40 protein-coding genes and 2 tRNA genes (1 of these 42 running past the window's edge) are annotated in these 45,110 nt (G+C 66.6%); 11 read left to right on the top strand and 31 right to left on the bottom strand.

What is annotated here, in order from left to right:
- From MJ603_RS13640 to MJ603_RS13615, 6 genes are all read right to left on the bottom strand, one after another.
- Positions 1 to 556 (bottom strand): hypothetical protein (locus tag MJ603_RS13640; protein ID WP_243064260.1); only part of this gene is annotated, 556 nt, incomplete at its 3' end.
- A gap of 203 nt (positions 557 to 759) precedes the next feature.
- Entirely contained in the window at positions 760 to 1,461 is a 702-nt protein-coding gene (locus tag MJ603_RS13635) for a hypothetical protein (protein WP_243064259.1), read from the bottom strand.
- Positions 1,458 to 3,131 (bottom strand): serine/threonine-protein kinase, encoded by a 1,674-nt coding sequence (locus MJ603_RS13630; protein ID WP_243064258.1) that lies wholly within the window; start codon positions 3,129 to 3,131, stop codon positions 1,458 to 1,460. The genes MJ603_RS13635 and MJ603_RS13630 overlap by 4 nt, the downstream gene beginning before the upstream one ends.
- Positions 3,128 to 4,483 carry an FHA domain-containing protein gene (locus MJ603_RS18795; RefSeq protein WP_243064257.1) on the bottom strand — a complete coding sequence of 452 codons (1,356 nt, stop codon included), beginning with the start codon at positions 4,481 to 4,483 and terminating at the stop codon, positions 3,128 to 3,130. The genes MJ603_RS13630 and MJ603_RS18795 overlap by 4 nt, the downstream gene beginning before the upstream one ends.
- A gap of 60 nt (positions 4,484 to 4,543) precedes the next feature.
- A complete protein-coding gene (locus MJ603_RS13620) occupies positions 4,544 to 5,359 on the bottom strand; it encodes a PP2C family serine/threonine-protein phosphatase (RefSeq protein WP_243064256.1) in 816 nt (271 codons plus the stop codon).
- Positions 5,325 to 6,383: a TerC/Alx family metal homeostasis membrane protein gene (locus MJ603_RS13615; protein WP_243064255.1), complete on the bottom strand. Its 1,059-nt coding sequence runs from the start codon at positions 6,381 to 6,383 to the stop codon at positions 5,325 to 5,327. Before MJ603_RS13615 ends, MJ603_RS13620 begins: the two co-directional genes overlap by 35 nt.
- Before the next feature lie 233 nt (positions 6,384 to 6,616).
- Between MJ603_RS13615 and MJ603_RS13610 the strand changes: the two genes are divergently transcribed.
- Together MJ603_RS13610 and MJ603_RS13605 are read left to right on the top strand one after the other, a co-directional pair.
- A complete protein-coding gene (locus tag MJ603_RS13610) occupies positions 6,617 to 8,053 on the top strand; it encodes a lipase maturation factor family protein (protein ID WP_243064254.1) in 1,437 nt (478 codons plus the stop codon).
- A gap of 9 nt (positions 8,054 to 8,062) precedes the next feature.
- A complete protein-coding gene (locus MJ603_RS13605) occupies positions 8,063 to 9,169 on the top strand; it encodes an epoxide hydrolase family protein (protein ID WP_243064253.1) in 1,107 nt (368 codons plus the stop codon).
- Positions 9,170 to 9,209: 40 nt separating this feature from the next.
- On the opposite strand, the gene MJ603_RS13600 is transcribed toward MJ603_RS13605, so the two are convergent.
- Positions 9,210 to 9,551, bottom strand: coding sequence for a YciI family protein (locus MJ603_RS13600; RefSeq protein WP_243064252.1), 342 nt, complete (start codon positions 9,549 to 9,551; stop codon positions 9,210 to 9,212).
- A 224-nt stretch (positions 9,552 to 9,775) separates the two neighbouring features.
- Here MJ603_RS13600 and MJ603_RS13595 point away from each other — a divergent pair, with 224 nt between their 5' ends.
- Together MJ603_RS13595 and MJ603_RS13590 are read left to right on the top strand one after the other, a co-directional pair.
- Positions 9,776 to 10,483 (top strand): hypothetical protein, encoded by a 708-nt coding sequence (locus MJ603_RS13595; RefSeq protein ID WP_243064251.1) that lies wholly within the window; start codon positions 9,776 to 9,778, stop codon positions 10,481 to 10,483.
- 364 nt (positions 10,484 to 10,847) lie between these two features.
- Positions 10,848 to 11,204 carry a hypothetical protein gene (locus tag MJ603_RS13590; protein WP_243064250.1) on the top strand — a complete coding sequence of 119 codons (357 nt, stop codon included), beginning with the start codon at positions 10,848 to 10,850 and terminating at the stop codon, positions 11,202 to 11,204.
- A gap of 207 nt (positions 11,205 to 11,411) precedes the next feature.
- Here MJ603_RS13590 and MJ603_RS13585 read toward each other — a convergent pair.
- From MJ603_RS13585 to MJ603_RS13575, 3 genes are all read right to left on the bottom strand, one after another.
- Positions 11,412 to 11,484, bottom strand: a tRNA-Glu gene (locus MJ603_RS13585).
- Between the two features lie 87 nt (positions 11,485 to 11,571).
- Positions 11,572 to 12,510 carry a YegS/Rv2252/BmrU family lipid kinase gene (locus MJ603_RS13580; protein WP_243064249.1) on the bottom strand — a complete coding sequence of 313 codons (939 nt, stop codon included), beginning with the start codon at positions 12,508 to 12,510 and terminating at the stop codon, positions 11,572 to 11,574.
- Between the two features lie 69 nt (positions 12,511 to 12,579).
- Positions 12,580 to 14,697, bottom strand: coding sequence for a heavy metal translocating P-type ATPase (locus tag MJ603_RS13575; protein ID WP_243064248.1), 2,118 nt, complete (start codon positions 14,695 to 14,697; stop codon positions 12,580 to 12,582).
- Between the two features lie 71 nt (positions 14,698 to 14,768).
- On the opposite strand from MJ603_RS13575, the gene MJ603_RS13570 reads away from it, so the two are divergent.
- Entirely contained in the window at positions 14,769 to 15,407 is a 639-nt protein-coding gene (locus tag MJ603_RS13570; RefSeq protein WP_243064247.1) for an MBL fold metallo-hydrolase, read from the top strand.
- 149 nt (positions 15,408 to 15,556) lie between these two features.
- On the opposite strand, the gene MJ603_RS13565 is transcribed toward MJ603_RS13570, so the two are convergent.
- Together MJ603_RS13565 and MJ603_RS13560 are read right to left on the bottom strand one after the other, a co-directional pair.
- Positions 15,557 to 17,314: a glycoside hydrolase family 3 protein gene (locus tag MJ603_RS13565; protein ID WP_243064246.1), complete on the bottom strand. Its 1,758-nt coding sequence runs from the start codon at positions 17,312 to 17,314 to the stop codon at positions 15,557 to 15,559.
- 32 nt (positions 17,315 to 17,346) lie between these two features.
- Positions 17,347 to 18,642, bottom strand: a complete 1,296-nt coding sequence (locus MJ603_RS13560) for an MFS transporter (RefSeq protein ID WP_243064245.1) — start codon at positions 18,640 to 18,642, stop codon at positions 17,347 to 17,349.
- 194 nt (positions 18,643 to 18,836) lie between these two features.
- Here MJ603_RS13560 and MJ603_RS13555 point away from each other — a divergent pair, with 194 nt between their 5' ends.
- Entirely contained in the window at positions 18,837 to 19,466 is a 630-nt protein-coding gene (locus MJ603_RS13555; RefSeq protein WP_243064244.1) for a TetR/AcrR family transcriptional regulator, read from the top strand.
- Positions 19,467 to 19,506: 40 nt separating this feature from the next.
- On the opposite strand, the gene MJ603_RS13550 is transcribed toward MJ603_RS13555, so the two are convergent.
- Together MJ603_RS13550 and MJ603_RS13545 are read right to left on the bottom strand one after the other, a co-directional pair.
- Positions 19,507 to 20,142: a histidine phosphatase family protein gene (locus tag MJ603_RS13550; RefSeq protein WP_243064243.1), complete on the bottom strand. Its 636-nt coding sequence runs from the start codon at positions 20,140 to 20,142 to the stop codon at positions 19,507 to 19,509.
- A gap of 72 nt (positions 20,143 to 20,214) precedes the next feature.
- Positions 20,215 to 20,574: a helix-turn-helix domain-containing protein gene (locus MJ603_RS13545; RefSeq protein WP_243064242.1), complete on the bottom strand. Its 360-nt coding sequence runs from the start codon at positions 20,572 to 20,574 to the stop codon at positions 20,215 to 20,217.
- Between the two features lie 135 nt (positions 20,575 to 20,709).
- Here MJ603_RS13545 and MJ603_RS13540 point away from each other — a divergent pair, with 135 nt between their 5' ends.
- Complete coding sequence (locus MJ603_RS13540) at positions 20,710 to 21,585, top strand: SDR family NAD(P)-dependent oxidoreductase (protein WP_243064241.1); 876 nt, start codon at positions 20,710 to 20,712, stop codon at positions 21,583 to 21,585.
- Positions 21,586 to 21,602: 17 nt separating this feature from the next.
- Here MJ603_RS13540 and MJ603_RS13535 read toward each other — a convergent pair whose 3' ends face one another.
- Positions 21,603 to 23,663, bottom strand: coding sequence for an acyltransferase family protein (locus MJ603_RS13535; RefSeq protein WP_243064240.1), 2,061 nt, complete (start codon positions 23,661 to 23,663; stop codon positions 21,603 to 21,605).
- 178 nt (positions 23,664 to 23,841) lie between these two features.
- Between MJ603_RS13535 and MJ603_RS13530 the strand changes: the two genes are divergently transcribed.
- Genes MJ603_RS13530 through MJ603_RS13520 form a run of 3 tightly spaced genes read left to right on the top strand, consistent with a single transcriptional unit; the run spans position 23,842 to position 27,251 of the window.
- Complete coding sequence (locus MJ603_RS13530) at positions 23,842 to 24,621, top strand: phosphatase PAP2 family protein (protein ID WP_243064239.1); 780 nt, start codon at positions 23,842 to 23,844, stop codon at positions 24,619 to 24,621.
- A gap of 56 nt (positions 24,622 to 24,677) precedes the next feature.
- Positions 24,678 to 25,394 (top strand): CoA pyrophosphatase, encoded by a 717-nt coding sequence (locus MJ603_RS13525; protein WP_243064238.1) that lies wholly within the window; start codon positions 24,678 to 24,680, stop codon positions 25,392 to 25,394.
- A 57-nt stretch (positions 25,395 to 25,451) separates the two neighbouring features.
- Positions 25,452 to 27,251, top strand: coding sequence for a DEAD/DEAH box helicase (locus MJ603_RS13520; RefSeq protein ID WP_243064237.1), 1,800 nt, complete (start codon positions 25,452 to 25,454; stop codon positions 27,249 to 27,251).
- Between the two features lie 8 nt (positions 27,252 to 27,259).
- Here the strand turns inward: MJ603_RS13520 and MJ603_RS13515 are convergent, their stop codons facing one another.
- From MJ603_RS13515 to MJ603_RS13500, 4 genes are all read right to left on the bottom strand, one after another.
- Positions 27,260 to 28,354 carry a Gfo/Idh/MocA family protein gene (locus tag MJ603_RS13515; RefSeq protein WP_243064236.1) on the bottom strand — a complete coding sequence of 365 codons (1,095 nt, stop codon included), beginning with the start codon at positions 28,352 to 28,354 and terminating at the stop codon, positions 27,260 to 27,262.
- A 111-nt stretch (positions 28,355 to 28,465) separates the two neighbouring features.
- Positions 28,466 to 28,537: transfer RNA gene (locus MJ603_RS13510), tRNA-Gln, on the bottom strand.
- Positions 28,538 to 28,744: 207 nt separating this feature from the next.
- On the bottom strand, positions 28,745 to 30,274 hold the full coding sequence (gltX, locus tag MJ603_RS13505) for a glutamate--tRNA ligase (protein WP_243064235.1): 1,530 nt from the start codon (positions 30,272 to 30,274) through the stop codon (positions 28,745 to 28,747).
- Between the two features lie 31 nt (positions 30,275 to 30,305).
- Entirely contained in the window at positions 30,306 to 31,271 is a 966-nt protein-coding gene (locus MJ603_RS13500) for a LysR family transcriptional regulator (protein ID WP_243064234.1), read from the bottom strand.
- An 81-nt stretch (positions 31,272 to 31,352) separates the two neighbouring features.
- On the opposite strand from MJ603_RS13500, the gene MJ603_RS13495 reads away from it, so the two are divergent.
- Positions 31,353 to 32,423, top strand: a complete 1,071-nt coding sequence (locus tag MJ603_RS13495) for an aminotransferase class V-fold PLP-dependent enzyme (protein WP_243064233.1) — start codon at positions 31,353 to 31,355, stop codon at positions 32,421 to 32,423.
- Between the two features lie 22 nt (positions 32,424 to 32,445).
- Here MJ603_RS13495 and MJ603_RS13490 read toward each other — a convergent pair whose 3' ends face one another.
- From MJ603_RS13490 to otsB, 12 genes are all read right to left on the bottom strand, one after another.
- Positions 32,446 to 32,934: a hypothetical protein gene (locus MJ603_RS13490; protein ID WP_243064232.1), complete on the bottom strand. Its 489-nt coding sequence runs from the start codon at positions 32,932 to 32,934 to the stop codon at positions 32,446 to 32,448.
- Positions 32,935 to 32,965: 31 nt separating this feature from the next.
- Entirely contained in the window at positions 32,966 to 33,739 is a 774-nt protein-coding gene (locus tag MJ603_RS13485) for a fumarylacetoacetate hydrolase family protein (RefSeq protein WP_243064231.1), read from the bottom strand.
- 4 nt (positions 33,740 to 33,743) lie between these two features.
- Entirely contained in the window at positions 33,744 to 34,853 is a 1,110-nt protein-coding gene (locus MJ603_RS13480) for a branched-chain amino acid aminotransferase (protein ID WP_243064230.1), read from the bottom strand.
- Positions 34,854 to 34,903: 50 nt separating this feature from the next.
- A complete protein-coding gene (locus MJ603_RS13475; RefSeq protein WP_243064229.1) occupies positions 34,904 to 35,959 on the bottom strand; it encodes a 3-isopropylmalate dehydrogenase in 1,056 nt (351 codons plus the stop codon).
- A gap of 252 nt (positions 35,960 to 36,211) precedes the next feature.
- The gene (locus MJ603_RS13470; protein WP_243064228.1) at positions 36,212 to 37,048 is read right to left on the bottom strand and encodes a PhzF family phenazine biosynthesis protein; all 837 of its coding nucleotides are present in this window, start codon (positions 37,046 to 37,048) and stop codon (positions 36,212 to 36,214) included.
- Positions 37,049 to 37,051: 3 nt separating this feature from the next.
- Positions 37,052 to 38,647 (bottom strand): phosphoglycerate dehydrogenase, encoded by a 1,596-nt coding sequence (gene serA / locus MJ603_RS13465; RefSeq protein ID WP_243064227.1) that lies wholly within the window; start codon positions 38,645 to 38,647, stop codon positions 37,052 to 37,054.
- 229 nt (positions 38,648 to 38,876) lie between these two features.
- Positions 38,877 to 39,905 (bottom strand): ketol-acid reductoisomerase, encoded by a 1,029-nt coding sequence (gene ilvC / locus MJ603_RS13460; protein ID WP_243064226.1) that lies wholly within the window; start codon positions 39,903 to 39,905, stop codon positions 38,877 to 38,879.
- A 40-nt stretch (positions 39,906 to 39,945) separates the two neighbouring features.
- Complete coding sequence (ilvN, locus tag MJ603_RS13455; RefSeq protein WP_243064225.1) at positions 39,946 to 40,455, bottom strand: acetolactate synthase small subunit; 510 nt, start codon at positions 40,453 to 40,455, stop codon at positions 39,946 to 39,948.
- A 3-nt stretch (positions 40,456 to 40,458) separates the two neighbouring features.
- Positions 40,459 to 42,279, bottom strand: coding sequence for an acetolactate synthase large subunit (locus MJ603_RS13450; RefSeq protein ID WP_243064224.1), 1,821 nt, complete (start codon positions 42,277 to 42,279; stop codon positions 40,459 to 40,461).
- Between the two features lie 51 nt (positions 42,280 to 42,330).
- A complete protein-coding gene (ilvD, locus tag MJ603_RS13445; protein WP_243064223.1) occupies positions 42,331 to 44,025 on the bottom strand; it encodes a dihydroxy-acid dehydratase in 1,695 nt (564 codons plus the stop codon).
- A gap of 52 nt (positions 44,026 to 44,077) precedes the next feature.
- Complete coding sequence (locus tag MJ603_RS13440) at positions 44,078 to 44,407, bottom strand: hypothetical protein (RefSeq protein WP_243064222.1); 330 nt, start codon at positions 44,405 to 44,407, stop codon at positions 44,078 to 44,080.
- A gap of 159 nt (positions 44,408 to 44,566) precedes the next feature.
- Positions 44,567 to 45,110, bottom strand: partial view of a trehalose-phosphatase gene (gene otsB, locus MJ603_RS13435; protein ID WP_243064221.1) — the 3' portion only. The gene runs 233 nt beyond the window's last position; 544 of the gene's 777 nt are visible here — the last part of the coding sequence; its start codon lies off the right edge, out of view; it ends in the stop codon at positions 44,567 to 44,569.

Raw genomic sequence — 45,110 nt, 5'->3', positions numbered from 1 at the left:
AGTGGTCACCGACCGCCGACAACTGGAACGACGAAGGAACGGCCATCGACGACGACTGGCCGGCCGCCCCTGGATGATCGAACCGCACCAGCGAACGCTTCTCAGGCGAGGCACTGTACGCGACACCCTGATCGGTGACAACAGTCTTCGTACCACGACCCAGCTTCGCCGACACCGGCGTCTTGGACGGATCGAACGAAAGCCTGGACGAAGCATCCAACACCCAGACCTTGCCATCCGGCGAGGTGATCGCGATCGTGTTCCCGCCATACGCCACCTGAGACCCAGCAGGGATGCTCACCCGATCCGTCAACGACACGAACGCCGGATCAATCCGCTCCAACGTGCCGTTCTTACTATCGGTCAAGAAGTAGGCACTGCCGTTCTGCAGCACATCCAGATCACTGGAAGCACCATTGACCGCCGCATCCAACTCGTCGATCTGATGATTCAGACGACCACCCATCAACTTGTCGCCGTTGGTCACCCACACATCACGAGCATCGAGATCGACGTCATCCGTCGGAAAGCCCTTGTGCAGAACCGCGAACGTCACAGGAACAGCCGCAACGATCGCGATGACAATGGCCGAAGAGAGGGCCTTATGCCGCCGGATCCACGTAGAGAGGGTCCTCAGCACGTGCGACACCCCTGATTCTTCGGCCTGACCTGCGGCTCGCTCCCCCGAACCGGGTATAAGCTAGCACACGAACAGGGACTAGACAGTATCGTCTACTAGAACGTGAGAAATGCCCGCGTTCAGGCGCCCTCCGGAGCGTCGCGATCCAGCAGCGGGAGGTCCTCGGGGCCGACGAGATGGGTGGCGACCGCGTACTCCACCAGTCGCGCGCGCCGGCTGGTCGCGAGATTTCCCGCGCCGCCCCTGAGCCCGGCGACACCCAGCTTGTCGAGCTTCTCGCAGACGTTGTCGAGCTTGCGATTGAAGGTCGTCATCGACCAGCCGAGCCGGCCGGCGGCATCCGCGGACGACGGAACCTCTCCCCTGCCTGGCACTTGCTGCCGCAGCACGCCCTCGGAGAGGGCGACGATGAGCTGACGCTGGCTAGTGGTGAGCGTGACGGGGAGTACCGTCGTCGATCCGCCGGATTCCTGCGTGATGCGCGACGTGCTGAACAGGTCGTGCGGGTTGCGGATCGTGAAGTCGTACGTCGTCGGACCGGCGCTGAACATGACGTGCATCGTCTCGAACACGATCGGCAGCCTCGCCCCCGGTGCGAGCCACGCCTGCACACCGCCGGTGCCGTCCGTCACGGTGGCGGTGAGCAGCGTGCCGACGTTCGCGATCCACCACATGCCGAACTCGTCGAAGATGTGCAGGAACCGTCTGTGCAGGTAGGGATTGTCATCAATGGTCAGGTCGGATTCCCTGCCGATGCCGAAGTCTCCTGGGGACGTGACCTCGAAGGTCTCCCCGATGAACTCCACGGTGATCGGATTCACGGATTGCACGCCTTCAACGGGTTGGGCGACGCGACTCCGCTGCGGATGATCCGCACGTCGACGCATACCGCAGAGCCCGGCGTGAGGCCCGTGACAGTCGCCGTCGGCGTGTTCGTCGTCTCCGCTCCGTGAGTAGTGCCCTCCTGCTGCCACTCATAGTGATCGCCCGCCTTGGGCTTCGGATTGGTCCACGTGAACGTCACGCTGGTTCCGTCGGCACTGCGCACCGCGGACTTCAGCTTGGGGTCGGGCACCGAAGACACCTGAATCGTGCCGTCGTCCCCTCCCGCCGAGTGCGCCGCGGGTTTCGGCGTCGAAGTGTGCGGAACGAGCGCAACCGCGACGACCACTGCGACGATCACCACGAGCACGGCGGCAAGGATTCCCACGATCAATCCCGTGCGCCGCTTCGACGGTGGTTCCTCCAGTTCCTCGACCACCGGCGGGTCAGCTGCCGGCGCGGGGACGAGCGAGGAACGGATGACGGTGTGCTCGGATGCCGGCGCCGGCGTCTGCGCGGCGACCGCGGGCATCCCGCGCAGCCTCGTCGCCTCGGCGTCCGGTGCCGACGCGGCCGAGGGGTTCGGCACCCGTGCTGCCGCGGACGGCGGGGGCGGCGTCGGTGCAACGGGCGCAGGCGGAGCAGGCTTCTGCGCGAGCACGGTGGACACCGATCGCACCATCGTCTCGTCGCCGGAGTCGGCGGTCTCCCGCTCCGGCCGGGCGGAGGAGACGAGGTTCGGCACTTCGATGCCGGACGGCGAGTAGCCGAGTTCCATCTCGACGCGCTGCATCGCTCGCGCGAAGTCGACGGCAGTGGCGAACCTGTCCTCACGACGCGACGCCATGCCCTTGGCGAGCACCGCGACCAGCGTGCGCGGCACATCCGATCGGTCGATCGGGGTGATGGCGCCGCGCTCGATGCGCCCGATCAGGTCGAGCGTGCCGTTGGAGCGCCCGGGGATCTCGAACGGCGTGTGGCCTGCGATCACGGTGTACACGGTGGCCGCGAGCGAGAACACGTCGCTGCGAACGTCGGGCTTGGGATCGTCCTCGAACATCTCGGGCGGCGACCACGGCACCGAAAGGCCGACGGACTGCCGCGTCGTGCTGTCGTTCGGCACTGCCGTCGCCGCTTCGCGACGCGAGAAAGTCGTCGTGTGAACAGGCAGCTCTTCTTCGAGCGCCGACGAGATACCGAAGTCGGTCAGCGCCGGCCAGCCGAAGTCGTTGGTGAGCACGTTCGCCGGTTTGATGTCGCGGTGCAGGATGCCTGCAGCGTGCGCGGTGGCCACGGCGCCTGCCACCCGGATGCCGATGCGCAGCGCGTCTTCTACTGGAAGCCGCTCGCGCTTGTAGCGCTCGGCGAGCGAGGGGCCGGAGCAGTACTCCATGACGAAGTAGGGCCGGTCGTCCGCCGAGACGTCCGCGTGATAGATCGTGACGATGTACGGATGCGCCGACAACTGCGCCATGACATTCGCCTCTGCGACGAACTGGGTACGGGACTGCTGGTCGAGCTCGTCGGTGAGCAGCACTTTGACGGCGACCTTGCGTCGCGGCAACTTCTGCTCGTACAGGAAGACGTCGGAGAACCCACCTGAACCCAGCAGTCGCTGGTACTCGTAGCCCGGAAGGTCGGGCGCCTGGGTTGCGACGCGTCTGCTCATGCCTGAACGACGCCCAGGGTCACTCCACTGCCGAGATCGATGATCGTACCTGCGATCACCGACGTCGGCTCTCCTGCTCGCAGCTTCTGCGGAGTCTTGCCGGGCAGCGAGATCAGCGTGCCGTTCCGGGAGTGCAGGTCGGTGACGACCACGGTTCCGCCCTCGATGGTGAGCTGCACGTGATTGCGTGAGATGTCGTGCTCGACGCTGTCGACCGTGACCAGGCGCGGCACACGGCCTCCGCCCATCTTGCTGACGCTCGGCGCGCGCCCGACGACGACCATGCCGTCGATCGGCTCGGCGGCACCGCTGGGCAACTGCAGCACGAAGTCCGGCTCGGCGGAAATCGCAGGTGCCCGGGGCGCAGCCGGCGGAGCGGGCTGTATCGCGGATCCCGCCGACTCGCGGAGCGCGCGCAGGTCGCCGCTCATCACGGTCAACCCGTCGTGGTCGCCGAGTGCCGTGCCGGCGGCCCCCGGAGCGGGCGACACCACCGGGAGCTGCATCAGTGCGGCGGCAGGCGGCTCGGCCGGGGCGTGCTCGTCGGCATCCTCGACCTGCGGGCGCGCCGCGGCGTCTTCGACGCTGCGCATCATGGTCGCCCCGAAGAGGTGGTCGTATCCCGTGGTCTCGTGCGGAGTCTCTTGGGCCTTCGTATCCGGGGGCTGGATGGCGTCTTCACCGGCGACAGTCACTTCGAGGTCGGCGATGGTGCGGTCGAGGTCGACCTCGTCTTCACCCGGCTCGTCGTCCTGTGCGACCGGTGGCTCCGCGTCGGCCTCAGCGGGAGGCACGATCACGGCGATGGGTTCAGGCGCTTGCACGACCGGTGTCCGCACGACCGGTGGGGTCCACTCCGCCGCCGGGATGCCGTCTGCCACCTCGACGTAGTTCACCGCGAGCGAGCCGAACGCGAGCCCGCTCACCCACGCCGTGCCGACCGCCAACGGGAGCGAAGGGCCGGCAACCGGGTTCGACGGCAGGCACTCGATGCGGAATCCCGTGATGCCGGTCACCGGTCGCTCGACCCAGGTGGAGACGCCGCGCGCGGTGATGTCCTCGCTGCCTCGAGCGGTCTCGACGACCACCCCGGCTCCTCCGCGCACGATGAAGCGTCCGTCGAACGTGTCGCCTGAGCCGTCCCACTCCGCCAGCACGAAGCCCGGCGCATTCGTCAGGCCGCCCTTCGCGAGTTCGTCGATGACGAGACGGATGCCGTCGTCGTCGCTGAGCGCCGCCCAGAGGCGGGCCGCGAATCCGTCATCATCGGCCGTACGGTGCACGACGGCCAGTCGTCCGGGGATCACGGCGGCCAGCCAGCCACCGGGGGCCGTGTGTTCCACTGTGAGCACGTTCGTCATCCTTAGCTCTTCGCAGTCGTCGACGTGGGGCGGATGCTGCCGCCCTGCGCGTCATGATCGGGGGCGGGTGTCTTCGAGATATTGCTGGTGTTCGGGTCGCTCAACGGTATCCCGCTCGGCTTCGACCGATTCGGGCCACGACGACACGACGACGGCGGAGACGTTGTCGCGACCGCCGGCCGTGATCGCGGCGTCGGCGAGCACGCCTGCCAGGCGTTCATCGTGCGGGTTCTCACGCAGAATAGCGGCGATCCGGTCGTCGGAGAGCTCCTTGCTCAGTCCATCGGAGCAGATCAGGAACGTCTGCTCTCCACCGGCCGGAAGCATCCAGACGTCGACGTCGACGTCGTCTGCGGCGCCGAGCGCCCTTGTGATGACATTGCGCTCGGGATGCTCACCCGCCTCGTCCGCGCTGATCACGCCGGCATCCACGAGCTCCTGCACCGCCGAGTGGTCGACGCTGAGCTGGGTGAGCCTCGCGCCGTCCCAGCTGTACACGCGGGAGTCGCCGATGTTGATGATCATCCAGTAGCGGCTGCCACCGTCGCTGCCGCTCACGGCGACCACGCCGGCGAGCGTGGTTCCGGCGACGGCGACGCCCGAGGCATCCGCCGTCGACAGCGCCCGCACGGCCTCGTTCGCCGCGGCAACGGCGTCGAGCACGTCGCTGGGCGTCACGGGCGCGCCTTCTGCGAGCCGTTCCGCCATCACGCGAACGGCCGCGCTGCTGGCCAGATCGCCGCGTGCGTGGCCGCCCATGCCGTCCGCAACGACGAAGACCGGATCGCGCGCGAGAACGGCGTCTTCATTCACCGCGCGCACCGCACCGACGTCAGTGCGAGCGCTCACCGCCAGCGTCAGGTTCACCGACCGTGCTCTCCTTGCTCGAGTCCTGCTCGTCCCGGTTCCGAACGGAACGCCTGTCTACCCACATCTTGGTCAGACTTGCCATGGTAGCCACAAGCATGGCCACAAGGATGAATCCGAGCGACTGCCAGGTACCGATCTCGGGCGCCCAGTGCACGGGATCTCCCCCGTTGATGAACGGCAATTCATTGGTGTGCAGAGCGTGGAAGATCAGCTTCACGCCGATGAACACCAGGATCGCGACCACGCCGTATTTGAGATACTCGAGCCGCTTGAGCAGGTGGCCGAGCAGGAAGTACAGCTGCCGCAGGCCCATCAGTGCGAACACGTTCGCCGCGAACACGATGAACGGGCTCGTCGTGATGCCGAAGATGGCCGGAATCGAGTCGAGTGCGAACAGCAGGTCGGTGGTGCCCAGTGCGAGGAACACGAGCAACATGGGCGTGAAGTAGCGCTTGCCGTCGATTGCAACCGTCAGCTTCGCTCCGTTGAATTCGTCGTGCACGTTCAGTCGGCGACGCGCGAACCGCAAGAAGAAGGAGTCCTTCGAGCCTTCGTCGTCGCCGCTCGGCAGTGCCTGCTGCACGCCGGTGTAGAGAAGGAAGAGGCCGAACAGGTAGAAGACCCAGGTGAAGTTCTCGATCAGGCCGGCACCGATCACGATGAAGATCCCGCGGAGGACGAGCGCGATGACGATGCCCGCCATCAGCGCTTCCTGCTGGTACTTCGGCGGCACCGCGAATCGCGCGATGATCACCACGAAGACGAACAGGTTGTCGATGCTGAGGCTGTACTCCGTGAGCCAGCCTGCCAGGAACTGTCCGGCGTGCTCGGCATCGCCCATCACGAGCATCAGGTATGCGAAGACGAGAGCGAGCACCGCGTAGAAGACCACGAACAGAGTGGACTCGAGCGGCTTCGGAACGTGCGGCCGTTTCACCGCGATCACCAGGTCGGCGACGATGAGCAAGGAGAGCACGACGATCGAGGAGATCTCGAACCAGAGCGGGAGTGCGAGGTGCATCAGACGTCTTTCGGGGCCTCGTCACGCGGCGGGTACGCCTGCGCGACGAGAGTCTCTCCCGCGTTCTCACGCCGCACGACCGGAGCCTCACGGCTCGTGATGACGATCGCGTCGAGTGCCGTTCGAACGGCACTTGGGATACTCCCCCTCGCGCCCGCCAGCCTACCCGGACAAGAGCGACAGCGCGCTGCGGATGCCTCGAGCCGACCATCCGCGGCTACCGTTGGCAGCACATGGGCTGGTTCGACGCGGGTGACTACGAACTGGCGCGGCAAGTTCTCGAGCGAGGCGTCGCGGCGGTGTACCTCGTCGCGTTCTGTTCGACGATCGCGCAGTTCCCGGTGTTACTCGGCGAGCGCGGTCTGCAGCCCGCGCCGTCGTTCATCCGCTGGATGGGCGATCGCCTCTCCCCCACGTTGTTCCGGCGGCGGTACTCCGACCGTCTGCTGCGAACCGTCGCGGGTGGCGGGGCCGTCATCGCGGCCTGCCTGGTGGCCGGGCTGCCTCAGCTCGCACCGTCGTGGGTGACGATCATCGCATTCCTGCTCGTCTGGTTCGCCTACCTGTCCATCGTCGACATCGGCCAGACGTTCTACGGGTTCGGCTGGGAGAGCCTCCTGCTCGAGGCGGGCTTCGCCGCGGCGTTTCTCGGCTCGAACGACCAGGCGCCGCCGGTCATCATGATCGTGTTCATCCGCTGGCTGGTGTTCCGCCTCGAGTTCGGGGCAGGCATGATCAAGTTGCGCGGCGATCGGGCGTGGCGCGACCTCACAGCGCTGTACTACCACCACGAGACGCAGCCGATGCCCGGTCCGCTCAGCTGGTACTTCCATCACCTGCCGCGATGGTTCCACCGCGTGGAGGTGCTCGGCAACCACTTCGCCCAGTTGGTCGTGCCGTTCTTCCTGTTCGCTCCGCAACCGGTGGCGAGCGTTGCAGCCGCCATCGTCATCCTGACCCAGCTCTGGCTGGTGGCCTCCGGCAACTTCGCGTGGTTGAACGTGCTGACGATGATCCTGGCGTTCGCCGCGATCTCCGACCCCGTCGCCCATGCCGTCATCCAGGCGATGCCGGCGCACACCGACCACGTCGTGACGCCGCTGTGGTTCTTCGTCGTCATCATCGTGGTCGGCATCCTGCTGCTCGGGCTGAGCTGGCCGCCGCTGCGCAACCTCTTCTCTCGCCGCCAGCTCATGAACGCGAGCTTCAACCGCTGGCATCTGGTGAATGCTTACGGCGCCTTCGGCTCTGTGACGAAGGAACGGTTCGAGGTCATCGTCGAGGCGACCGACTCGCACGACGCGGCAACGGCTCTCTGGCGCGAGTACGAGTTCAAGGGCAAACCGGGTGATCCCTCTCGCATGCCGGGCCAGTTCGCGCCGTATCACCTGAGGCTGGACTGGCTGATGTGGTTCCTCGCCCTCGGTTCGCGCGGCGAGGACTGGTTCGAGCCCCTGCTGCAGAAACTGCTCGAGGCAGATCCGGCGACGTTGCGGATGCTCCGCAGCGCGCCGTTCGGCAACGAGCGCCCCGCGATGGTGCGGGCTTCCCTCTACCTCTACCGTTTCTCCAGTCGGGAGGAGCGACGTTCGCAGCACGTGTGGTGGGTCCGCCGTCGCGTCGGCGTTTTGGTGCGACCCATCGGGGGTCATGTCGGCCGTCGACCGTAGCGTTCTCGCATGGAGCCCTTCAGCGTCTCTGTGACGGATGCATCACTCACCGACCTGCGCGACCGCCTCGCCGCCGCGCGGCTGCTTCCCGACTCCCCGGGCAGACCGTGGTCCGGCCTCAACGCCGACTATCTGGCCGAGCTGGTCGCATCGTGGCGGGAGTTCGATTGGCGCGAGCGCGAGGTGTGGCTGAACGGGCATCCGCAGTACCAGGCAGAGATCGACGGCAGCAGACTGCACTTCGTCCACCGCAGGACGTCACGCGCGGATGCCCCGGCCCTGCTCGTGATGCACGGTTGGCCGCACACGTTCGCGATGCAACTCGACTATGTCGATCTGCTCCCCGACTTCCACGTCGTCGTCGCGAGTCTTCCCGGCTTCGCCTACTCCAGTCCTTACTCCTCAGGACCGCTCACGGAACCGCGTCTCGCCGCGACCATGCACGCTCTCATGACCGACGTTCTGGGATACGACCGGTACCTGACGTACGGAGAAGATGTCACGGCGAACGTCAACGACCTCATCGCGGCGTCGCATCCGGAGTCCGTTGCAGGCATTCTCGTGACGCACGCCCACTTCCCCACCCAGCAGGAGCGCGAGCAGCTGGATGATCCGGCCGCCGACGAGTTCTTCACCGCTCTTGCGGCGAGGCAACGCACCTCTGGCGCATACGCGCAGATCCAGGGAACCCGCCCCGACACCCTCGCGGCCGGGCTGAACGATTCGCCGACCGGTCTGCTGGCCTGGCTGGTCGAGAAGTTCGTCGAGTGGAGCGACACACCGCCCGACGACCCCCGATCGGTGGAACGCCATCTGGCCAGGGAACGACTCCTGACCGAGGCCACGATCTATTGGACGACGCAGACGATCGCCTCCTCATTCCGGCCGTACTTCGACGAGACGGATGCCCCGCCCATCCCTCCGGTCGAGGTGCCGGCGAGCATGCACATCCAGCGCCACGAGACGACGTATCCGGAGTCGGTCGCGCACTCGTTCTATCGCGATCTGCGCACGTTCGAGCGGCTCGAAGAAGGCGGCCACTTCACGATCGCCGAGGTTCCGGATGCCATGGCGACTCGCACGCGCGACTTCGCGCGGCAGCTCGGATTGCTCTGACCCTGACAGCTCTGGCACCGAGCTGCCGGGCGGGTCGACGTTACTGCTCCGGGTCGTGCTGGAACTGCCGTACTTCCTGCGCGCACCGGCATGCCTTCGCGGTCCGTGCAGCCCATTCCACGGCTTCCTCTCGCGAGGACAGATCGAGCACGCAGAAGCCGCCGTTGAGCCGCGTCGGCTGCGGGTAGACCTCGTCGCTCACGACGCCGTCGGCGAAGACCAGGAAGGGTGGAACCTCTTCGTCGATGCCTCCCGCGAAGACCAGCACTCCCGCCTCCTTCGCGGCTCGCACAACCGCGTGCGCTTCATCTGCCACGAGCTGGAAGTCTTCTTCGGAGAGTTCCATCACCCCGCTCGGAAACGAGATCAAGTAGTTCGTCATCGCGCGGCTCGCTTTCGTTTCGGCCGGCCCGCTCGGGATGGTACGCCGATCGCCGACATATGAAAACAGTGATCCCGGAGTCGTCGCGACGTTCGCCTTCGACTTCCGACGTCGCGTCCTCAATGGCACGACCAGGGAAGCAAAGAGCCCGGCGCCCCTGTGAACACAAGGAAACAGGGCTGATGTGACCCCAGCGGGATCCGCCAAGCGCCCCAAGCGGAGGGTTGGCGCATCGTAAATCGATTGATTTTCTATTGTCATTCGACTATATTTGTTCAATGCAATTGAGTGTGTCCGAATACGCCCAGGCTCGTGGGATCTCTCGGCAGCGTGCGCTCGCCATCATCAACTCAGGACAAGTCAAGGCGAAGCGCATCGGCCGCTCGTGGGCGATCGACCAGGTGGAAGTCAACCAACGGCCGGCGATCAGCCGCCCGCTGAGCACGAAGATGGCCCGCCTACTAATCGCAGCGATGTCCAGCGAACACGTCGAGCTCGATGCGCAGGAGCGCTACTTCCTGGATCGATACGTCGGACGCCTGCGAAGCGAGGCGTCTCCCCTGAGCCTGCTGCATTCGTGGTTGCGTTCGCGGCAACTCCGCGTGGTTGATGTAGCCGCCAACCCTGCCGACATCGCGGAGATCTCCTCCGACGTGAGAGTCATCGCATCCGGAATCAGCGACGACCGGGCCGGCATTTCCGCAGCTCGCGAACTCGAGGGATACGTTGCGGCGTCTGCACTCGACGGGTTCCTTCGCGACAACCTCCTCCTGGAATCAGATGCACCGAACATCCGCCTCCACATGGTGGAGCAACTGCCCGCTGCGCCCATCCCCCTCGGGTTCGTCATCGCGGATCTGATCGATTGGAACCGTCCTCGCGAAGATGGCCGCGCCGTTGAGCTCATCGAGGATATCCAATGGCGGCGCTAGAGCTACCGGCGATGACTCCGCGACAGGAAGCATCGTGGCGCGGAATCATCGCTGTGGCGCGTCGCGTTCCCAGCGGCTGGTGCCTGGTCGGCGGTCAGATGGTCCAACTGTGGTGTTGGGAACGCGAAGTGGAGCCCGTGCGCCCCACCGACGACGGTGATGCCGTGCTCGATATCCGAGCGCATCCGGGCATCATGATGCAGTTCACTCAGGCGCTTGTCGACTCGGGCTTCGAACCCGACGGCCAAGACTGGCGGGGCCACCAGCATCGCTGGGTGAACCAGGACCAGGCCAGATCGACATCCTTCTCCCCGAAGGCATCGGCGATCGGGCGAAGCGAGTCGGCGTTCGCGGCGGCACGACCTTGGAGACTCCTGGCGCACAGAACGTGCTCCACCGCGCCGAGCCATTCGAGGTCTCACAGCAGAGCCAAGCCGCGACGATCTTCCGCCCGACCCTGCAAGGGGCGCTGATCGCAAAGGCGTATGCATATGGCCTCGTGAACGACCCGTTGCGTCAGCGGCACCTCCAGGACTTCGCCGTCCTCACCTCGATGATCCGGATCTCCGATCGCGTCACAGACGGACTCCAACGCAAAGAGCGCAACAAGCTATACATGGCCTACTCCGCTGCGATCAAAGATCCCCTCGCGCTGAGCGTCGACGACGGAAGCGGCCTGCGACGAATGGCCGCAGCGGCGTCATGGAACACTCAGGGCTAGATACGAGCGCCCGCGACAGCCAGCATCACGATCGATGTCTACGCCGACCTCTTCGAAGACGACCTGGACGCCGTTGCCATCGCGCTTGATGACGCAGCTACGAAATCGAGTGTTGCCAAAATGTTGCCTCGGACCCGGTTCGCGCCACCGACTGCCGACTAAGAAAAAAGCCCGCTTCCCTTGAAAATCAAGGGAAGCGGGTGATTGTGACCCCAGCGGGATTTGAACCCGCGTTACCGCCGTGAGAGGGCGACGTCCTAGGCCGCTAAACGATGGGGCCGTTGCGGTGCCGAAAAAGGCAACTCATCGAGTATGCCATATGCCCGCTAGCCGCTCCAAATCTGGCCGCATGGTCGCTCCGAGACGATCAAGCGAGTACCCGAAGCGCGGCCGGGACGACAGTCACCTCGACGGGGAGCGGTCCGACTCGCTCGCCGTCCGCATATGCGATGACACCTTCGGCCTGGAGCTTCACACTGCGTGCCCGCACGATCGACACTTCGGGGAGCGCAGTGTGCGTCCCCTTGAACACCTTCGGAAAGACACGCAGCAGACGAAACCGCGACATCGCTCCGACCACGAAGAGGTCGAGCATGCCATCGTCAAGCTCGGAGTCGGGTGTGATGAGCATCCCACCGCCGATCGAGCGGCCGTTGGCCACCGAGATGAGCATGGCCGACCGTTCGGATGCCACGCCGTCGATCTCGATCCGGTACGGAATGGGTCGGAACGTGAGCAGTTCGCGCACCATCGACAGCGTGTACCTGCTCGCCCCTTTGGGGCGTGTCATCCGATTGGCGCGCTCGTTGACGAGGGCGTCGAATCCCGCGGAGAGCACGCACCCGAACCACGTCACGAGTTCGCCGTGCCGCACCCTGCCGAGGTCGATGCGACGCGGAGTGCGGGTGACGGCATCCTGCAGGCGTGCGATCGCGGCGTCCGGATCGTCGATCGGCAGGCCGAGCGTGCGCGCCATGTCGTTGCCCGTGCCCGTTGCGACGATGCCGAGTGCGACATCCGTCTCGGCCACCACGTTGACGCCGAGGCTCACCATGCCGTCACCGCCGACCACCACGAGAGCATCGAGCGGTTCCTGCGCGACGATCGTCTCGGTCTCACGACGCAGCAACTCGTAGTTGGGCTGCGCAAGCACGTGCACCCGATGTCCGGCCGCCTCGAGCGCTGCGACGGCAGCGGGGCCGACGCCTCGGCGGCGACCGAACGACGCCTGTGGATTGATGGCGACCGCGATCAGCTTGGCGGACGGTTCTCCGCCGGGTGCATCGGTGCCCGGTGCGCTGGTCATGCACCCGATTATGGCGGAGCATCCGGCCGTTCCCGCGCCGGGCGCGATACCGACAGCGGTGATGTCGTCTCAGCCGAGGCGGGCGCGACGCAGAAGCTGGGCGTTCACCGCCACGACGATCGTCGACGCGCTCATCAAGACGGCGCCCAACGCCGGGGACACGACGACGCCCAACGGCTCGAGCACCCCGGCGGCGAGCGGGATCGTGACGATGTTGTAGCCGGCCGCCCACCACAGGTTCTGTGTCATCTTGCGGTACGTGTGCGCCGAGAGCGCGATCGTCATGGGCACGCCTCGCGGGTCACTGGAGGCGAGCACGATGCCCGCCGACTCGATCGCGACGTCGGTGCCGGCGCCGATCGCCACACCCACATCGGCCTGGGCCAGCGCGGGCGCGTCGTTGACGCCGTCGCCCACCATCATCACCCGCGAACCATCCGCCTGCAGAGCGGAGACCGCTGCCGCCTTCTGATCCGGCAACACCTCGGCGATCACTTCGTCGATGCCGAGCCCCGCAGCCACGGCGTCGGCCACGGACTTCGAGTCACCGGTCAGCATGGCGACGCGCACGCCACGACGGCGCAGGGCGGCCACAGCATCCTTCGACTCCGCACGTACCACGTCGGCGACGGCGATCGCGCCGATCACGCGGTCGGAGCCCGAAGCATCCGAGAGCACGAAGACCACGGTCTCACCCGCGGCCTGGGCGCGTTCGGCCGCGTCGGCCAACCGCTGCTCAAGCGCCAGTCCGCGCTCGGCGACCACCCTGGGCGAGCCGACCGTGATCGTGGCCCCCTCGACTGTTCCGAACACTCCTCTGCCCGCCTGAGCGGTGAAATCACCGGCGTTTTCGAATCGGATGCCCCGCTCGCGCGCGGACGCCACGATCGCCCGTCCGATCGGATGCTCCGCCTCCGCCTCGACCGCCGCGGCCAGCGCGAGCACCTGCTCGTCGCTCTGGCCGTTCGCCGTCATGACGGCGGCGACGCCCTGCCTGCCCTGCGTCAGCGTGCCGGTCTTGTCGAACAGCACGACGTCGATGCGGCGCGCATCCTCCAACGCGGCCCGGCTGCGCACCAGGATGCCGTTCTTCGCTCCGAGCGACGTGGCGATCTGCGCCACCAGCGGAATCGCCAGGCCCAGCGCGTGCGGGCAGGCGATGATCAGCACGGTCACGACGCGCTCCAGCACGAATCCGGGATCACCCGGCTTCACGAAGAGCCACACGACGAGGGTCACGGCCGCGGCGGCGATGGCCGCGTAGAACAGCCATCCGGCGGCGCGGTCGGCGAGCAGCTGCGCCCCTGACTTGCTCGCCTGCGCCTGCGCGACGAGGCGCATGATGCCGGCCAGAGCGGTGTCATCCCGCTCCTTGGTCACCTCGACGGTGAGTGAACCGGAGCCGTTGACGCTTCCCGCGACCACGGATGCCTCTGTCACCTTGGTGACGGCGGCGGACTCCCCGGTGAGCAGGGACTCGTCGACGTCGCTTCGTCCCGACACGACCAGTCCGTCGGCGGGGATCGCAGCCCCCGGCCGCACCAGTACGCGGTCACCGACCGAGAGCTCTGCCGTCGGCACCTGCCGGGTGCCATCGTCGGTCACGAGGTCGGCAGTGTCTGGTAGCAGCGACGCCAGCTCGCCGAGAGCGTTCTGCGCGCCCATCACGGCGGACATCTCGATCCAGTGCCCGAGTAGCATGATCGTGATCAGGCTGGCGAGCTCCCACCAGAAGTCCATGCCGGCGAGTCCCAGGGTGACGGCGAGACTGTAGCCGAGTGCCACGACGATGGCCAGCGAGATGAGCGTCATCATGCCGGGCTGCTTCGAGCGCAACTCGGCGATGCCGCCCTTCAGGAACACGAGTCCGCCGTAGAGGAACACGACGATGCCGAAGACGGCCGGAATGTACTGGCTGCCTGGGAACCTCGGCCCGCTCAGGCCCAGGATGTCCTGCAGTCCGGTCGAGAACACCATCGTGGGCACCGTCAGCGCAAGTGACCACCAGAACTTCGCCCGGAACTGCGCCGGGTCATGAGCGCTGTGGTCATGAGCGCTGTGGTCATGAGCGCTGTCGCCATGGGCGCCGTGGTCATGCGTGCCGTGCTCGTGCGTCGCATGGTCATGCGCAGCGTGGTTGTGGCCTGCGTGCGTGTGCTCGTTGCTGCCGTCGGTGTGCGTATCCATCGCGGTCATAATACCCCCTGGGGGTATCAACCATCGAACGCGATCGGTATTCCCGGTACGAGAATGGAGACATGAAACTCACCAAGCTCGAGCACGCGGCGCTCATCCTCGAAGACGACGGCAAGAAGCTCTTCGTCGACCCCGGCTCGTTCACCACCCCGATCACCGACGCCACCAACACGATCGCCATCGTGATCACGCACGAGCATGCCGATCACTGGACGCCCCAACAGCTGGAGCGCATTCTCGAGGACAGCCCCGAAGCGGTCATCTACGGTCCGGAGGGCGTGGCGAAAGCCGCGACCGACTTCGACGTGACAGTCGTGCACCCCGGCGACGCGATCGAAGCCGGCCCGTTCAGCCTGCGCTTCTTCGGAGGCAAGCACGCGGTGATCCACTCGTCGATCCCGATCGTCGACAACGTCGGCGTCATCGTCAACGACTCGCTCGTCTACCCTGGCGACTCCTTCGCCGCACCCGACCTCGCCGACATCGACGTGCTCGCCGTTCCTTCCTCGGCGCCCTGGCTGAAGGCCTCGGAGTTCATCGACTACGTGCTCGGCCTGAAGCCGAAGCACGCGTTCTCGACCCACGAGATGGTCAGCTCCGTGATCGGCAAGCAGATGGCGGATGGCCGCATCCAGTGGGCCACGGAGCAGGGCGGCGGCACGTTCCTCCCGCTGCAGCCCGGCGACTCCTACGAGATCTGAACCACCTTGCGCGCCCGTCCCCGCCGAACGCGCCGCAGTCGGCTGGGTGCATGGACGCTTTCGGGGCCGGCACAGCCACCGCCTCGCAGAGCGCGTTGCTTTGCGAGGCGGTGACTCTGCTCCTCAGGTGAGCGAGGCGATGAGGCGCCTCAATACCTCAGGCCGTGACCGAACCTGAACGTCGGGTTCTCGGTGTCGAACGCGACGTCGGAGCGGCTGGCGAGCACGGCATCCATCGAGCGCGGCATGTCGAAGGGCAGCGAGCCCTGCGGCCCGCGGTCGCCGAACAGCACGGGAAGCACGGCATCGTCGCTCGCACCGTAATCGGCGAGAATCGCGGCCGCCGACTCCTCGAGGCCGCCCAGCACCGCCGGTCGGTCCAGGTAGATGTCGATCACCGTCGGTACGGTTTCGGCGATGCGCTTCAGTCGTTCGAGCTCTTCGGCCGGGAATTCGAGCGAACCGGTGTGGAAGAACGCTGCGAACCCGTCGCCGCCCGACTCGAAGGGTGCCTTGATACGCAGGATCGCTGCATCCGCGTTCTCGGGGGTTTCGACCACCGTCGCGTACTCCGCCAGCGCTGCCGTCTCGACCCCCTCGGCATAGATGCGGATGCCCTTGGCAAGCGGGAGCGTCGCGTTCGCGTTCGACAGCATTGTCAAAGAGTCGCTCTGCGCGGCCAGGCCCTCGGCGATGAACTCCGGGGTGCCGACGGTCGCTTCGGCGCGGTCCTCGTCGACGAACGGGTCGTCGAACAAGCCGAGCACGAACTTTTCGCGCAGAAGTCGGCGAACCGAGACGTCCAGACGGTCCTCCGCCACACCTCCCGAGGCGACCAGATCGAGCAGCACGTCGGTGCACAGCTCGCCGCCGAATTGGTCGACACCGGCATCGATCGCCTTGAGCATGCGCTCGGGACGGCTAAGTTGCTCCACGCCCCATGCGCGGGCCGGGAATGCACCACCCATGACGGAGACGTCCGTGAGCAAACCCCAGTCCGTGCACACGATGCCTTCGAACCCAAGGCGGTCGCGCAGCAGATCGGTGATGACGGATTTATTGAAGCCGAAGCCGACCTCTTCCCACTCCGTTCCGACCGGCATCCCGTAGTACGGCATCATCTGCGTTGCGCCGGCGCCGATGGCGGCGATGAACGGCTTCAGGTGGTACTCCTGGGCCTCGCCCGGGTACACCTGTTCGCGTCCCCACGCGAAGTGCGGGTCATCGCCGTCCTTCTGCGGTCCACCGCCTGGGAAGTGCTTCACCATTGTCGCGACGGATCGGGTGCCAAGCTCCTCACCCTGGAACCCGTGGATGTAGCCGACCACGAGCCGCGACGTGAGATCGGCATCCTCACCGAAGGTTCCGCTGATGCGCGACCAACGCGTCTCCGTGGCCAGATCGATCTGCGGGTGGAGTGCCACTCGCAGACCGACCGCGAGGTACTCCTGACGGGCGATGTCGGCGAATCGCTGGAGACGCTCCGGGGAGCCGAGTGCGGCGAATCCGAGCGTCTCCGGCCACTGCGAGAACGGGCCTGCCATCATCGACGCCAATGGGTTGTCGCTGAACGCATGACGCGGGTCGGTCGAGAACGTGATCGGTATGCCCAGAGGCGAATCGAGCGCGATCCGCTGCAGGGCGTTGTGCCACGCAGCGAACTCCCGGCCGCTCGGTGCTGCACCGAGGATGTTGAAGTGGTTCATGCGCCGCTTGCGCAGCATGGACTCGGCGGACGGGATGCCGAACATCGGATTGCTCTCCGATGGATCGGCGAAAGCGACCATCGTGTGGAACAGCATGCCGGCCTTGTCGGCGACGTCCATGCGGGACAGCAGGTCGCCCACTCTCTGGTCGACGGACAGCGAGGCGTCCTGATAGGGGAAGAGCGTGCGCTCGGTGGTCATCTGTGCTCCTTCGTGGATGCGGCGAGTGGCCGTTATTTGCTCGACTTGATGAACCAGACGCAGAACGCGCCGAGAATGCTCAACACGATTCCCACGGGGAACAGTCCGCCGTAGCCGAAAGTGAGTGCGATCGCTCCTCCAACAGCCGGGGCGACGGTCTGCGGCAGCGTCGCCGCGATGTTGACCACTCCGAGATCCTTGGCGAACGACTTGGCCGACGGCAGCACCTGCGTCATCAGCGCCTGGTCGACCGCGCCGAACATGCCGAATCCGAGGCCCAGAATGAACGTCATGATCATCCAGGACGTGAGCGTCGGCCACACCCACGGAAGCACCAGGGCGAAGGCCATCACGATGGAAGCAGCGAACACGAACGGCTTGCGCCTTCCGACCTTGTCGGAAATCGGCCCAGAGATGATCATCATCGGCACGATTCCGGCGATGCTGATCAGCCCGAGCAGTGGGATGACTGCCTGCGGGGTCTTCACGTGCAGATAGTTCTCGAGGATGTAGAGCTGGAACTGCGTCACTGCAAAGTACCCCGTGTAGAGCAGCAGCCGGCCGGTGAACGCCCAGAAGAAGTCAGGGTGCTTGATGGGGTTGACCCAGAAGGTCTTGACGAAGTCGATGAACTTGAACGGCTCGGGCTGGAGCTTCGTGCTCGGATAGTCGGGATTGAATACGCAGAAGAGGGTGAGCATCACAATCGAGAAGACGGCGAAGAAGATGTAGCCCACCGAGATGCTGTTGAAGAACAGCGAACCGATGATCTGACCACCTAGCGCGCCGACCATCGTGCCGACACCGACCAATGCTGAGAATGTCCCTCGGCGCTTCAACGGAACGCGGTCCGGCATGACGGCACTCAGCGGCCCCTGCGCGAAATTGAATGTGATCTGCACCAACGGCCACATGATCGCAATCGCCCAGATGGAGTGCGAGAACGCCAGCCCCACGAGGGAAAGCGCTCCGGCGAGCCCGCCGATTACGATCCACGGAGCGCGGCGGCCGAATCGGGACCTCGTGCGGTCCGAGATCTGTCCCGCAACCGGCTGTGCGATGAGCGCGGCCAATGCACCGATGGTGGCGATGATCGTAAGGTTCGCGAGTCCCTGAGCCTTGTCGATGAGTTGAACTTGTTGCGGCAGCAGAATGCTGGGCACCGAGCCCCAGACGATGAAGATGCCGAGATTCGCGGGAATGCTCCACCACAGCAGCCGGCGCACGCCCTTGATGGGCGTGGGCGGATCGTCGCTGCCATCGGCCTCGCCGATGAACGTGTTCGTGGTGATCGGGTTATCGACCAGGGGCGAGGGTTCTGACGACATTGTCATGGGTGTCCTTGCTTGGAGGTGTGATGCTGTCGGCGCTGCCCGGCTTCGGGCATCCGGGTCTGGCTAGGGCTTCGACCGAACGACAACGTAACACAAGAAACCGGCACAAGTGTCGGTTTTGCATCGAATATCTGCAAAAGTGCCGGTTTTGCTCCATCCATCGTCGCTGGAACGGCACAATGGTCAGGATGTCTACCCCAATCGAACAGGGCTACGCCGCCGGCCGAGCGCGTCGCGAGAAGATCATCGGCGTCGCGACAGAGCTCTTCGGTCGCGTCGGTTTCAACGGCGCGACGATGCTCGAGGTCGCACAGGAGTGCGGAATCTCGCGGGCGGGACTGTCTCACCACTTCCCCACGAAGGAGTCGCTCCTCGAGGCCGTGCTCGAGACGCGCGACAAGGAGGACTACGAGCGATTCCGCCGCAACGGATCCGCCGCGGCCGACGGGCTCGGGGTGCTTCGCGGCATGGTCGACCTCGCGGAGCACAACACTGCGGTGCCAGGCATCATCGGTCTCTACGCGGTGCTGTCCGCCGAAGCGGGCTCAGCGGAGCATCCGGCGCACGACTACTTCGTGCAGCGGTACGAACGCATCCGCCGCGGCACCGCACGCGCTCTGGAAGGAGCGCGCAGCGCGGGTCACCTCGCCGCAGATACCGATGTCGACGAGACCGCGATCGAACTCACCGCCCTGATGGACGGCCTGCAGGTTCAGTGGCTGCTCGACCCGAACTCGGTCGACATGCCGACGGCCATCCGCCGGCGGATCGAAGAGGTGCTCACGGTGCCGCTGTTCGCAGAACTCGTGGCCGAGTAGCGGGAATCCACGACGACGGACCACCGATCGGCACGATCGGTCAGTTGAAGTCGACCCGCGGGTCGGGCGGGCAGTTCCAGCGCAGCACGGCCTGCTTGTCGTGCTCGTAGCCGAGCTCGCAGACGCTTCCGGTACTGAGCCGGAGCACTGCGCCCGACGGCACGGGAAGCCCTGCCCAGGTGACTGCGAGCATGCGCAGGAAGTGTCCATGCGAAACGAGTAGCGCGTCTTCCCCGCGCATCAATGTCTCGGTGCACTTGTCGATCACCCGCTGGGCTCGCTCCTGCACCTGTTCGGAGGTCTCCCCCGGCGTCTCGCCGGGAATGACGCCGTCGGTCCACAGATCCCACGGCTTGCCGTCCCGCGACTGCGTGATCTGCGCCGTGGTGACGCCCTCGTACCCGCCGTAGTCCCACTCCACCAAGTCGTCGTCGATCGTGGGATGCCCGTAGCCGGCCAGGGCGGACGTGCGGCGGGCACGCATCCGCGGGCTGCACAGCACGAGGGCGAAGTGATGGCCGCGCAGCATCGACCCCTGGTCGCGCGCCTGCTGCTCGCCGCGCTCGGTCAGTGTCAGATCGGTGACGCCGGTGTGCTTGCCCACCCTGCTCCAGGGCGTCTCGCCGTGGCGGATGAGCACCAGCTTGCCTTCGCGATCGGTTTCGCCGTCTGACATGCCACTCCCCTGATCGTCGATGCCGTCCAAGCCTTGCAGATGCCGCCCACGATCACACCACGGCGCGCACGCTCAGCTGGTGACAACTGAACCCGACGATGCCCGAGCGGTGGCGATCTCGGGGCGATGCTCCACGGCCCAATCCGCCAGCGCCGACAGCGGAACCAAGAGCGTTTCGCCAAGTCGAGTGAGGCTGTATTCGACACTCGGCGGAACCGTCGGAAACACCTCGCGGTGCACGAGCCCGTCCGTTTCGAGCCCGCGCAGGGTTCGAGTCAGCATGCGTTGACTGATCGTCTCGATTCCGCGATGAAGTTCGTTGAAGCGATAGGGACGCTTGCCCAACAAGACGATGACGAGCACCGACCACTTGTCGCCGACTCGCCGCAGCACATCGGTGACCGGACAGGCCTCGTACTCGTCGGCCGGCACCGGGCTCGGCAGTGGGGAGCGGACCATCGAGGGCACAGGAATGTGCGTACCTGACATCGAACTGCCTTCTTCCGCTTCGGCCCATAGTTACTCATGATTGTGATGCGAACAAATAGTAACTACCCGAGGCTTATCGTGAATCAGTCGAAGCGCGCAGGACATCCGAAAACCATCGTGATCAGCGGAGGCACTGACGGCATGGGGCGGGGCCTCGCCCTCGCCCGCGCGAGAAGGGGTGACACGGTCATCGCGATCGGAAGCAGCGCGGTCAAGGGGAACGCGCTGCTCGACGATGCGGCACGGATCGGCGGTTCCGAGCGGATCGAATTCATCCGAGCCGATCTCTCGAGCGTCGCCGAGAGCCGCGTCGTGGTCGACGACATCACGGAGCGATATCACGCGATCGACGTGCTTGCGCTTTTCGCCAACCGACAGGCTCCTGTCAGAGTCACGACCGCAGAGGGCCTCGAGCAGACGTTCGCGCTCTACTACCTGAGTCGCTATCTGCTGAGCCACGGGCTCGCTCCCTTACTTGACCGGGGCGATGCCGGCGTGATCGTCAACGTCGCGGGCGTCGGGATGACGAAGGGCGAGATCCACTGGGACGATCTGCAGTTGCAGCACAGCTACGGCATGATGACGGCACAACTTCAGGCCGGCAGAGCGAACGATCTGCTCGGAGTGGCCCTCGCGAGTGAGCGAGAGCATCGTGTTCGTTCCGTGCTCTACCACCCCGGATTCACCAGGAGCGGCGATCTGAGCATGCTTCCCGTTGCCCTGCGTACCTCGATCCGCGCCGCCGCACGTCTCTCGGCGCGCCCCATCGCGGAATCCATCGCTCCGATTCACGGCTTCATCGATGCGCCGCCTTCCGTTCCACTCAGCGCGGTTGATCGCGGCAAGGTGGTTCCGCTCACGCTCAGAACACTCGATCCGGCCGATGCTCGGCGACTCGACGAGGCGACTCGCGCGCTCCTCGCCTCGATTCCCTCCGCATGGCTGATCGAATGAACGGCGAGGACCGCATGTCACAACAACGGCGCGAGCCTGCGACCGAGTGGACCCGCGAGCTCGGCAGCGAACGTGGCTGTCAGGTGATGCGAGTCGCGATACACGAGCGTGTCGCCGATGATCGCCGGACAACTGGTGCCGCACAGGTAGTCGTTGAGATCGATCATCGGAACGCCGAGGGCCGCGGCCGTGCGCTTCTGGGCGTCGCGCGTCGCAGAATCCAACACGGTGGAGGCGCGTCGGGCACAGGCATCCGCAGAGGTCAGATGCGCGCTGAGGCATGCGACGGGACTCGTTCCCATGTCGGGCGTGTCCGCGAGCACGACCACCTTCGCGTGCGGAGCGAGCGCGTCGATCGTGCTCCGCATGCCGTGCTCCCACTGGGATGCCTCGTCGCCGGCGTGCTCGAACACCGGGTCGACGTAGTCGGCGAGCACGATCACGTCGGGCGGGTCCGCCTGCAGCTGGGCGATCACGCTCGCGCGCCACGCGTCGCACGATGCATAGGGCGCGCCCTTGTAGTCGACCTCGACGGCGGCGGCGGGGCATCCGCTCTTGGTCTGCGTGACCAGGCTGTAGCCCGCCCCCGCCGCGACGCGTCTCAGCGCGGGAAACCACTGCGCCGCATGCGAGTCGCCGAACAGCGCGATCGTCTGCTCGCCAGAGCCGAATCTGCACGGGTGAGGGGCTGAAGCCTTCGAATCCAACTCGCACGAATCGGAGTAGAGCGCCGGATCATCGTCGGTCGCGTGCTGCAGATCGGGCGTCAGGTTCGCGGGAACGTACGCCGTCTCCACCGGCGGAGCGCTCGGAGCGACGGATGCCGCAATGCGGTCTGACGCCAGGGGCGTTGCGCTCGTCACGGTGAGCGCCAGCACACACGCGCCGACCAGCAGTGCGCTGCTGCCCAGGGCGGCGATGAGGGTGCGTCGGGGCCGCACCGCCACACTGCGGCGGGAGCGGCGGGAAGGTTCCTCGACGAAGCGGTACAACAGCCAGGCAACCGGCACGGACGCCACGGCGAGCCCGGTCGTCGCCCAGAGCGCCAGCGGATGCTCGTAGCCGACGGATGCCTGCACCAGGTCGAGCACCGGCCAGTGCACCAGATAGAGCGAGTACGAGATCGCGCCGACGAACAACACAGGCGGGAGCGCGAGCATGCGATTCGGGCCGAAGCGAGGAGCACCGCGTCCTCCGGCGATCATCGCCACGGCCCCGAGCACCGGCGCGACCACGGCGATACCGGGGAACACCGTGGTCGCCGTGTAGAGCACGCAGCATCCGACGATGACGGCCAGTCCCGCCCAGGCGAGCACGGCTGTGCACGTCTCGCGCAGCCGTGACGGCGGACGAACGAGGTCTGCGCCCTCTCGTACCGCGAGCGCCGCCAGCGCGCCCGCACCGAACTCCCACGCACGCGTCCACGGTGAGAAGAACGCCAACGGCTGGTCGGTGGAGGTCTGCACGACGCACGCGATGACGGATGCGAGGAGCAGCACCGACATCACGACGAGCACCGTGAGGCGCACCGCGGGTGCCGGGGCAGGCATCCGTCGCCCTGTCCTTCGAACGATCCAGCCGGCGAGCGCGAGCACTGCGACGAGCAGGGCGGGCCACACCAGATAGAACTGCTCCTCGACGCCGAGCGACCAGTAGTGCTGCAGCACCGACGGCGTCGTGTTCGCCAGGTAGTCGGTCTGCTGGGCGGCGAACGCGAGGTTCGGAACGTAAAGAGCCGTGGCGATCGCATCGCTGAGCACCTGCGGGCGCAGCGCAGGAGCGACGCAGAGCATCGCGGCGACGACCGTCGCCGCGAGCACCGCGAACGATGCGGGCAGGATGCGCCGGGCGCGCCGTCCGTAGAACGCCGCGAATCGCACACGCCCGGTCGCCCCATGTTCCCGTACCAACTGCGCGGTGATCAGATACCCCGAGATCACGAAGAACACGTCGACGCCGACGAAACCGCCCGTGGCGAACGGGAGCCCAGCGTGATTGGCGACGACCGCGAGCACGGCGAGAGCGCGCATCCCCTGGATGTCCGGGCGAAAGCTGCGGTCGGACGCGGCGGGAGTCATCGTTTCAACGGTACGAGCAGCTCGGTGGGTGCCGGTGAACGGCAGGGAGCCTGTGCATGAACGGGCGATGCTGAGCACACTTCCAGGCAACGCCGCGCGATCTTGGCGAGATCTCAGCGCAGACACCGAAGAATCAGAAGGACGCCCGCCTCAGGTTCGGGCGACGGAAGGCGACGACATGACGGAGACCTCGCAGCAGACGGCCGACCCGGTGAAGCGGGCGCGGCGACGCGCGAGCAGGGCCGATCAGCTCGTCGTTCCTCTGCGGCATCCGATTCTCGCGATCGTGCTCGGCGTCGTCGGTCTCGCCGTCGTGATCGCGGCCGGGCTCGTCCTGACGCACAGTGCAGCACTGACGCGGGCGGACTTCTCCGGGCTCCTCGTGCTCAACGGCTCTCCATCGCATGTCGCCGACGTGCTGTCGCTCGCCGCGACGTGGATCGTCGCTCCGACCAGGGCCATCATCCTCGGCGTCCTGATCGCCATCGTCGTCGCGCTCGTCTCGCGCAGCCTCGGAACCGGCATCTTCGTCGCCGCGACGATCGCCGTGACCTGGCTGGGATCGGATGTCATCAAGTACATCGTCGACCGACCTCGTCCGCCGGTCGCCGAACTTCTGCACAATGCCGGCGGATTCGACGTCGACCCGAGTTTTCCGAGCGGACACGTCACGTTCGTCGCAGCCACCGCCGTCGCCTTCGTCCTTCTGCTGCGCGCCCGCCGAAGCGTGTGGATCGCCGTGACGCTCGGTGTGCTGGGGACCGTCGGCATCGCCGTCGCGCGCGTATACCTCGGCGCCCACTACCCGGGTGACGTCACGGCCGCGATCGTCTACGCGGTGCTCGTGACACCGGCCGTGTACACCGTGCTCGCCTGGGCGGGACGCGCCACCGGGATGCTCGCGGTGCTGGACCGCGCGGGTGGTGGGGTGCTGCCTCGGCTGCGTCCGGTCGTCTGAGCCCTGACGCTCGTCGACATCGGTGGCTGAGCGGTGTCGCGGGCCATACTGGCTGGATGTCCGGTGAGAGCGATCCGCTGAGCGCCTCTGAGCCACAGGATGCCCTCGAGCAGCTGCGATCGCTCTCCGACGGCATCCGGCGCCTGGATCCGCCTGCAGCGCTGCGCGGCTTGCCTGCGACCCGACCGGCATCCGTACTCGTCCTCTTCAGCCCGCGCGCATCGGATCCGGCGCCACAGCAGACCGCACCCGGGTCGCCGCGAGTGTGGCTGCCCGACGATCTCAACGTTCTGCTCCAACTTCGCGCCGGTACGTTGCGTGAACATGCCGGGCAGGTGTCCTTCCCCGGCGGACGCCGCGAACCCGCAGACTCCGGGCCGCAAGAGACGGCTCTGCGCGAGGCGGCAGAGGAGACCGGCGTGGATCCCGCGGCCGTCGACGTGCTGGCGACGCTGCCCGAGCTGCCGCTTCCGGCAAGCGATCACCTCGTCACCCCGGTGATCGGATGGTGGCCGACGCCTTCGCCGCTGCAACCGATCGACAGCGCCGAGACGACGAAGCTGTGGCAGGTGCCGGTCGCCCACCTTCTCGACCCGGCCATCCGCTTCACTTCCGTCGTCGAGCGAAGAGGTGCGCGATTCGCCACGCCGGCCTTCGACGTCGACGGCGCCGTGGTGTGGGGCTTCACTGCCATGGTGCTCGACGGACTGTTCGACGCGCTCGGATGGACACTGCCGTGGGATGACGGGCGAACGCGGACGATACCCGGGTAAGACGCAACCCCGCTCGGCACACATCCTTTGCGAGCCTCCGGCGACTACCTTTGGCGTATGACGTCGCCAGACCCTGAATCAGACGCTCCCCCCGAACCGACGTTCGCCGAGCTCGGCCTCAGCGACGCGGTTCTGAAAGCGGTGAAGGACGTCGGCTACGAGACGCCATCGGCGATCCAGGCCGCGACGATCCCGCCGCTGATGGCCGGACGCGACGTCATCGGACTCGCCCAGACCGGCACAGGCAAGACTGCGGCGTTCGCGCTGCCGATCCTGTCCCGCCTCGATCCTGCGCAGAAGACACCGCAAGCGCTCGTGCTCTCCCCCACCCGCGAGCTGGCCCTCCAGGTGAGTGAAGCGTTCGAGGCCTACGCGACGCACCTGCACGGCGTGCGCATGCTGCCGATCTACGGCGGTCAGGGATACGGCACCCAGCTGTCTGCTCTGCGACGCGGCGTGCAGATCGTGGTCGGCACGCCAGGGCGCATCATGGACCACCTCGAGAAGGGCACCCTCGACCTCAGCGAGCTGAAGTTCCTCGTGCTCGACGAGGCGGACGAAATGCTCAAGATGGGCTTCGCCGAAGATGTCGAAACGATCCTGGCGCGTACTCCGGATGACAAACAGGTTGCACTCTTCTCGGCGACCATGCCGGCGCAGATCCGTCGCATCTCCGCGAAATACCTGCACGATCCTGACGAGATCACGATCAAGCGCAAGACGACGACGTCTGCGAACACCACGCAGCGCTACCTGGTCGTGTCGTATCCGCAGAAGGTCGACGCACTCACGCGCATCCTCGAGGTCGAGAACTTCGAGGGCATGATCGTGTTCGTGCGCACCAAGAGCGAGACGGAGACGCTCGCCGAGAAGCTGCGTGCCCGCGGTTACTCCGCAGCGGCGATCAGCGGCGATGTCGCGCAGGCGCAGCGCGAACGCACCGTGAACCAACTCAAGACCGGCAAGCTGGACATCCTGGTGGCAACGGATGTCGCTGCGCGCGGCCTCGACGTCGACCGCATCAGCCACGTGGTCAATTTCGACATCCCGATCGACACCGAGTCGTATGTGCACCGCATCGGCCGCACGGGGCGCGCCGGGCGCACCGGTGACGCGATCAGCTTCGTCACCCCTCGCGAGCGACGGATGCTGACAGCGATCGAGAAGGCGACCCGCCAACCGCTGACACAGATGCAGCTGCCCAGTGTCGAGGACGTGAACGCGACGCGACTGAACCGGTTCGACGACGCCATCACGGCCGCACTCGGGCAGGAATCCCGCATCGCGGCGTTCCGCGACATCGTCGGGCACTACGTCGAGCACCACGACGTTCCCGAGGGTGAAGTCGCCGCCGCGCTCGCGGTCGTGGCCCAGGGCGATACACCGCTGCTGCTGTCCGAGGAGGACGTGCGCCGCGAGCAACGGCAACAACGTGAGCAACGCGAACAGGAACGCGATGCGCGAGATGATCGGGACTCGCGCGGTGACCGTTCCGGCCGCGACGGGCGAGGCAGGCGTGACAGCCGGGATCGACGGGACGGCAGGGAGAACCGAGGCGACCGCAACGCAGGACCGGAGCGACGCGCCCGCCCGGCGTCGGGTCCGATGGCCACGTACCGGATCGCCGTCGGCAGGCGTCAGAAGGTGGAACCACGCCAGATCGTCGGCGCCCTCGCCAACGAGGGCGGACTGAGCAGGGAGGACTTCGGTGCGATCGACATCCGCCCGGACTTCTCGCTCGTCGAGTTGCCCGCCGGACTGTCCGACGACGTGTTGTCGAGGCTCTCGGGCACACGCATCAGCGGCAAGCTGATCGAGCTGCGCCCCGATCGCGGCGGCAGCGCGCGGCGGAACTGATCACGCGATCAGCCGACGGACGCCCACATCTGTGTACGCGTCGTCACAGGCTGAGCCGACTCGGCAGCACGCCGCACCGCCAACTGCAGATACTGGTCCTGGGCCGCCTCGGCAACGGAGTAGACCTCGGCGCCACCGCGAGCCCACTCGCCTGTTCGGCTGAGCAGCGTGGCGATGGACAGCTCATCGTCGGCCAGCCGCGCGGGCGCAAACTGGTTGGAGTATATGCGGGCGCGACCGAAGGCGTAGCCCCTCAGGAACAAGCCCTCGTGGTTGCCCGCACCACCGGCATCGATTCGCTCAAGTGAGTCGGTTACCGGAGTGCGGAAATCATCGAGGTGGCGCACCGTCTCATCGCGAAGCTCCCCGTCCGATCCCCGCACGAGCAGACTCGGTGACCGTATCCAGGAGCGGTACTGCTGATCGTCGAAATCGTAGGTGCCGTGACCGCCGCCCTCGAAGTCGAGCCAGGCCGTCGTCCTGGTCCCTTCGACGAGTCGGTCCTCGTCGGGGTCACTGTAACGAGATGGTCCCTCTCGCAGTCGCTCGGTGAACCGTCGCGCGGTGATCTCGGCGTTCTCGAATCCGACGCCGAGCATCCGGCGGAGCACACTGATGCCGTGGTAGTCGTGCGCGACCGACACGAATGCCTCGGAGACGTCGCCGATGAGCCCACCTCGTACGAGAGCGAGCTGCGAACTCAGAAGGGGCTCGAGATGGTACTGCTCCGCCACTTGGATGCGCGCGCCGGCACGAACCAGGGCCACGAGCGATTCGAGCCCGGCGATGTCGGGCGCGGCCGGTGTCTCCGTGAGAACGGCGTGACCGCTGGCAGTGAGCTCGGTGATCACGTCGACCGCTTCGGTCGGTCGGACCGCGACGACGACGAAGTCAACCTGCGAGGCGTCGGTGACACCGCTCAGGTCCGGAACGGTCTGCACGTCCCACGATTCCCGCAACTCCGCCGCACGCTCGGCGTTCCGCACGACGGCCTCGCTCACACGGAAGCGGCCCGGCAGCGCTGCTGCCACCCGTAGAAACGCCTCGGCGCGGAATCCGCCGCCGACCACCGCGAATGTCGTCTCGACCGGCTCAGCCGTCATCGCGCGACCCGCGCATCACGGCAACTCGACCTCGACATTGCGTGCACGAGCAAGCCTCCCGGGACGTCGAGTTGACATGCAAAAACCCCCGACTTCTCGAGGGTTTCAGAGCTGGGGTACCTGGACTCGAACCAAGAACAACTGAACCAGAATCAGCCGTGTTGCCAATTACACCATACCCCACCGGCTTCACCCCACCGGGGCGAGCGGTGCACCGCTTCTCAGCGGCACAAGCGTCAACTTTACCGTACGAAGGGGGTGCCATCCAAAACGGCACGGCGTCCGTGGCGCACCCCGCTTCACGAACCCCAACCAGTTCGTGCAAGCACAGCCAATCGGGATGGCTGCGGATGCGCGAACTGGCTGCGAACGCGGGGAATCCGGGATGGACTAGTCGCCGAGACCCGCACGCAGGCGGCGCAGCCTGGCGAGCGTCTCGGCCTTGCCGAGGATCTCCATCGACTCGAAGAGCGGTGGCGACACCCGGCGTCCGCTGACGGCGACGCGCAGGGGTCCGAACGCGACGCGGGGCTTGAGCCCGAGCACTTCGATGAGGGCAGCACGCAGGTCGACCTCGATGCCGTCGTGCACCCACAGGTGCTCCCCAAGGCGATCCAGCGCCTCGATCGACGCATCGAGTACCTCGGCCGCGTTGTCCGGCAGGGTGGCTCGCGCGTCGTCGTCGATCTTCAGCGCGTCCGCCGTCGTGAAGAAGAAGCCGAGCATGCCCGGCGTCTCGCCGAGCAGCTGTACGCGCTCCTGCACGAGCGGGGTCGCGGCGTCCAGCACCGAACGGTGTCGATCGCTCAACGGTTCGCTCAGGATGCCCGCCCCGACCAGATAGGGCACGGTGCGGGCCGCGAAGTCGGCGGCCTCGAGCATCCGAATGTGGTCTGCATTGATCGCTTCGGCCTTCTTCAGGTCGAAGCGCGCCGGGTTGGGATTGACGTCTGCGACGTCGAACTTCTCGACCATCTCGTCGAGCGAGAACACGTCGCGATCGTGCGAGTACCCCCAGCCGAGAAGAGCCAGGTAGTTGTCGAGGCCCTCCGGGATGAACCCACGCTCACGGTGGTGGAACAGGTTCGACTCCGGGTCCCGCTTCGAGAGCTTCTTGTTGCCGTCACCCAGCACGGACGGCAGGTGGCCGAAGCGCGGGATGAAGTCGCTGACGCCCACGTCGATGAGCGCGCGGTACAGGGCGATCTGACGGGGTGTCGACGGCAGCAGGTCCTCGCCGCGCAGCACATGCGTCACGTGCATCAGGGCGTCGTCCACGGGGTTCACGAACGTGTAGAGCGGCTGCCCGTTCGGCCTGACGACGACGAAGTCGCTGAACGAGCCCGCCGGGAACGTGATCGGCCCGCGAACCAGGTCGTCGAAGTCGAGATCGCTGTCCGGAACGCGCAGCCGAAGGGCGGGCTGGCGGCCCTCTGCCCGATACGCTTCGCGCTGGTCCTCGGTCGTGTCACGGTCTGCGTTGTCGTAGCCGTGCTGCTTGGGACGTCCGGCCGCGAGGTTGCGGGCTTCGATCTCTTCTGGGCTGGAGTAGCTCTCGTAGACGTGTCCCGAGTCGATCAGACGGTCGAGGACGGCCGCGTAGATCTCGCTGCGCTGCGACTGCCGGTACGGGCCGTCGGGCCCGCCCCTGACAACGCCTTCGTCCCAGTCGATCTTCAGCCAGGTGAGCGCATCGAGCAGCTGCTCGTAGCTCTCCTCGGAGTCGCGCGCGGCATCCGTGTCTTCGATGCGGAAGATGAGCTTGCCGCCGGTGTGCCTGGCGTACGCCCAATTGAACAGCGCGGTGCGAATGAGCCCCACATGCGGCGTGCCGGTGGGCGACGGGCAGAAGCGCACGCGAACGTCGCTTCCGGTTGCGGTGCTGAACGGATACGCGGCGGGTGCAGAGGTGTCGGACATCGCCGTCAAGTCTACGGTGGGGCACCGGGCGCTACGCCGCGGGTTCGAGCTCCCACGCCTCGCCGTCCAGAGCGAGGATGGCGGCGGCCGTCGCCGCGATCGCCGGCACCTGATCGCTCCCCTGGCTCGCGACCAGGTGGATCGTGCGACGGTCGTGGTTCGCCGTCGTGCGAACGGCGACACCACGCGGGATGCCCGCCGTCGCGAGCGCGAGCGATGGCAGCAGCGCGACGCCGAGTCCGGCCGCCACCATGCCGAGCACGGCGGTGACGTTGTCTGTCTCGTACGCGATCTGCGGTCGGAAGCCGGATGCCTCCGCGAGCTGCAGCAGGTGTCCGCGGCATCGCTGGCATCCGGCGATCCAGCTCTCCCCAGCCAGCTCGGCGAGTGGCACGTCATCCGACGATGCATCCGGATGCCCGGCGGGCACCACGAGTTTCATCTGGTCGCTCCAGAGCGGAACGACGACCAGCCCTCTGGCGCTCTCGCCGTGCGGATCGACGCGGTCGCCGGGGTAGCTGAACGTGATCGCGAGGTCTGCCCGCTGCGAGCGCACGGCATCCACCGCCTCGGGCGGTTCGGCCTCGAGGTAGCTGACGCCGACGCCGGGGTGGTCGGACGCCAGCGTGCGCAGCACCTGCGGCACCAGTGTCGACGACGCTGTCGGGAACGAGGCGAGCCGCACACGGCCGGAGCGCAGCCCGGAAAGCTCAGCAAGCTCCCCCGCGGCCGCATCGAGCGCTGTCGTGATGGTGCCGGCGTGCTTCGCAAGCACCCTGCCGGCCTCGGTGAGACGGATGCCGCGGCCCGAGCGGGCCACCAGCGGCATGCCGATGCGCGCTTCCGCCCGGCGAAGGTGCTGGCTCACGGCCGGCTGGCTGTAGCCGAGCGAGGTCGCGGCTGCGGTGATCGAGCCGTGCTCGACGATGGCGCGCACGATGCGGAGAGTGTGGGCATCCAGTTCGAGCGACGGCCCGGGGTCGGACTGCAGAGTCATCTCGCAATCATAACTTCGCGTGATGGAACCGATCGAACACCTGCGATTGTCGAATGAGCGACTCGCCCGAAGACTTGGTGCATGGCCTTGGCAACCCCGCTCCGTTCCGGTTTCGCAGCACTCCGCGACGAGTTCGAGGACATCGGGGCCGGATACCTTGCCGCCTGCACCAACGGTCTCCCTCCCGCACGTGCTGTCGAAGCCGCCACGGCCGATCTCGACCTCTGGAGAAGCGGAAACGCAACCCCCGCGCACTACGACGTGCTGGTCTCCCGCGCGAGGACGGCCTTCGCCGCGATCGCTGGAGTCGACATCGATCGCATAGCGCTCGGGTCGCAGACCTCCGTCTTCGCCGGGATCGTGGCGGCCTCTGTGCCCGACGGGGCCGAGGTGCTCTGCGTCGACGGTGACTTCAGCTCGATCGTGTTCCCGTTCCAGCAGCAGGCGTACCGCGGGGTGCGTGTGCGTCACGTGTCTCTGAGCGCGCTCGCCGACAGCGTGCATGATGACACCTGGCTGGTGGCGTACTCGCTGGTGCAGTCGGCGACCGGTGAGATCGCGGATGCCCCTGCCATCCGTGCCGCCGCCGACGCGCACGGTGCGTACGTGCTCTGCGACACCACACAGGCCGCCGGCTGGATGCCGTTGCAACCGCAGACAGCGGATGCCTTCGTCTGCCACACCTACAAGTGGCTCTGCTCGCCGCGTGGAGTCTGCTTCTTCGCGGTGCAGCCGGGCTTCGCCGAGAAGCTGGTCCCGGTGAACGCCGGGTGGTGTGCGGCGGAAGATCCGTGGGCTTCGTGCTACGGACCCTCGGCGCTGCTGGCGGACTCGGCCAGACGGTTCGACGTGTCGCCGGCGTGGCAGGCCGTCGCCGGAGCCGTGCCGGCGCTCGAGCTGTTCGCCGGGGCGGACATCCGCTCCGTGCACGACCACGACGTCGCGCTCGGCGACGCGCTGGCCTCGTCGCTCGGGCTCGAGGCGCGCGGCCGGGCGATCGTCACGTGGGCCGACCCCGACTCGGACGACCTGCTGCGCCTCACCAGCGCGGGGATCGTTGCGTCGGGGCGGGCAGGACGGGCACGCGTGGCCTTCCACGTCTGGAACGACGAGCGCGACGTCGAGCGCGCCCTGCGCGCGCTCGGCCGCTGACGCGCACCAGCTGCCGGCGCAGTCAGCGCTGCACCTCGACCAGCAGCACCCACGCGTTCAGCATCGACAGTACGAAGATCAACGCAATGGCCGCAGCGACGAAGAAGAGCCCTGCCTCGAGCCCGGCGACCACCAGGATGCCGCCGACGAGCGCCAGCACGACGGGACCGAGGCCGGCAGCGGCCCGGAAGATCCTGGTGGCGGTCGACGCGTCGTACGTCGTGTCGGTCAGCACTCGCTGCGACATCAGAACCGGCGGGATCAGGGCGACCAGGCTGGCGACGACGATCTCGATGCCGAGTGCGACATCCGTCTGGCGCGGCATCAGACCTAGGATCGCCAGCACCAGGATGAGCACCATCGAGCTGATCGTCGCGCCCGCCCGCGACGGCAGGGTGCGCGAGGCGATGATCTCTTTGATGGTGACGCTCATCGCCACGATGATCAGACCGGCCAGAGCGGCCGCCGCACCCGCGACGCCGACGTAGAAGTCGCTCCACCCCTCGGTCATGCGGGCAGTTTAGCGACCACGCGACGGCCCGTCAGGCCTTGGCGCGCACCGGGTTCGACAGCGTGCCGATTCCGCTCACCGTGACCTCGACGCGGTCGCCGGCGACGAGCGGACCGACTCCGGCAGGAGTGCCTGTCATGATCACGTCTCCCGGCAGCAGCGTCCACACGCTCGACGCGTAGGCGATGAGATGCGGGATGCCGTGGATCAAGTCCGAGATGCGCCCTGACTGCCGTTGCTCGCCGTTCACCCGCGTCTCGATAGTGGCTGATGCAGCGTCGAACTCGGTCTCGATCACGGGCCCCAGCGGGCAGAACGTGTCGAATCCCTTGCCTCTCGCCCACTGACCGTCTGCACGCTGAAGGTCTCGTGCTGTGACGTCGTTGCCGACCGTGTAGCCGAACACGTAGTCGAGCGCACTCTCCTCCGCGATGTCCTTGCCGATCCGGCCGATCACGACGACGAGTTCGCCCTCGTGCTCGACACGTTCGGACTGCGGAGGCAGCACGATGGCGTCGTTCGGACCGATCACCGCGGTGTTCGGCTTGAGGAACATCAGAGGGGCCTCTGGCGCGTCTGCACCCATCTCCTCCGCGTGCTCGCGGTAGTTGCGGCCGATGCCGATCACCTTGGAACGCGGAAGAACGGGAGCGAGCAACGGGGCATCCGTGACCTTGACGCGCTCCCCCGTTGTGTCGAAGCCCGCGTACATCGGGTCGCCCGCCAGGACGACCCATTCGCGCTCGTCCTCGTCGAGGATGCCGAATGCGATGGCGCCTTCGCGGCTGAAACGTGCGATCTTCATGCGGTCAGGCGTCCAGGCGGGTGAGCCAGCCGTGGCGGTCTTCGGTGCGGCCGTATTGGATGTCGGTGAGTTCCTGTCGCAGCAACATGGTCAGCTCGCCGGCAGGGGCATCCGCTGACCCGATCGAGAAGTCCCGCGACTTGAGCTGCGCGATGGGCGTGACGACGGCTGCCGTTCCGCAGGCGAACACCTCGACGATGTCTCCGGATGCCTCGCCCGCCTTCCACTCGTCGAGCGACACAGGACGCTGCTCGACGCGGTGGCCGCGGTCGCGGGCCAGCTGCAAAATCGAGTCCAGCGTCACACCCTCGAGGATGGAGTCGGATGCCGGCGTCACGAGCGTGCCGTCGCTGTACACGAGCACCACGTTCATGCCGCCGAGCTCTTCGAGGTACTTGCCCTCGGCGGAATCGAGGAAGAGCACCTGGGCGCAGCCGTGCTCGTACGCCTCGGCCTGCGGGAGCAGGCTCGACGCGTAGTTGCCTCCGGTCTTCGCAGCGCCGGTTCCGCCGATGCCGGCACGCGAGTAGTCCTCGGAGAGCCAGATCGATACCGGCGCGACGCCACCCTTGAAGTACGCGCCTGCTGGACTGGCGATCAGGTAGAACGCCACCTTGTTCGCCGGGCGAACCCCGAGGAACGCCTCCTTCGCGAACATGAACGGGCGAAGGTAGAGGCTCGTCTCCGGGGTGTCGGGAACCCAGTCTCCGTCGAGAGCGATGAGCTGCTTGATGGCTTCGATGAAGTAGTCCGTCGGCAGTTCGGGCAGCGCGAGACGGTGGGCGGAGCGCGCCATGCGACGCGCGTTGGCGTCGGGGCGGAATGTGTGGATCGAGCCGTCGGCGTGCCGGTAGGCCTTGAGCCCCTCGAAGACCTCTTGCGCGTAGTGCAGCACTGCTGCCGACGGCTCCAGCTGGATCGGCCCGTACGGGCTGACCCGCGGACGGTGCCATCCGCCCTTGGCTGACCAGCAGATGTCGACCATGTGGTCGGTGAAGTACTGCCCGAACCCGGGGTCTGCCAGAACGGCGGCGCGCTCCGCAGCTGGCAGCGGTGCGGGGTTCGTTGTCACCTGCCAGGTGAGAGGGGTGATGTCGGTCAGCGGGATGGTCATGGGTGCTCTCCTCCGCTCGAGGCGGGATGTTTTGCTGGATTCAGGGTACGTCAGCGATCGCCGAGGCGAGCGACGATGGAGTCGCCGACCTGGGCGGTGCTGCGCGGTGCCGAGCCGCGCTGGGCGAGGTCGTCCGTGACGGCGGAGGCGACTCGGGCCGAGCCATCCTCGAGCCCGAGGTGGCTGAGGAGCAACGACACCGAGAGGATGGCCGCGGTCGGATCGGCTTTCTGCTGCCCGGCGATGTCTGGTGCAGAGCCGTGCACCGGCTCGAACATGCTCGGGTACGTGCCGTCGGGGTTGATGTTGCCCGAGGCCGCCAGTCCGATGCCACCGCTGATCGCGGCCGCGAGATCGGTCAAGATGTCGCCGAAGAGGTTGTCCGTGACGATGACATCGAATCTAGCAGGGTCTGTGACCAGGAAGATCGTCGCCGCGTCGACGTGCAAATAGTCGACCGAGACATCCGGATGCTCCGCTGCCACCGCGTCGACAGTGCGCTTCCAGAGACCCCCGGCATGCACCAGCACGTTGGTCTTGTGCACCAGCGTGAGCTTCTTGCGGCGTCGCTCCGCCTGTTCGAACGCGTACCGCACGACGCGCTCGACGCCGAACGCCGTGTTCACGGAGACCTCGTTGGCGATCTCGTGCGGGGTGCCGACGCGAATCGCACCGCCGTTTCCGACGTAAGGCCCCTCAGTACCCTCGCGCACGACGACGAAGTCGACGTCGCCGGGGTTCGCGAGCGGGCTCACGACGCCGGGCAGGATGGCCGTCGGCCGCAGGTTCACGTAGTGGTCGAGGGCGAATCGCAGTCGCAGCAGCAGGCCGCGTTCGATGTTCGCACCGACCAGACGCGGGTCGCCAGGAGTGCCGCCGACTGCGCCGAGCAGAATCGCATCGTTGCCCGAGATCGTGGCGAGATCCTCGTCGGTGAGCACGTCACCGGTCTTCAGGTAGCGACCGGCGCCCAGCTCGAAGTAGGTCTTGTCGAAGACGACCTCGGCGGGATCGACGACCGCGTCGAGAACCTTGACGGCCTCCGCGATCACCTCCGGGCCGATTCCATCACCGGGAATGACCGCGAGCCTGACCTGACGCGACATGGGACTCCTTCACAAGTGGGATACCAGCCTACGGCCCCGAACCGTGCAACATTCGCCCCCCCCGGGTTATCCGAGTTCGCACGGTACGGGCCTGCCCGGAGAGATCCTCTGTGGCGGCGCCGTCTCTCGCCACCCAACCAGATGTCACTTCCAGCACGTGGTGCAGAATGCGTATTCTGCAACGGTCATTTTCGCGGCACCTGTGCCGGACCGGAAGCTCGGCCCGCGTCGACGATTCAGAGCTCCGACGACTCAGAACGCCACTGTGCCGGTAATCACCGACCGGGTGTCCCCGCCGATCCAGATGTCGTCGCCGACCCGCTCGACGTACACGCGCCCTGCGCGCCCGAGCGCGGTTCCCTGGCTCACGACATAGGCGTCGGGAACACGGCCGGATGCCAGCAGCCACGTCGCGAGACCCGCGTTCAGACTGCCCGTCACAGGATCTTCGTCGATGCCGAAGTCCGGCACGAATGCGCGCACCTCGTAGAGCGAGTCTGAACCGGACGCGTGGAATCCGAAAACCCCGGCTTTGATGCCCTTCAGCGCCGCCATGTCAGGTGTCAGGTTGAGCACTGCGGCTGCGTCACGCAGCTCGACTGCCAGCCACCCTGGCCCGTTGTCAACCCAGTTCGACGAGAGGATGTCGTCCACTGCGATTCCCAACGCCAGCGCAGTGGCAGCGAGCGTGTCGTCGTCGACCGGTCCTGAGCGGCTCAACGCCGGCGCCGCGAACGCGAGTCGACCATCGGCGCGGCGCAGACGCACGAGTCCGATGCCGCACTCCTGCACGACGATGTCGGCCTCTGCCGGCACGCCACCGGACTCGAGCCAGGCGTGCGCGGATCCCAGAGTCGGATGGCCGGCGAAGCTCAGCTCTCCGCCCGGCGTGAAGATCCGAACGCGGTAGTCGGCGGAGGGATCCACCGGCGGGAACAGGAACGTGGTCTCAGAGAGATTGGTCCAGCGCGCGAAGCGTTGGAGTGCGTCGTCGCCGAGACCGTCGGCATCCACGACAACGGCGACCGGGTTCCCCGTCACCGGGCCGGATCCGAAGACGTCGACCTGTGCGAGGCGCCGCGCCGTCATGCTCTAGGACTCCGTGATGTCGATGGCCTGGAGCTCGTCGGCATCGATCGCCGCACGCACGGCCTCGAGAATGCCGTCGGGCACAGGCGAGTCGACCGTGAGCACGCTGAGCGCTTTGCCGCCCGCCGTCGTGCGCGCGATCTGCATGCCGGCGATGTTGATGCCGGCCTCTCCGAACTCGCGACCGTAGACGGCGACGATGCCGGGACGGTCGTCGTAGACCATCACGATGAGGTGCTGCGCGAGCGGCACCTCGACGTCGTACCCGTTGATGCCGACGATCTTCTCGGTCTGCTTCGGGCCGGTGAGCGTACCCGACACGGAGACCTGCGACCCGTCGGCGAGCGCGCCGCGCAGGGTCAGAACGTTGCGGTAGTCCTCGCTGGCGGCATCCGTGAGGAGTCGCACCTCGATGCCGCGCTGCTCGGCCAGAAGCGGAGCGTTCACGTACGAGACGTTCTCGCTCACGATGTTCGTGAAGATGCCCTTCAGCGCAGCGAGCTTGAGCACGCTCACGTCGTACTCGACAAGTTCGCCGCGGATCTCGACGTCGACGCTCGTGATCGGGCTGTTCTTGGCGAGTCCGCTGAAGACCTGTCCGAGCTTTTCGAGCAGCGGGATGCCGGGACGCACGTAAGGATCGATGACCCCGCCCGCCACGTTGACCGCGTCCGGAACGAGCTCGCCGGAGAGGGCGAGGCGCACCGAGCGTGCGACCGAGATTCCGGCCTTCTCCTGTGCCTCGGCCGTCGACGCGCCGAGGTGCGGCGTCACCACGACGTTCTCGAGTGCCAGCAGTGGCGATTCCAGCGGCGGCTCGGTGACGAAGACGTCGAGGCCGGCGCCGGCGATCGAGCCGGTGGTCAGGGCGCGGTAGAGGGCATCCTCGTCGATCAGCCCCCCGCGGGCGACGTTGACGATGTAGGCGGTGTTCTTCATCAGGGCGAGCTGGTCGTCGCCGATCATGCCGAGCGTCTCCGGCGTCTTCGGCATGTGGATCGTGACGAAGTCCGCCTGCTGCAGCAGCTCGTCGATGGTGACCAGCTGCACGCCGAGCTGCTGAGCCCTGGCGGAGGTGACGTACGGGTCGTAGGCGATCACATTGGTGCCGAAGGCCTGCAGCCGAGCGGTGATCAGGGCGCCGATGCGGCCAAGACCGATGATGCCGATCGTCTTCTCGTACAGCTCGGTGCCGGTGTACTTGGAGCGCTTCCATTCGCCACCGGACAGCGACGCGTCGCCGGCTGGGATGTGCCTGGCCAACGACAGAATGTGCCCGATGGTGAGCTCGGCCGCCGAGATGATGTTCGAGGTCGGCGCGTTGACCACCATGACACCGGCCGTTGTCGCCGCCTTGATGTCGACGTTGTCGAGACCGACGCCCGCCCGAGCCACGACGCGCAGCTTCGGGGCGGCCGCGATGGCCTCCTCGTCGATCTTCGTCGCCGAACGGATGAGGACGGCATCCGCATCGGCGAGCGCCGACAGCAACGCGGGACGGTCGGTTCCGTCGACGTTCCTCACGTCGAAGTCGGGGCCGAGCGCCTCGACGGTGGCTGGCGAAAGTTCCTCGGCGATCAGCACGACCGGTTTCGACACGTGGGTAGACCCTTCGATAAGAGCAGAACGGTGGGATGTCGGACGAATGCGCCCGGGACGCCACTGCCTCGGGGCGCGATCCCTCAACTTTAGCGGCCGTCTAAGGCGCGAATGCGCACATGAGCGTGGCGCCCGCCCCTAACTTGGCAAGACTTACCGTCCGTGTCGAATACTGCGCTCTCTGCGCAAGTCTCGGCACGGACGGTACGTCTCGGCGAGGGTGGTGAATCTAGCGAGCGACCTCGCCGTCGACGTAGTCGTCGTCATTCGACGAGTTCCACGCGAAGAGCTTGCGCAGCTCGCGACCGGTGGTCTCGATGGGGTGCTCCTCCCCCGCCTTGCGGTCGGCGAGGAACTCGGGGGCACCGGCATCCTGGTCGGCGATGAAGCGCTCGGCGAACGCGCCGGAGCGGATGTCGTCGAGCACGCCCTGCATGGCATCCTTCACGTGGTCGTCGACCACGCGCGGGCCGGAGACGTAGTCGCCGTACTCGGCCGTGTCGGAGACGCTCCAGCGCATCTTCGAGATGCCGCCCTCCCAGATCAGGTCGACGATGAGCTTCATCTCGTGAAGCACTTCGAAGTAGGCGATCTCGGGCTGGTAGCCGGCCCTGGTGAGGGTCTCGAAGCCGGCTTGGATGAGGTGCGAGACACCGCCGCAGAGCACGGCCTGCTCGCCGAACAGGTCGGTCTCGGTCTCCTCGGTGAAGGTGGTCTTGATGGCGCCTGCACGCAGACCGCCGATGCCCTTCGCGTAACTGAGCGCGAGCTCCCACGCCTTGCCTGTTGCATCGTTCTCGACGGCGACGATCACGGGAACGCCGCGTCCGGCGACGTACTCGCGGCGCACGGTGTGACCCGGTCCCTTCGGAGCGACCATCACGACATCCACGCCGTCAGGCGCCGTGATGTAGCCGAAGCGGATGTTGAACCCGTGTCCGAACACGAGGGCCTTGCCGTCGCTGATGTTCGGGGCGATGTCGTTCGCGTAGAGGTGACGCTGCACCTGGTCGGGCGCGAGGATCACGATGACATCGGCCCACGTGGTGCCCTCGGCGGGCGTGACGACCTGGAAGCCGGCCTCCTGGGCGCGCTGCGTGGACTTCGAGCCCTCCTGCAGACCGATGCGCACCTCGACGCCGGAGTCGCGCAGGTTCTGGGCGTGCGCGTGCCCCTGCGAGCCGTAGCCGACGACGAGCACCTTCTTGCCTTGGATGATCGTCAGGTCGGCGTCGTTGTCGTAATAGATCTCAGCCATGGGGTGTTGTTTCTCCTTGTTGTTCGAAGTTGCGTGGTGGTCAGTTCTTGAACACGCGCTCGGTGATGGACTTCGAGCCGCGGCCGATAGCGAGAAGGCCCGACTGGGCGATCTCCTTGATGCCGTACGGCTCGAGCACCCTCAGCAGCGCCTCGGTCTTGCCCGTGTCGCCCGTCACCTCGATGACGAGCGCATCGGGCGAGACGTCGACGACTCTGGCGCGGAACAGGTTCACGGCTTCCAGCACCTGCGAGCGGGTCGCGTTGTCGACGCGCACCTTGATGAGCAGGTGCTCGCGCTGCACAGACTGTGCCTGGTCCAGCTCGACGATCTTGATCACGTTGATCAGCTTGTTCAGCTGCTTTGTCACCTGCTCGAGCGGGGCATCCTCCACGTCGACCACCACGGTGATGCGCGAGAGTCCCGGAACCTCGCTGACGCCCACCGCGAGCGACTGGATGTTGAACCCACGACGCGAGAACAGGCCTGCGACACGGGTGAGCAGGCCCGCCTTGTCTTCGACGAGCAGCGATAACACGTGCGTCGACATGGCCTACTCCTCTCCCCAGGTCGGTGCGTGGTCCTTGGCGTACTGCACGTTGGAGTTGCTGACCCCCTGCGGCACCATCGGCCACACCATCGAGTCGCTGCTGACGATGAAGTCGATCACCACCGGGCGATCGTTGGTCTCGAGCGCCAGCTTGATGGCGTCGTCGACCTCTTCCTCTTTGGTGACCCGGATGCCAAGGGCACCGTACGCCTCCGCCAGCTTGAGGAAGTCCGGGATCATCGCAGTCGCGTGACCCGTGTTCAAGTCGGTGAAGGAGTGGCGACCGTCGTAGAACAGGGTCTGCCACTGACGCACCATGCCGAGAGACGAGTTGTTGATGATCGCGACCTTGATCGGAATGTTGTTGATCGTGCAGGTGGCGAGCTCCTGATTGGTCATCTGGAAGCAGCCGTCGCCGTCGATCGCCCACACGGTGCGGTCTGGCTGCGACACCTTCGCACCCATCGCAGCCGGCACCGCATAGCCCATCGTTCCTGCCCCACCGGAGTTGAGGAATGCGTTCGGACGCTCGTACTTGATGAACTGCGCCGCCCACATCTGGTGCTGACCGACACCGGCGACGTACACGCCCTCCGGCCCCGTGATCTCGCCGATGCGAGCGATCACGGCCTCAGGCGACAGCAGGCCGTCGCTGGTCGGCGTGCTGCCCAGTGGGAATTGCGTGCGCAGCCCGTCGAGCTTGGCCCACCATTCGCCGAGGTCGGGCTTGCCGACGGCGGCCACCTCGTGCTCGTATGCCGAGGTCAGGTCGGCGATGACGTCTTTGGCATCGCCGACGATTGGGACATCCGCATGGCGGATCTTCGAGATCTCCGCGGGGTCGACGTCGACGTGCACGATCTTGGCGTGCGGAGCGAACTCCGACACCTTGCCCGTGACGCGATCGTCGAAGCGGGCGCCGAGCGACACGATGAGATCGGCATCCTGGAGTGCGAGCACAGCGGCGACCGTACCGTGCATGCCGGGCATGCCGAGGTGCTGCTCGTGAGAATCGGGGAATGCTCCGCGCGCCATCAGCGTGGTGACCACCGGGGCACCTGTCGCCTCGGCCAGCACCAGCAGTTCGGGGGACGCCTCCGAGCGCACGACGCCGCCGCCGACGTAGAGAACGGGCTTGCTCGACTCGGCGAGCAGACGGGCCGCCGCGTGCACCTGCTTGCCGTGCGCCTTGGTCACCGGTCGGTAGCCTGGCAGGTCGACGACGGGCGGCCAGGAGTACTCCATCAGGTTCTGTTGAGCATCCTTGGTGATGTCCACGAGCACCGGGCCCGGCCGACCGGTCGACGCGATGTGGTACGCCGCAGCGATGGTGGCGGGGATCTCGTCGGCGCTCTTCACCAGGAAGGAGTGCTTCGTGATCGGCATCGTGATGCCGACGATGTCGGCCTCCTGGAAGGCATCCGTTCCCATCAGGGTCGAGAAGACCTGCCCGGTGATGAACAGCGTCGGCACGGAATCCATGTGTGCGTCGGCGATGGCGGTCACGAGGTTCGTGGCACCCGGCCCTGAAGTTGCTACCGCAACTCCGACCTTGCGCGCGGCCGTCGCGTAGCCCTCCGCTGCGTGCCCTGCACCCTGTTCGTGGCGCACCAGGATGTGCCTGATGGCGTCCTGCTCCATGAGTGCGTCGTAGAACGGGATGACAGCGCCGCCGGGATAGCCGAAGACGTCCTTGACGCCCAACTGAGCGAGGGAGCGGAGGATCGCTGCAGATCCGGTGATCAATTCAGGTTTGCTGGAGGAGTCGCCGGCCCCGGCAGAGTGTGCTGCCGGGGCCGGCACGGCTCGAGGTTCCGTAGTCATGGGGGACGATGTCCTTCGTTGCGAAGATGAGGAACTGTACGAACGCGAGAGCTATCCCGTGACCGCGCCCTCCGCAGCGGAGTGCACGAGCTTGGAATACTTCGCGAGAACGCCACGGGTATAGCGCGGGGGAAGAGGCTCCCAGCCCTCCCGGCGGGAGGCCAGCTCGGACTCGTCGACAAGTAGGTCGAGTGAGCGAGCAGCGATATCGACCCGTATCAGATCACCATCGCGCACGAAGGCAACTGGACCACCGTCCACCGCTTCGGGTGCTATGTGGCCGATGCACAGTCCGGTTGTGCCGCCTGAGAATCGACCGTCCGTCAAGAGTAGTACATCCTTGCCGAGGCCCGCACCCTTGATGGCCGCGGTGATCGCCAGCATCTCGCGCATGCCGGGGCCGCCCTTCGGACCCTCGTAGCGGATGACGACGACGTCGCCGTGGTCGATCTTGCCCTCGGTGAGCGCGTCCATCGCCTCGCGCTCGCGCTCGAACACGCGCGCCGGCCCCTCGAACACGGTCGCGTCGAATCCGGCGGTCTTCACGACGGCGCCGTCTGGGGCGAAGGTGCCCTTCAGAATGGTCAGGCCGCCGGTCGGGTGCAGCGGGTTGTCGAGCGTGTGCAGCACCTCGCCGTCCAGCGGCTCAGGGTCGAGTTCGGCGAGGTTCTCCGCAACAGTCTTGCCCGTGACGGTGATGCAGTCGCCGTGCAGCAGGCCCGCGTCGAGCAGCGCCTTCATCAACACGGGGATGCCGCCGTGGCGGTCGACGTCGTTCATCACGTACTTGCCGAACGGCTTCATGTCGGCGATGTGCGGAACCTTGTCGCCGATGCGGTTGAAGTCGTCGAGCGTGAGCTCGACCTCGGCCTCGCTGGCGATGGCGAGCAGGTGCAGCACGACGTTGGTCGAGCCGCCGAGCGCCATCGCGACAGTGATCGCGTTCTCGAACGCCTTCTTGGTGAGGATGTCGCGCGCGGTCAGCCCGAGGCGCAGCATGTTCACTACGGCCTCGCCCGAGCGGTGCGCGTAGTAGTCGCGGCGACGGTCGGCCGACGGCGGCGCGGCGGAGCCCGGCATGCTGAGGCCGAGCGCCTCTGCCACGGATGCCATGGTGTTGGCCGTGTACATGCCGCCGCAGGCACCCTCGCCGGGAGCGATGGCGCACTCGATGCGCTTCAGGTCTTCAAGGCTCATGGTGCCGGCCTTGCATGCGCCGACGGCCTCGAAGGAGTCGATGATCGTGACATCCTTCTCGGTGCCGTCGCTGAGCTTGACCCAACCGGGGGCGATCGACCCCGCGTAGAGGAAGACGGACGCCAGGTCGAGACGTGCGGCCGCCATCAGCATGCCGGGGATCGACTTGTCGCATCCGGCGAGCAGTACGGAACCGTCGAGGCGCTCCGCCATCATGACGGTCTCGACCGAGTCGGCGATAACTTCACGCGAGACGAGCGAGAAGTGCATGCCCTCGTGGCCCATCGAGATGCCGTCCGACACCGAGACCGTGCCGAACTCGAGCGGGTACCCCCCACCCCCGTGCACGCCTTCCTTGGCCGCCTGGGCCAGACGGTCGAGCGAGAGGTTGCACGGAGTGATCTCGTTCCACGAGCTCGCGATGCCGATCTGGGGCTTGTCCCAGTCCTCGTCACCCATACCGACCGCGCGGAGCATGCCCCTGCTTGTCGTGGCTTCGATCCCGTCGGTGACGACACGGCTGCGCGGTTTGATGTCGATCTCTGGCATGAACACGAGTCTAGAACTGCGCCGCGGCGCCACTGGACGGATGCCTGGTGCCCTAGGTAACAGGCGACAACCGCTTCACCATGCCGAGCACGGAATCACGACAGACCTCTTCGACGATCGTCACAGGCACGCCGGCTTCCAACTGCCCGAAACCGGTTTCCACGATGCCGAACGTGATCGCGGTCGCGATGCGAGAACGCTCGGCATCGCCGTCGAGCAGTTCGGACCACGCCGTTGCGAGTGGCTCCCTGAGGCCGGAATGCGCGGCATCCGCCGACACGGAAACCGCGGCCGACTCGGGTACCGCGCGCACCGCATCGATGAGCCAGGCGTGACCCGATTCGGCCGCCTGACGCAGGTTGGCCGATACCCACGCCGTCACGCGCGCGTCCGGTGTCGTCTCACGCTCCAAGGCTGACGAGACGGCCGCCTTCCATGCTGGCAGGTGGCGTGCGACGACCAGGGCACGAAGGTCGTCGATGCTGTCGACGTAGCGATAGATGCTGTTCCGTGCGATGCCGGCCGGAGATCGGCAAGGACGCTACTGCGCAGCCCGGTTCGCGCGGGAGGTCGACAGCACGGCGAGCATCTCGGCGATCGCGAAAGGATCTGCCACCCGATACCCCGCGCGCGTCTCGCCATCCCCGACCTTCACCCCGACGTCGTCACCATCGAGCACCGCGAAGCCGTCTTCGTCGGTGACGTCGTCACCCGCGAAGAGCACCGCCGTCGCATCGACATGCTTGCGAAGCACCTCGATTCCGTCGCCCTTCGTGGCGTCGCGAACCGCGAACTCCAGAATGTCCTTGCCTCCACGCTCGATGAATCCGCCGAGTTCGGCCGCAGCCGAGCGTGCCTCGGCCTGCGCCGTCGCTGCCTCGGCGTGTGCCACACCTCTCGTGTGCAGGCCGAGACCGACCGGCTTGGATTCGACGTGAGCACCAGGAGTGTCCGCTGCAAGGCGCTGCAACCTCTCGCGGAGCGCGTCGAGCACCGAACGCTCCTCCGTGCTCAACCCGACATCGACCGCTCCCCCGGTCAAGCGCACCTCCACGCCGTGGGATGCGATCAGCAGGGCGGAGTCG

It is taken from the genome of Humibacter sp. RRB41 (assembly GCF_022761015.1).
Lineage (GTDB): Bacteria > Actinomycetota > Actinomycetes > Actinomycetales > Microbacteriaceae > Humibacter.
This window is presented reverse-complemented; position numbering and strand designations above follow the sequence as displayed.

What these genes read in the sequence shown, in the direction of transcription:
- MJ603_RS13555 (WP_243064244.1), top strand. Translation starts at nt 18,837, where the DNA reads ATGTCTACCCCAATCGAACAGGGCTACGCCGCCGGCCGAGCGCGTCGC.
- MJ603_RS13515 (WP_243064236.1), bottom strand. Translation starts at nt 28,354, where the DNA reads ATGACGGCTGAGCCGGTCGAGACGACATTCGCGGTGGTCGGCGGCGGA.
- MJ603_RS13605 (WP_243064253.1), top strand. Translation starts at nt 8,063, where the DNA reads ATGGAGCCCTTCAGCGTCTCTGTGACGGATGCATCACTCACCGACCTG.
- MJ603_RS13530 (WP_243064239.1), top strand. Translation starts at nt 23,842, where the DNA reads ATGACGGAGACCTCGCAGCAGACGGCCGACCCGGTGAAGCGGGCGCGG.
- MJ603_RS13600 (WP_243064252.1), bottom strand. Translation starts at nt 9,551, where the DNA reads ATGACGAACTACTTGATCTCGTTTCCGAGCGGGGTGATGGAACTCTCC.
- MJ603_RS13450 (WP_243064224.1), bottom strand. Translation starts at nt 42,279, where the DNA reads ATGACTACGGAACCTCGAGCCGTGCCGGCCCCGGCAGCACACTCTGCC.
- MJ603_RS13500 (WP_243064234.1), bottom strand. Translation starts at nt 31,271, where the DNA reads ATGACTCTGCAGTCCGACCCCGGGCCGTCGCTCGAACTGGATGCCCAC.
- MJ603_RS13490 (WP_243064232.1), bottom strand. Translation starts at nt 32,934, where the DNA reads ATGACCGAGGGGTGGAGCGACTTCTACGTCGGCGTCGCGGGTGCGGCG.
- MJ603_RS13550 (WP_243064243.1), bottom strand. Translation starts at nt 20,142, where the DNA reads ATGTCAGACGGCGAAACCGATCGCGAAGGCAAGCTGGTGCTCATCCGC.
- MJ603_RS13485 (WP_243064231.1), bottom strand. Translation starts at nt 33,739, where the DNA reads ATGAAGATCGCACGTTTCAGCCGCGAAGGCGCCATCGCATTCGGCATC.
- MJ603_RS13580 (WP_243064249.1), bottom strand. Translation starts at nt 12,510, where the DNA reads ATGACCAGCGCACCGGGCACCGATGCACCCGGCGGAGAACCGTCCGCC.
- gltX (WP_243064235.1), bottom strand. Translation starts at nt 30,274, where the DNA reads ATGTCCGACACCTCTGCACCCGCCGCGTATCCGTTCAGCACCGCAACC.
- MJ603_RS13470 (WP_243064228.1), bottom strand. Translation starts at nt 37,048, where the DNA reads ATGACGGCGCGGCGCCTCGCACAGGTCGACGTCTTCGGATCCGGCCCG.
- MJ603_RS13570 (WP_243064247.1), top strand. Translation starts at nt 14,769, where the DNA reads ATGAAACTCACCAAGCTCGAGCACGCGGCGCTCATCCTCGAAGACGAC.
- MJ603_RS13520 (WP_243064237.1), top strand. Translation starts at nt 25,452, where the DNA reads ATGACGTCGCCAGACCCTGAATCAGACGCTCCCCCCGAACCGACGTTC.
- MJ603_RS13610 (WP_243064254.1), top strand. Translation starts at nt 6,617, where the DNA reads ATGGGCTGGTTCGACGCGGGTGACTACGAACTGGCGCGGCAAGTTCTC.
- MJ603_RS13560 (WP_243064245.1), bottom strand. Translation starts at nt 18,642, where the DNA reads ATGTCGTCAGAACCCTCGCCCCTGGTCGATAACCCGATCACCACGAAC.
- MJ603_RS13630 (WP_243064258.1), bottom strand. Translation starts at nt 3,131, where the DNA reads ATGAGCAGACGCGTCGCAACCCAGGCGCCCGACCTTCCGGGCTACGAG.
- MJ603_RS13565 (WP_243064246.1), bottom strand. Translation starts at nt 17,314, where the DNA reads ATGACCACCGAGCGCACGCTCTTCCCCTATCAGGACGCCTCGCTGTCC.
- MJ603_RS13535 (WP_243064240.1), bottom strand. Translation starts at nt 23,663, where the DNA reads ATGACTCCCGCCGCGTCCGACCGCAGCTTTCGCCCGGACATCCAGGGG.
- MJ603_RS13480 (WP_243064230.1), bottom strand. Translation starts at nt 34,853, where the DNA reads ATGACCATCCCGCTGACCGACATCACCCCTCTCACCTGGCAGGTGACA.
- MJ603_RS13615 (WP_243064255.1), bottom strand. Translation starts at nt 6,383, where the DNA reads ATGCACCTCGCACTCCCGCTCTGGTTCGAGATCTCCTCGATCGTCGTG.
- ilvC (WP_243064226.1), bottom strand. Translation starts at nt 39,905, where the DNA reads ATGGCTGAGATCTATTACGACAACGACGCCGACCTGACGATCATCCAA.
- MJ603_RS13475 (WP_243064229.1), bottom strand. Translation starts at nt 35,959, where the DNA reads ATGTCGCGTCAGGTCAGGCTCGCGGTCATTCCCGGTGATGGAATCGGC.
- ilvN (WP_243064225.1), bottom strand. Translation starts at nt 40,455, where the DNA reads ATGTCGACGCACGTGTTATCGCTGCTCGTCGAAGACAAGGCGGGCCTG.
- MJ603_RS13575 (WP_243064248.1), bottom strand. Translation starts at nt 14,697, where the DNA reads ATGGATACGCACACCGACGGCAGCAACGAGCACACGCACGCAGGCCAC.
- MJ603_RS13525 (WP_243064238.1), top strand. Translation starts at nt 24,678, where the DNA reads ATGTCCGGTGAGAGCGATCCGCTGAGCGCCTCTGAGCCACAGGATGCC.
- MJ603_RS13495 (WP_243064233.1), top strand. Translation starts at nt 31,353, where the DNA reads ATGGCCTTGGCAACCCCGCTCCGTTCCGGTTTCGCAGCACTCCGCGAC.
- ilvD (WP_243064223.1), bottom strand. Translation starts at nt 44,025, where the DNA reads ATGCCAGAGATCGACATCAAACCGCGCAGCCGTGTCGTCACCGACGGG.